Origin of the sequence: Acidovorax sp. PRC11 (genome assembly GCF_031844105.1) — a bacterium.
Taxonomy (GTDB): Bacteria; Pseudomonadota; Gammaproteobacteria; order Burkholderiales; family Burkholderiaceae_C; genus Paracidovorax.
In genome coordinates, this window is sequence record NZ_JAUZUQ010000015.1 from 1 (window position 1) to 55,750 (window position 55,750).

A 55,750-nucleotide genomic window follows, 5' to 3' on the forward strand; every position below is an offset into this window, starting at 1 on the left:
GGTGCGTGGTCTGCGAGCGCGAGTACGAGGCGCCGGACATGGCCCATTGCCCCGCCTACCGCGGCCACATCTGCTCGCTGTGCTGCACGCTGGATGCGCGCTGCGGCGACATGTGCAAGCCCCATGCGCACCTGGCCGTGCAGTGGGCGGCGGCGCTGCGCTGGCTGCTGCCGCGCAGCGCCTGGCGCCTGCTGGATTCGGGGCTGGGGCACTTCCTGCTGCTGATGCTGGTGATCGCGCCGCTGCTGGCCGCGGTGTTCGGGCTCTTCTACCACCAGGAACTCCAGTCGCTGGGCGCGGCCGGCGCGCCGGTGGGCGCGCTGCGGTCGGGGCTGCTCAAGGCCTACCTGGCACTGCTGGTCATCTCGGGCATCGTGGCCTGGTGGCTGGTGCTGGCCCACAAGAGCCGCAAGGTGGCGCAGGAGGAATCGAACCGGCAGACGCACCTGCTGCAGCGCGAGATCACGCTGCACCGGCAGACCGACCAGGCGCTGCAGGAGGCCCGCCGCACGGCGGAGCAGGCGCGCGGCGTGGCCGAGGAAGCGCGCGAGGAGGCGGAGCACGCCCGGCGCCTGGCCGACCAGGCCAACCAGGCCAAGAGCCGCTACATCAGTGCCATCAGCCACGAGCTGCGCACGCCGCTCAACAGCATCCTGGGCTATGCGCAGCTGATGGGGGAGGACGCGTCCGTGCCGCCGCACCGCCAGCAGGCGGTGGGGGTGATCCGGCGCGGCGGCGAGCACCTGCTCACGCTGATCGACGGCACGCTGGACATCGCCCGCATCGAGAGCGGCAAGCTCACGCTGCAGGTGCGCCCGATGCGATTCGCCGACTGCGTGCACGAGATGGTGGAGATGTTCGAGCCCCAGGCCCGCGCCAAGGGCCTGGCGTTCCGTTTCGATCCGCAGGGCGTGCTGCCCGAGGTGGTGCGCGGCGACGACAAGCGGGTGCGGCAGATCCTGATCAACCTGATCGGCAACGCCATCAAGTTCACGCCGGGCGGCCACGTGCGCCTGGGTGTGCGGCACGCGCGCGAGCTGGCGCTGATCGAGATCGAGGACAGCGGGCCGGGCCTGACCGATGCCGAGCGCGCCAGCATCTTCGAGCCCTTCGCGCGGGGCACGGCCAGCAGCCAGGGCGCGGCGCCCGGCGCAGGCCTGGGGCTGACGATCGCGAAGATGCTGACCGAGCTGATGGGCGGCGAGATGACGGTGGCCAGCCGGCCGGGCGCGGGCGCGCTGTTCCGCATCCGCCTGTTCCTGCCCGAAGTGCATCCGGGGGCGCTGGCCGCCGATGTGAACGCGGCCCGCCCGCGCGCGGTGCGTCGCGGCTATGCCGGCCCGCGCCGCCGCATCCTGGTGGTGGACAACGAGGAGCCGGACCGCGAACTGCTGGTGCAGTTGCTCGCGCCCCTCGGCTTCGAGCTGCGCACCGCCGCCAGCGGGCACGATGCGCTCGACCTGCTGGCCGCCGGCTATGGGCCGGACGTGGTCTTCATGGACCTGGCCATGCCGGGCATCGACGGCTGGGAAACGATCCGCCGCCTGCGTGCCGCGGGCCATGTGCGGACGCATGTGGCCGTGGTGTCCGCGAACGCCTTCGACAAGGGGCTGGAGAACGACGTGGGCATCAGGCCCGAGGACTTCATCGTGAAGCCCGTGCGCCATACCGAGCTGCTGGACTGGCTGGAGCGGCGGCTGTCCCTGCAGTGGCTGCCGGAGGCCGCGCCCTCCGTTCCGCCGCCCGGGCCCCCTGCGCCGCTGCCGGCGCTGGCGCTGGCCGCGCCGGATGCCGCCCGGCTCGCCCCGCTGGCCGAGGCCGTGGAGCTGGGCTACTACCGGGGCGTGATGGCCCAGCTGGCGGAGATCGAGTCCGCGCAGCCCGAATGCGCCGCCTGGATCGCCCAGGCGCGCGCGCTGGCGCGGCAGTTCCAGTTCGAGGCACTGGCCCGCCTCATGACACCGACCCGAGCCCCATGACCGACGCGCACATGCCTTCCGCCCCTGCTTCCGATTCCGCCGCCGCGCGCGCCGCGCCGCTGAGGGAGCACGACAGTGCCGGCCTGGTGCTGATCGTGGACGACGTGCCCGACAACCTGGCCGTGCTGCACGACGCGCTGGACGAATCCGGCTACACCGTGCTGGTCGCCACCAGCGGCGAGACCGCGCTGGCCCGGGCCGCCCAGGCCATGCCCGACGCGGTGCTGCTCGACGCCATGATGCCCGGCATGGACGGCTTCGAGGTCGCGCGCCGCCTCAAGGCCCACGCCGCCACCGCGCACATCCCCATCATCTTCATGACGGGCCTCACCGAGACCGAGCACCTGGAGGCGGCCCTGGCCGCCGGCGCCGTGGACTACGTGACCAAGCCCATCAAGCCGCGCGAGGTGCTGGCGCGCATGCATGTCCATCTGCAGGGCGCGCGCCGCGCGCGGCAGGACATGCGCCAGGCCGGGCAGGCGCGCAATGCGCTGGATGCCTTCGGCTACGCCAGCATCACCGTGCGCGCGAGCGACGGCCGGCTGATGTGGCAGACCGCGCTGGCGCGCACGCTGCTGCGCGCGTATTTCCCGGCCGAAGGCGATGCACCGCACGATCCGGCCGCCACGCCGCAGCCGGTGGCCGACTGGCTGCGGGCGCTGCTGCCGCAGGTGCCGTCGTTCGCCGCGCAGCAGACCGAGCCGCCGCGCCTGGTGGTGGAGCGCGGTGCACGGCGCCTGTCGTTCAGCCTGCACCGGCAGACCGGCGACAGCGAGGGCGGGGGCGACTGGCTGATCGTGATGCGCGAGGTGTCCGACGCGGCAGTGATCGAGGCGCTGGCCCTGGGCTTCCGGCTCACCGCGCGCGAGGCCGAGGTGCTGTACTGGCTGCTCAAGGGCAAGACCAACCGCGACATCGGTGACATCCTGGGCTCCAGCCCCGCCACGGTGAAGAAGCACCTGGAGCGCGTCTATGTGAAGCTGGGGGTGGAGACGCGCACGGCCGCGGCGGGCATCGCCATGGCGCGCATCCGGCAGACGCATCCGCAGTTCGAGGGATAGGTGCCTTCCGTCCGCTGGGGCGCGCAGTAACCCTACGGAACGCCGAAATATACATTCTGTGACAATTGGCGCAGGGTGTGCGGCCCCGCGCCCGGTTGCCGAAGCCCGTCCGGCCATCGGCTTGCGCCCCTTCCCATGAACGACACCGTCCCCCCGCGCCGGGCAGACCCGCGCCGCGATCGCCCGCTGCTGCGGCGGCTGTTTCCCGCCATCTGGGTTCTGCTGGCGCTGATCGGCCTGGGCGCCTACCTGCTCATCACCAACGCGCTCAGCCAGGACGCCGACGTCCTGACGCGCTCGCGCGTCTTCATCCAGCGCAGCCTGGAGCAGCAGCGGGGCGAGATGGGGCGCAACATCATCAACTACAGCAAGTGGGGCGAGGCCTACCGGCACCTGCACCTGAAGGTGGACAAGTTCTGGGCCGACGACCAGCGCAACGTGGGCGACATCCCGTTCGACCTGTACGGCTACAACGGCGTTTGGGTGGTCGATGGGCGGGACCGCACGGTGTACGGCGTCATCGACGGCCGGTCCACCGCGCGGCCGCTCACCGACTGGCTCCAGGGCGACGTGGCCGGGCTGGTCGCCGAGGCGCGCCGCCCGGAGCTGAAGGACGGCAGCGAAGTGCGGGCGATGGAGGTGGCGGGCATGCCGGCGATCGTGGCCGCTGCCACCATCACGCCGGGGTGGGATGCGTCCGTGCCGGTATCGCCCGGCCCTCCCTCCGTGATGATGTTCGTGACGGTGCTGGACGCCGCCCGGCTCGGGCAGCTGAGCGACACCTACGGCCTGCCGGCCCTCACCGTGTCGCGCCAGCCGCTGCCGGGCTACGAGTCCATGCCGCTGCCGGGCTCCGCCATCCGGCTGAACTGGCAGCCGCCCCGGCCGGGCCGCGACCTGCTGCGCCAGACCCTGCCGCTGTTCGCGGGCGGCGTGCTGCTGTTGCTCGGCGTGCTGTTCCTGCTGCTGCGCAATGCCCTCGCGTCGTCCCGGCAGATCGATGCGCAGCTGCACGCCCTGCGCACCAGCCAGGCGGGGCTGCAGGACAGCGAACGGCGCTTCCGCGACATGGCGGAGACCTCGTCGGACTGGCTGTGGGAGACGGATGCCGCAGGGCGCCTCTGCTACCTCTCCGACCGGTTCTCGCAGGTGACCGGTCACCGCCGCGGCGACTGGCTGGGCCGGCCGCTGGACGAGCTGCTCCGGCCCGAGGGCGCCGAGCCGCTGCTGCCCTGGATGGAGCGCGCAGGCGCGCGCGGGAACGACGGCGCGCACGGCTCCGCGCGCAACTCCCTGACCTGCCACATCGACGACAGCGCGGGCCTGCAGCGCATCTGCCGCATCACCGCGCGCGCGGTCGAGGGCGGCCAGGGCTTCCGCGGCACGGCCACCGACCTCACCGAGGAATGGCAGGCCCAGGCGCGGGTGCGGCACCTTTCTCTGCACGACATGCTCACCGGCCTGCCCAACCGGCGGCGGCTGCACCAGTTCCTGGCGGCGCACCTGGAGCCGGGCGGGCCGCTGGTGCTGCTGTGCCTGGACCTGGACCGCTTCAAGCCCGTCAACGACGCGCTGGGCCACGCGCTGGGAGACCAGGTGCTGCAGGAAGTGGCCCGCCGCCTGCTGACGCTGGTCGGGCCGCAGGATCTCGTCGCGCGGCTGGGCGGGGACGAGTTCGTCCTCGCGCTGCCGGGTGATCTGCCGCAGGAGTCCATCGACAGCCGCTGCGCCGCCGTGGTGGCCGCGCTCGGCGAACCCTTCGTGCCCGATGGCCGGACGACCGTCTTCATCGGCTCCAGCGTCGGCGTGGTGCAGGCGCCGCGGCACGCCGACACGGCGCAGGAACTGCTGCGCAAGGGCGACATCGCGCTCTACGACGCAAAGGCGGCCGGCCGCAACACTTGGCGCCGCTACACCGATGCGCTGGACCGGCAGGCGATGGAGCGGCTGCAACTGGAGCAGGACCTGCGCGCGGCGTTGCGCACCGGCGCGCTGCGCCTGCACTACCAGCCCTGCCATGCGGTGGACGGCGGCGCGCTGCGCAGCCTGGAGGCGCTGGTGCGCTGGCAGCATCCATCGCGCGGGCTGCTGCTGCCCGAGGCGTTCCTGCCGCTGGCGCAGGACACGGGCCTGATCCGGCCGCTCGGCCGGTGGGTGCTGGAGACGGCATGCCGCGACGCCGCCGGCTGGCCGGCCGGCGTGCGCGTGTCCGTGAATCTCTCGGCCGGCCAGTTCGGCAGCGCGGGCGCGCAGGGCGACGATCTGGCCTCCGTGGTGGCGGCGGCGCTGCGTGCCAGCGGTCTCGCGCCGCAGCGTCTGGAACTGGAGATCGGCGAGGAAGTATTGCTGGTGCATGGCCAGGAAGCGATGGAATGCATCGCGGCGCTCAAGCGGCAGGGCGTGCGGCTGACGCTGGGGGATTTCGGATCGGGCTTCTCGCCGCTGGCCTGCCTGCGGCAACTGCTGCCCGACGGCATCAAGATCGGCCGCGGCTTCGTCGCGCACCTGCCCGAGCGGCCGCATGACCAGGCGATCGTGCAGGCGGTGAGCGCCCTGGCGCACTCGCTGGGCCTGTCGGTGCGCGCCGAGGGCGTGGAAACCCGGGCCCAGCTCGACTGCCTGATGCGCCATCCGTGCGACGAAGTGCAGGGCTTCCACTTCGGCGGGGCGCTGCCGGCCGACGCGCTGGGCGGGCTCTGGGCCGCGGCCCCGGCCGCCCCGATGGAAGGCACCTGTGCCACCGGCCCGGCGCAGGGTCGTGCCCCGGACAGGAGCGTGCCGCCGGGCGCATGACCTCCGCCGCCGCCATCGCCAATCAGCGGCCCACGGCCTTTTCCAGTTCCGCCTTGTTCATCTTCGAGCGGCCCGCGATGCCCTTCCTGCGGGCTTCCTCGTAGAGCTGCTCGCGCGTGCGGCCCTGTGCGCCGGTGTGGGAGCGCTTTCCGCCGCGCACCGGCGCGGGCGTGTCGTGCACGGTTTTCGGACTGGCCTCCTTCGCCTCGCCGTGCTGCGCGCGTTCCTTGTTCACGGTGCGGGCCGCTATCTGCTCGGCGGTCTTCTCGCTGCGCCCGCGGTCCTTCAGGCTGTCCTTGATGTGTTCGTACTGGCGTTCGCGTCGGTCGCTCCAGGCGGCTCGGGGCATGGCGTACTCCTTGGTTCCGATGGAAGGAAGGGCGATGCCTGTGCGGCACCGGGTGGCGTTATCTGAACGCCTCGGCACGGCCCGCCCTGTCGGCGCAGGGGGAGTGACGCCGTAGGACGCCGCACGGCGTGCCGGGCACGCGGATTGCCGCGCATGGCGATGAAGGCTCAGGCAGTCAAGGGCGGCGTTGGGCGCGGGGCGGCGGCATGGCCGTTGCGCAGCACCATCGCCGTGCCGATCGCCAGTCCGGCGCCGAAAGCGGCGTACACGGCGGCCAGCGCGGGGCGGCTGAGGTGGTGCTCGAAGCCGGGCGTGAAGCGGCGCGGGGTGAGCCGGAAATCGACGTAGCAGGCCGCCGCGGAGGTGACCGCCGCGCGGCGGCAGACCTGGCCCCAGGTTTCCCGCGGAGCCGGTCCGCGTGCGTCGCGGGCTGCGGCGCTGGCAGCGGCCCAGAAGACGGACGCACCGTGGTGGATGAGGTAGCCGGGCAGGGTGTGGGAGAGGCGGGTGCGGTGCTCGCGCAGCGCGGAGTCGCCCCAGAACCAGTGGCTGACGGCGTTGACGGGCGTCACCGTGGCACGGGCCTGGCGTCGGCCCGCGCACAGCAGGGCCACGGTGGAGAGCACGCTGGCCCAGCCGCCAGCGATGGCGCCTTCGCGCAGGGTACGGTTCCAGTCGATGGGCATGGCGGGCTCCTGGGGGTCGCGGTGAAAGGAAAGGGGGTGGGGAAGAGGGAGGGGGTAAGGAACATCATCGCCACCGGCGCGCCGCCGAGCCTGTCGGAGGGCGCATCCATCGCATGCAGGAGCGCACGTCCTGCGAAGCAAGAAAGGAAACAACGATCCATGGAATATCTCGTCGTCAAGTGGCTGCACATCCTCTCGTCCACGGTGCTGTTCGGCACCGGCATCGGCACGGCGTTCTACCTGCTCGTGGCGATGATCGGCAAAGACCTGCGCTTCATCGTGCCGATGACGCGCTGGGTGGTGCGCGCCGACTGGCTCTTCACCGGCACCACGGCGGTGCTGCAGCCGCTCACGGGCTGGTGGCTGGTGCACCTCATGGGCCTGCCGTGGAGCACCCCGTGGCTCGCGCGTTCGATCGGGCTCTACGCGCTGGCGATGGCCTGCTGGCTGCCGGTGGTCTGGATCCAGATCCGCATGCGCGACGCGGCCGTGCGCGCCGAGGCCGGGCAGCCTGGCGCCTGGGCCGAACTGTGGCGCTTCTTCATCGCCTGGGTACTGCTCGGAGTCCCGGCGCTGGCGGCGTTCCTGGCGATCTTCTGGTTCATGGTGAGCAAACCATCCGGCGGCTGATGGTTGATAATTGGTAATACCAATTCGTGTGAAATTTATTGCAATCGCAGGCTGTGCCGGGTTAACCCTGTATATTGTCAAAGGATCAGGTCGGAGAATGCGCGCTGCTGTGTGGATTGGTTGAATTGGTATTACCAATTTTGGCGCATACAGACCGTGCAGCAGTTTTTCCGGCGGGCCGCCACACCAGGCGCGCGCCGGCCCTCCATCACCGACCGACCTCGCCATGCAACCCCTCTGGCAGCAGAACTACGACCCCGCGGGAAACATCTGGATTTCCGCGCTGGTGGCGCTCATTCCCATCGTCTTCTTCTTCCTGGCCCTGACGCGGCTGCGGCTCAAGGGCTACCAGGCCGGCACCGTCACCGTGCTGCTGTCGCTGGCCGTGGCGCTGTTCTTCTACCGGATGCCCGTGAGCGCCGCGCTCGCCTCGGCCGTGTACGGCTTCTTCTACGGCCTGTGGCCGATCGCCTGGATCATCGTGGCCGCGGTGTTCCTCTACAAGATTTCGGTGGCGACGGGGCAGTTCGCCGTCATCCGCTCGTCGATCCTGTCGGTGACGGAGGACCAGCGCCTGCAGCTCATCCTGGTGGGTTTCTGCTTCGGCGCGTTCCTCGAAGGCGCGGCCGGCTTCGGCGCGCCGGTGGCCATCACCGCCGCGCTGCTGGTAGGCCTGGGCTTCAAGCCGCTCTACGCCGCCGGCCTCTGCCTGATCGCCAACACGGCGCCCGTGGCATTCGGCGCGATGGGCATACCGATCATCGTGGCGGGCCAGGTATCGGGCGTGGACGCCTTCGCCATCGGCCAGATGGCCGGCCGCCAGCTGCCGTTCATGACGGTGCTGGTGCTGTTCTGGCTCATGGCGATCATGGACGGCTGGCGCGGCGTGAAGGAGACGTGGCCGGCCGTGCTGGTGGGCGGCGGCTCGTTCGCCGTCATGCAGTTCCTCACGGCCAACTACATCGGCCCCGAGCTGCCGGACATCACCTCGGCCATCGTCTCGCTGGTGGTGCTGACGCTGTTCCTGAAAGTGTGGCAGCCCCGGCGCATCTTCCGCTTCGAGGCGGAGCCCGTGGCAGCCGGTGCGCGCGGCGGCGCAAGGCCGGCCGCGCGCGGCAAGGCCGCGCCCCCGGCGGCCACCGGTGTCTCCAGCGGCGTGCCGCTGACCGCCGGTGCCGTCTTCAAGGCCTGGTCGCCCTTCATCATCCTCACCGCCGTGGTCACGCTCTGGAGCCTCAAGCCCTTCAAGGCACTGTTCGCGGCGCAGGGCGCGCTCGCTTCCACCGTGGTCAACATCCCGGTGCCGTTCCTGCACAACCTGGTGGAGAAAGCCCCGCCGGTCGTCGCGGCCGCCACGCCGTACGGCGCGGTGTACTCGTTCAACTGGCTCTCCGCCACCGGCACGGCCATCCTGATCGCAGCGCTGGTCACGATCGTCTTCACGCGCCTGTCGCCCGCCAAGGCGGTGGCGACGCTCGGCGAAACCTTCAGGGAACTCGCCGTGCCGATCTATTCCATCGGCATGGTGCTGGCCTTCGCCTTCATCGCCAACTATTCCGGCCTGTCCGCCACGCTGGCGCTGGCCCTGGCGCACACGGGCCATGCCTTCACCTTCTTCTCGCCGTTCCTCGGCTGGATCGGCGTGTTCCTGACCGGCTCGGACACGTCGGCCAATGCGCTGTTCGCCGCGCTGCAGGCCACCACCGCGCAGCAGCTCGGCCTGCCGCAGGTGCTCACGGTGGCGGCCAACACCACGGGCGGCGTCACCGGCAAGATGATCTCGCCGCAGTCCATCGCCATCGCCTGCGCGGCGGTGGGGCTGGCCGGGCGCGAGTCGGACCTGTTCCGCTTCACGGTGAAGCACAGCCTGGTCTTCGCGGCCATCATCGGCATCATCACCACGCTGCAGGCCTATGTGTTTCCGTGGATGATCCCGGGGCATTGATGAACACCCCCCTTCCACGGCGTCCGCTGGCCGGGCCTGCTCCGCGGCCATCGGACCGGACAGGCCGTGCGGGGTCCATGCAACGCGCGTGGTGCCTGGCGCCACGGGAAGTCACCCCTGAACTTTTCTAGGAACACCATGCGCCTGGCCGATCACGTCGTCGAGAAACTGCTTGCCCTGGTGCAGGCCCGCGGGCTGCAGGCCGGCCAGCGGCTGCCCGCCGAGCGACAGCTCGCGGACGAGCTGGGCGTGTCCCGCACCTCAGTGCGCGAGGCGATCCAGAAGCTCGTGAGCCAGGGCCTGCTGGCCAGCCGGCGCGGCGACGGCACGTACCTGCAGGCGGCCGGCGCCGCGGAATGGCTGCAGCCGGCCGTGGCGCCGCTCAAGCAGCTGATGGAGTCCGATCCGCACTACCGCTACGACGTGCTGGAGACCCGCCATGCGCTGGAGAGCAGTACCGCGTGGCTCGCCGCCCAGCGCGCCACGCCGCAGGACAAGGACCGCATCCGGCGCTGCTTCGAAGTGATGCTGCAGCACCAGCAGAGCGGCAACTCCGAGCTGGCCGCGCGCGCCGACGCGCAGTTCCACCTCGCCATCGCCGAAGCCTCGCACAACCTGGTGCTGGTGCAGGTGATGCACAGCCTGTTCACCATGGTGCTCTCCACCGTGGAGCGCAACCGGCACGACATGTTCCGCCTGAGCGCGCCGCAGACCCTGCAGATGCTCACCGAGCAGCACCAGGGCCTGATGCAGGCCATCCTCGACGGCGACGCACAGCGCGCCCGGCTGTGCATCGGCGATCACCTGGAGCACGTGCGCACCACCATCCAGCGCCTGGACGAAGACCGCGCCCGCCGCGAGCGGTCCACGCGCATGCCGCTCGACGCGGGGCCCGCGCCGCTGCTGCCCAACGAATCCACACGACAACCATGATCATCTCTTCCACCGCCGACTACCGCGAGGCCGCGCGCCGGCGCCTGCCCCCCTTCCTCTTCCACTACATCGACGGCGGCGCCTATGCCGAGCAGACGCTGCGCCGCAACGTTGAGGACCTGGCTGCGGTCGCGCTGCGCCAGCGCGTGCTCAAGGACATGAGCCGGCTCGACACCAGCATCGAGCTGTTCGGCGAGAAGCTCTCGATCCCCGTGGCGCTCTCGCCCGTGGGCCTGACGGGCATGTACGCACGGCGCGGCGAGGTGCAGGCCGCGCGCGCGGCCGACCGGCACGGCGTGCCGTTCACCATGTCCAGCGTCTCGGTCTGCCCGATCGAGGAGGTGGCGCCGAAGCTCGGCCGGCCGATGTGGTTCCAGCTCTACGTGCTCAAGGACCGCGGCTTCATGAAGAACGCGCTGGAGCGCGCGCAGGCGGCGGGCTGCTCGGCGCTGGTGTTCACGGTGGACATGCCCGTGCCGGGCGCGCGCTACCGCGACGCGCATTCCGGCATGAGCGGCCCCCACGCCGCGCTGCGCCGCTACTGGCAGGCCGCCACGCACCCGCGCTGGGCCTGGGACGTGGGCGCGCTGGGCCGCCCGCACGACCTGGGCAACGTCTCGGCCTACCTCGGCAAGCCCACGGGCCTGGCGGACTACATGGGCTACCTGGGGGCGAATTTCGATCCGTCCATTTCCTGGAAGGACCTGGAATGGATCCGCGCCTTCTGGAAGGGCCCGATGCTCATCAAGGGCATCCTGGACCCGGAAGACGCGAAGGACGCGGTGCGCTTCGGCGCCGACGGCATCATCGTCTCCAACCACGGCGGGCGCCAGCTCGATGGCGTGCTGTCCTCCGCGCACGCGCTGCCGGCCATCGCCGATGCGGTCAAGGGGCAGATCAAGATCCTGGCCGACTCGGGCATCCGCAACGGCCTGGACGTGGTGCGCACCATCGCGCTCGGCGCCGACGCCGCGATGATCGGCCGCGCCTTCATCTATGCCCTGGCCGCGGCCGGCGAGGCCGGCGTGAAGCACGTGCTGGAACTGCTGGAAAAGGAGATGCGCGTGGCGATGACGCTCACGAGCGTGGCGAAAGTGTCCGACATCACCGGCGACCTGCTGGTGAAGGCCTGACGGCCTGGCGGCATCCCCCTGAGCGGCGGGGCCGCGCCTTATCAACGCCCGCGCCTTCGATGCGGCGCACGGATGAACCACATGATGGATGAATCGGCTACTGCTTCCACTTCGCGCGAGGCGCTGCTCGCGCAGCTGCGTGCCGCCGTCGGCGCGGCCCACGTGCTCACCGGCGACCAGGCCACGCGGCGCTTCCGCAAGGGGCACCGCACCGGCGAAGGGCCGGTGCTCGCCGTGGTGCGGCCCGGCACGCTGCTGGAGCAGTGGCGCGTGCTGCAGGCCGCCGTGGCGGCCGGGCGCATCGTCATCATGCAGGCGGCCAATACCGGGCTGACCGGCGGCTCGACGCCCGACGGCGCGGGCTACGACCGAGAGATCGTGCTCGTCAGCACGCTGCGCATCACCGGCGTGCAGGTGCTCGGCGGCGGCGAGCAGGTGGTCTGCCTGCCGGGCGCCACGCTGGACCGTCTCGAACAGGTGCTGGCGCCGCTCGGGCGCGAGCCGCATTCGGTGATCGGCTCGTCGTGCATCGGCGCCTCGGTGCTGGGCGGCATCTGCAACAACTCCGGCGGCGCGCTGGTGCGGCGCGGCCCGGCCTATACCGAGCTGGCGCTCTATGCCCGCGTGCGCGACGACGGCACGCTGCAGCTCGTGAACCACCTCGGCATCGCGCTGGGCAGCACCCCGGAAGAGATCCTCACGCGCCTGCAGAACGGCGACTACACCGCCGCCGAGGTGGCGCACGACCCCCAGCGCGCCGCCTCCGATCCGAACTACGGCGAGCACGTGCGCGCGGTGGACGCCGACACGCCCGCGCGCTTCAACGCCGATCCGTCGCGGCTGTTCGAGGCCTCCGGTTCCGCCGGCAAGCTCTGCCTGTTCGCCGTGCGGCTGGACACGTTCCCGAAGGAGTCCAGCACCGTCTTCTACATCGGCAGCAATGCACCCGACGACCTCACCGCCGTGCGCCGCCACCTGCTGACGGCACTGCCGCGCCTGCCGATCGCGGGCGAGTACATCCACCGCACGGCCTACGACATCGGCGAGCGGTACGGCAAGGACACCTTCCTGCTGATCGACCGCCTGGGCACGGCGCGGGTGCCGGCCGCGTTCGCGCTCAAGAGCCGCATCGACGGCTTCCTCGAGCGCTTCGGGCTGCGCGGCGTGACCGACCGCGCCATCCAGGCGCTGACGAACCTGCTGCCCAGCCATTTGCCGCCGCGCATGCGGCAGATGCGCGAGCGCTACGAGCACCACCTGCTGGTGCGCGTCTCCGACGACACGGCGCAGGCCACGCGCGAGTTCCTGGCGCGGCATTTCGGCGGCAGCACGAGCGGGGGCTTCTTCGAGTGCGATGCGCAGGAGGGCCGCAAGGCCTTCCTGCACCGCTTCGCCATCGCCGGCGCCGCCATCCGCTACCGCGAGGCGCACCGCGGCAGCGTGGAGGACATCGTGGCGCTGGACGTCGCGCTGCGCCGCAACGACCGCGAATGGGTGGAACAGCTGCCGGCGGACGTGGAGGCCGGCGTGGTGCACAAGCTCTACTACGGGCATTTCTTCTGCCACGTGTTCCACCAGGACTACATCGTGAAGAAGGGCGTGGACCCGCTGGCGATGGAGCACCGCATGTGGGGGCTGCTCGATGCGCGCCGCGCCGAGTACCCGGCCGAGCACAACGTGGGGCACCTCTACGTGGCCAAGCCCGCGCTGGCGGACTTCTACCGCCAGCTGGACCCGACCAACACGTTCAACCCGGGCATCGGGCACACGCCGCGGCTGCGCGGCTGGGAGGCCTGCTGCGATGCGCCCGCGCAGTGGCCGAAGGGCTATTCGGAGACGGACGGCGCCCGCGAAGGCGCGCAGGCCGCGGCGCTCTCCCGCTGAGCCGTGGCAGGGCCCGCGGCGGGCCCCGCAGCCCGCATGCGGCCCGCGAGCGCGATCACATGCCGAGCGATTTGAGCAGATCGTCCGTGTCGCTGTCGGACCCGGCCGCCGGCGGAGCGGACGGGGCCGATGCATTGCCGCCGTCCGCCTGCGCCAGCAGCGCGTCGGGATCGGGGGCTTCCTGCGGCTCGAAGTCGTAGAGCTTGATGAACTCGGTGCGGTCGATCGCGAGTTCCAGGTAGAAGATGTGGTTCTTGGCCGTGTAGAAGGTCACGCGGCGCGCCTCGGGCTGGTCGAGGTTGGCGTCCACGCTCAGCATCACCTGCTTGTTCAGCACCAGCATCTTCGGCTGGTTCTGCGTGATGTGCGTCTGCAGTTCGCGCCGCACCTTGCCGGTGAAATCGCCCACCACCTGGTTCATGAGCTCGCCCATCACGTTCGCCACCTCGTCGGAGGTGTAGGAGCTGGCGAGGTCGTCCTGCGACATGCCCATGCTCAGCAGGTAGCTCTGGTAGATCTCCATCGCCGCCTCCTTGCTGAGGTTGATGATGACCAGCCCGGAGAAGCCGCCGTCGAACAGCACGAAGCAGCCGATGTCGGGCCGCAGGCAGGTCTTGCTGATGCGCTGCACCATGCCGGAGTAGTGCAGCTGCGTCTGCGTGGCCAGGCTCAGCACGCGCGTGACGGAGTTGCACAGGCTGATCAGCAGGTCTTCGGTGCCGTAGGTGGGGGCGGACTTGTCGGGCGTGCTCATGGGGGTGCGGGCTGCGGTCGGGCTCAAAAAGGGGATGGCGCGGGCGGGCTCCCGGGCCGCGTGCAGTGTAGCGCGCGGACGGCTCCGCGCGGCCCCGGAACAGCCCGCGTTGCGGGACGCTAACGGGCGCCGCGCTCCAGGCCGGGCTCGGAGATGCGCCGCGCGTACACCGCGAGCACGATGCGTTCGGAATGCACCAGGTAGTCGTGCAGGGCGGCGGCCGCCTCCTGCAGCCGGCCGGCCTCGAACAGCTCGACGATCTTCACGTTCATTTCCACGTAGGGCGCGTGCAGGAATTCCGCGTCGTCGAGCAACCCGAAGGCCAGGCGCAGTTCGGCCAGCAGGTGCGAGAACATCACGTTCAGGCGCTCGCTGTCGGCCAGTTCCACCACGGCCATGTGGAACTCCATGTTCGCCGTGCCGGCACCCTGCCAGTCGCCCGCGTCGCGGCAGCGCAGGGCGGTCTCCACCGCCTGGCGCAGATGCTTCTTGGCCGGATGGCGCGGGTAGGCCTGGGCCAGCGCCTGGCATTCGATGAGCCGGCGCACGCGGTAGATGTCGATGATGGACGCGATGCTGGGCACCGCCACCGACACGCCCCGGTTGGGCTCGTGCTTGAGCAGGCCTTCCTTGGTGAGCAGGCGGAACACCTCGCGCAGGGTGTTGCGCGAGATGTCCAGGCTTTCGGCCAGCGCGGCTTCGGACAGGCGCTGGCCCGGGGCCAGTTCGCCGGCCACGATCCGGCGTCGGATCTGGTCGCTGACGCGGTCCGTCAGGTTCTGGGCGGGAAGTTCACTCATCGGCAGCGGGCAGGGGAAGGGGAGAGACACGGCGCCGCGGCAGGGCGGAGCGTACGTCCGGAGCGCCAGTGTATCGGGCGGCGGGCCTCCTGCGCACGCAGCCGGGGCGGCCGCAGCACCCTGCCGGTGCCATGGCCGCACCATCGCCATGCGGGTAATCCCCATCAACGATCAAATTCAAGTTGTTCAACAATTTGTTCAGATGATTCACCAATGGGTGGGTCTTTGATGAGAAGTTGGCGCGGTATTTGCTCATCACCGTGGGTCATCTTCCTCTTGCTTCTTCCCCTCGCAGAAACGGAAACACACCATGTGGCTCAAGGAAACCAACAAGGAAGAGCGCAAAACGCTCTTCGCCGCGTTCGTCGGCTATGGCGTCGATGCGTTCGACTACATGATCTATACCTTCATGATCCCGACCTTCATCCTGGTCTGGGGCATGACCAAGGCCGAGGCGGGCTACATCGCCACCGGCGCGCTCATCAGCTCGGCCGTCGGCGGCTGGCTGGCCGGCATCCTGGCGGACCGCTACGGCCGGGTGCGGATCCTGCAGCTGACGGTGCTGTGGTTCAGCTTCTTCACGTTCCTGAGCGGCTTCACCCAGTCGGCCGAACAGCTGTTCATCACCCGCATGCTGCAGGGGCTGGGCTTCGGCGGTGAATGGTCGGTGGGTTCGGTGCTGATCGCCGAGATGATCCGCGCCCGCCACCGCGGCAAGGCCGTGGGCCTGGTGCAGAGCAGCTGGGCCGTGGGCTGGGGCCTGTCGGCCATCGCCTTCTGGGCCGTCTATGCGCTGGTGGACCAGCAGTACGCATGGCGCGTGCTGTTCTGGCTGGGCGCGCTGCCCGCGCTCTTCATCCTCTACATCCGCCGCAACATCAGCGAGCCGGCCGTCTTCCGCGAAACCCGCGCCGAACTGGCCCGCACGGGGCAGAGCGCCAGCTTCTGGCTGATCTTCAAGCCGGGCGTGCTGCGCATCACGGTGTTCGCGAGCCTGCTGGCCACCGGCATGCAGGGCGCCTACTACGCCGTCACCACCTGGCTGCCCACCTACCTGAAGATGGAGCGCAACCTCTCCGTGCTGGGCACCAGCGGCTACCTGATGGTGCTGATCGTCGGTTCCTTCGCCGGCTATCTCACCAGCGCCTGGCTGTCCGACCGCCTGGGCCGCCGCCGCTGCTTCATCCTGTTCGCCGTCTGCGCGGGCGTTCTGGTGACCTGCTACACGCAGCTGCCGATCACCGACGCCGCCATGATGGTGCTGGGCTTCCCGCTGGGCTTCTTCCTCTCGGGCATCTTCTCGGGCATGGGCGCCTACCTGTCCGAGCTGTTCCCCAGCCACATCCGCGGCTCGGGCCAGGGCTTCTGCTACAACTTCGGCCGCGCGGTGGGCTCGGTCTTCCCTGCGATGATCGGCCACATGAGCGCCAGCATGCCGCTGGGCGTCTCCATCGGCTACATGGCGGCGGGCGCCTACCTGATCGTCGTCATCGCCTGCCTGCTGCTGCCCGAGACGCAGGGGCGCGAACTCTCCGCCAGCACCGAAGTGGCGACCTGAGGGCTGCGGTCCTGCTGCCTGCCCGCATCCCATTCCTCGACATCCCTTTTCTCTCGTATGCATATCGACCTGAACAGTGACCTGGGCGAGAGCCTGGGCGCCTGGCGCATGGGCGACGACGCCGCCATGCTCGGCATCGTCACCAGCGCCAATGTGGCCTGCGGCTTCCACGCAGGCGATGCGGCCGGCATCCTGGCCACGCTGCGCGCCGCGCGGGAGCGCGGCGTCTCGGTGGGCGCCCACGTCGCCTACCCGGACCTGGCCGGATTCGGCCGCCGCAACATGGATGTGGCGAGCGCCGACCTCGTGGCCGACGTCATCTACCAGATCGGCGCGCTGCAGGGCCTGGCCACGGCCGCCGGAACGCGCGTGACCTACGTGAAGCCGCACGGCGCGCTCTACAACACCATCGCGCACGATGAGCGGCAGGCGCGCGACGTGATCACGGCCATCCGCGCCATCGACCCGTCCCTCGCGCTGGTGGTGCTGGCCGGCTCGCCGCTCGAACGCTGGGCGGCGGACGCCGGCCTGCGCGTCGTGGCCGAAGCCTTCGCCGACCGCGCCTACACGCCGCAGGGCACGCTGGTGTCGCGGCGCGAGCCCGGCGCGGTGCTGCACGACGCGGCCGAGGTCGCACGCCGCATGCTGCAACTCGTGCGCGAAGGCACGGTGCAGGCCATCGACGGCAGCACCACCCGCGTGCGCGCCGACTCGATCTGCGTGCACGGCGACTCGCCCGGTGCCGTGGCCATGGCCCGTGCCGTGCGCGAGGCGCTGGAGCGCGAAGGCATTGCGCTGCGCGCCTTCGCATGATGAACCCGACCCCACGGAGCCGCCCATGAATTCCCCCCTGCAAACCGCCCGCGCCGAGGCCATGCAGGCCGCGCGCGACGCCCGCAACCGCTACCGCGCTGGCCTCATCGAACCCACCGCCGGCCGCGCCCCGGGCATGACCCAGGCCAACATGATCGCCCTGCCGCGCGACTGGGCCTGGGACTTCCTGCTTTACGCGCAGCGCAATCCCAAGCCCTGTCCGGTGCTGGACGTGATCGAGGCCGGCAGCCACGCCACCGTGCTCGCCGAAGGCGCCGACCTGCGCACCGACATTCCCCGTTATCGTGTCTGGCGCGACGGCCGGCTCGCCGAAGAAGTCTCCGACGCCACCGCGCTCTGGGCCGAGCACCCGGATCTCGTCACTTTCCTGATCGGTTGCAGTTTCACGTTCGAGACGCCGCTGCAGGAGGCCGGCATCGAGGTGCGGCACATCGCCCAGGGCTGCAACGTTCCGATGTACCGCACGCAGCGCCAGTGCCGGCCCGCGGGGCGGCTGCGCGGCGAGCTGGTGGTGTCGATGCGCCCCGTTCCCGCCGACCGGGTGGCCGATGCGGTGTCGATCTCGGGCCGTTTCCCGTCGGTGCATGGCGCGCCCGTGCACGTGGGCGACCCGGCGGCGCTGGGCATCGCCGACCTGGCGCGGCCCGACTTCGGCGATCCGGTGGAGATCCGTCCCGGCGAGGTTCCCGTGTTCTGGGCCTGCGGCGTGACGCCCCAGGCGGCCGTGATGGCATCGGGCGTGCCTTTCGCCATCACCCACGCGCCGGGCTACATGTTCATCACCGACGTGCCCGACAGCACCTACCACGTGTGACGGCCCGCAGTTTTCCCTTTACCGGCTGGAGTTCCGATTGCGCTTTCTTCCCGTCAACCTGAATGCCCTGCTGGTCGAGCTGGACGATCTGGACCAGACCCTCGCGCTGCTCGCGTCGCTGCGGCGCACGCCCGTCGGCGGCATCGAGGAACTGGTGCCGGCCGCGCGCACCCTCCTGGTCCTTTTCCGGCCCACGGTGCAGAGCTTCGCCGCGCTGGTGGATGCCATCGCGCGGCGCGACGTGCGCGGCACGGCGCAGCGCGGCGACATGCTGCTGGAGATTCCCGTGCGCTACGACGGCGAGGATCTGGCCGAGGTGGCCGGGATGCTGGGCACGACGCCCGAGGACGTAGTGCGCCGCCACACCGGCAGCGAATACACCGTGGCCTTCACCGGCTTCGCTCCCGGCTTCGGCTACCTGGCCGGCGGTGATCCGTCCCTGGACGTGCCGCGCCGCCGCACCCCGCGCACCCGCATCCCGGCCGGCGCCGTGGGCCTGGCGGGCGTGTTCAGCGGCATCTATCCGCAGGCCAGCCCGGGCGGCTGGCAGATCATCGGCACCACGCCCCTGGCGATGTGGGACATCGACCGCGATCCCCCCGCGCTCCTGCAGCCCGGCGCGCGCGTGCGCTTCGTGGACATGGCCACGCTGAGCGGGGCGGCGCGCGAGGCGCTCTGCGCAGCGGGGCCTGGAGCGGCTCTGGCACCCGCACCCGCACCTGCCGCCGTCGCTTCGGCCGAGAGCGGGGCTGGTGGGGCGGCGCTGGGCGTGGTGTCCGCAGGCCTGCAGACCCTGTTCCAGGACCTGGGCCGCCATGGCCATGCAGGGCAGGGCGTTTCGGCCTCCGGCGCGATGGACCGGGCCGCCTGCCGCGCCGCCAACCGGCTCGTGGGCAATCCTTCCGGCGCCGCCTGCCTGGAGACGGTGCAGGGCGGCCTGCGCCTGCGCAGCCAGGGCGACACCGTCGTGGCCGTGGCCGGTGCGGATGCGCCCCTGCTGTGCACGGCCGCCGACGGCCGGCGCTGGCCGGTGCCGCGCTACACGCCGGTGGCGCTGGCCGATGGCGACGAACTCTCCATCGGCGAGCCGACCGCCGGTGCGCGCTGCTACCTGGCGGTGCGCGGTGGATTCGGCGTGGCGCCGGTGCTGGGCAGCTGCTCCACCGACACGCTCGCCCGCGTGGGCCCACCGGCCGTGGCCGCCGGCGACGTGCTGCCCGTGCGCCCACCGCAGGGCCTGCCCGTGGTGGGTGCTGCCGAGATGCCCCCGGGTGGGCTGCCCGGGGCGGGGTGCGAGGTCGTGCTCGACTGCGTGCCCGGGCCGCGCACCGACTGGTTCACGCCCGAAGCCGTCGCGCTGCTGGCCTCCCAGCGCTGGCAGGTCACGCCGCAGTCCAACCGCGTGGGCCTGCGCCTGGCGGGCGAGGTGTCGCTGGCGCGCGCCGTGCCGGGCGAACTGCCCAGCGAAGGCACCGTGGCCGGCGCCATCCAGGTGCCGCCCAGCGGCCAGCCCGTGCTGTTCCTGGCAGACCATCCGCTCACCGGCGGCTACCCCGTCATCGGCGCCGTCGCACCGTACCACCTGGATCTGGCAGGCCAGATCCCCGTGAACGCCTGGGTGCGTTTCCGGCCCATCCGCGCCTTTGAACCCGTCACCCGTTCCTGAACACCATGAAAAAAGTCCTGATTGCCAACCGCGGCGAGATCGCGGTCCGTATTGTCCGCGCCTGCGCCGACTACGGCCTCGGCTCCGTCGCCGTCTATGCCGACGCCGATATCGACGCGCTGCACGTGCGCATGGCCGACGAGGCCTGGGGCCTGGGCGGCGACCGCCCGGCCGATACCTACCTGCACATCGAGAAGCTGCTCGACGCCGCCCGCAAGAGCGGTGCCGATGCCGTGCACCCCGGCTACGGCTTCCTGTCCGAGAACGCGGGCTTCGCGCGGGCGGTGATCGGTGCCGGCCTGACCTGGATCGGCCCGCCGCCCGAGGCGATCGAGCGGCTGGGCGACAAGGTCGAGGCGCGCCGGCTCGCGCTGCAGGTGGGCGCGCCGCTCGTGCAGGGCACGGCCGACCCGGTGCACGACGTCTCCGAGGTGCTCGCCTTCGCCGAGCAGCACGGCCTGCCGATCATCATCAAGGCGGCGTTCGGCGGCGGCGGCCGCGGCATGAAGATCGCCTGGCGCATGGACGAGGTGGAAGACCTCTACGCCTCCGCCGTGCGCGAAGCCACGGCAGCCTTCGGCCGCGGCGAATGCTTCGTGGAGCAGTTCCTGGACCGCCCGCGCCACATCGAGGCCCAGGTGCTGGCCGACACGCACGGCAACGTGGTGGTGCTGGGCACGCGCGACTGCTCCCTGCAGCGGCGCAACCAGAAGCTCGTGGAGGAGGCGCCCGCGCCCTTCCTCACGCCGGAGCAGCGCGAGCGCATCCACACCTCGGCCCGCGACATCTGCGCCGCCGCCGGCTACACGAGCGCCGGCACGGTGGAATTCCTGCTCTCGGGCACGGGCGCGATCTCGTTCCTCGAAGTGAACACGCGCCTGCAGGTGGAGCATCCGGTCACCGAGCAGACCACGGGCGTCGATCTCGTGGTGGAGCAGTTCCGCATCGCCGAAGGCTTGCCGCTGCGCGTCACGCAGACGCCCGAGCCGCTCGGCCATTCGATCGAATTCCGCATCAACGCCGAGGACGTGGGCCGCGGCTTCCTGCCCACGCCCGGGGGCGTGACCCGGTTCGATCCGCCCTCGGGCCCCGGCGTGCGGCTGGACACCGGCGTGCAGGCCGGCTCCATCGTGCCGGGCACCTTCGATTCGCTCATGGCGAAGCTCATCGTGTCGGGTTCCACACGTGCCCAGGCCATCGCGCGGGCGCGCCGCGCGCTGCGCGAGTTCCGCATCGACGGCGTGGCCTCGGTGCTGCCCTTCCACCGCGCGGTGATGGAGCACGAGGATTTCACCAACGGTGAAGCCCTGCGGGTGCACACCCGCTGGATCGAGACCGATTTCGCCGAGACCCTGGCTGCGGCAGCCCGTGCCGAGCCGCTGCAGGACACCGCCCTGGTGCGCACCGCGATCGAGATCGACGGCCGGCGCGTGGCGCTGGGCCTGCCGGCCGTGCTCCTGCAGGGGCTGCAGTCCGCGGGCGGCGGGACTGCTGCGGTGGCCGCGGCCACCCCGGCCGCAGCGGCGCAGGAAGGCGCCGTGCCCGCGCCCGTGGCCGGAACCGTCCAGGCCTGGAAGGTCGCCGAGGGCGACACCGTGGCCGAGGGCGATGTGGTGGCCGTGATGGAGGCGATGAAGATGGAGATGCAGGTCACCGCGCCGCGGGCGGGGCGGATCACGGACCTGGTGGCCACCGGCAGCTACCAGGCCGCAGGCGCGCCGCTGGCCCACGTGGCCTCCTGAGCCGTTCTGCCCGGCCCGGCCCCGGCAGCCGGACCTGCCTGCACCCCCGGTGTCCCGGGCGGCATCCGGGGCGGTGCCGGTGCAGGGAAGGAGACCGTCAGCGGCCGAACGGCCAGGCGGTCTGGCCGGCGGGGTTGTTGTGGTTGTCCCAGTTGACGGGCCGCGGATCGGCGATGGTGTTCTCGTCCTGGCTGAACCGCCCGTACTGCGGAGCGATGCCCGGGTCGTCTTCCCAGGTCGCCTGCTGGGTGAACTTGCCGGTCTTGCGGTTGAACTTCAAGGCATGCATGGCCGTCTTGCCGCCCCAGTCGGTCGAGGGCAGGGAGATGAAGTTCACCGCGTACTCGTCGTCGGTCATCTTGCCGTTCACCACGAACACGCCGTAGTGCTCTTCACCGGGCGAAATGATCTTGTAGACGCCGTTGTCGTAGTAGTACAGCGTGGCGTCCTCGAACGGCTTCTTCTCGTACAGCTTCTCGTAGAAGAGCTTCTGCGTGAAGGTCGGCTTGCCGAACTGGACTTCCACCGAGGGCGCGCGCGTGCCGCCACCACTTTGGGCCGAGACGACGGAGACCATGGTGCAGGCGATGAGTGACAACAGCAATTTCTTCACAGTGACCTTCTTTGGGATGGTTGAGGGGACGCATGCCCCCCGCGCCGTGCCGGCGGCAACGGTGTGTCGCACAGGGGACATGACCGATGATCGTAGTCACTGTCGAGTTGCATGGCGTGCTTCTCGATTCACAAAAATTGAATCGTTGCATCAATTTCATTGAAGATTTCCGGGGGCTCCCGTTCTAGACTGCGGCGCACGCACCTGTTATGCGCCCCTGACCAGAACGACCTCTGCCGAACCCCCATGAATCCGACCCGCCCGGCCCGCTACACGGCCACCGCCATCGCCCTGCACTGGATCCTCGGGGCGGCCATCGTGGCCGTCTTCCTGCTCGGGCTGTACATGACGGACCTGCCGTTCTCGCCGCAGCGCCTGAAGCTCTACAACTGGCACAAGTGGGCCGGCGTGGCGATCCTGGCGCTGTCGGCGCTGCGGTTGCTCTGGCGCCTCACGCACCGCCCGCCCGCCCTGCCCGCGGCCGTGGAATCCGCCATGCCCGCATGGCAGCGCGCGGCGCACCACGGGACGCACCACCTGATGTACCTGCTGTTCTTCGCCGTGCCGCTCGTGGGCTGGGCCTACAGTTCCGCCGCCGGCTTCCCGATCGTGTTCCTCGGCATCGTGCCGCTGCCGAGTTTCGTGCCGGCGAGCCCCGGACTGGCGGAGGCCATCAAGCCCTGGCACTGGATCACCGCCTACGCCCTGGCCGCGCTGGTGGTGCTGCATGTGGCCGCGGCCCTGAAGCACCAGCTCATCGACCGCGACGGCCTCATCGGCCGCATGCTGCCCGGGCGGGCCTGACGGGCCGGGCAATGGGCACCGCGGGCCGCCTGCGTCCTGTCACCGAATCAACGAACGAACCAACGGAGCGATCCATGCAACGACTTCCTTCCCTCTTCGCCGGTCTCGCGCTGGCATCCTCCGCGCTGCTGGCCGGCGCTCCCGCGTTCGCGCAGCAGAAGCTCGTGCCCGAGCAGAGCGAGATCACCTTCGTGAGCAAGCAGATGGGCGTGCCCGTCGAGGGCCGCTTCAAGAAGTTCGATGCGCAGGTGGCCTTCGATCCCGCCAAGCTCTCCACCAGCAAGGTCACGATCACCGTGGACACCGGCAGCGCCACCCTGGGCGTGAAGGAGTCCGACGCCGAGCTGCCCAAGGCCACGTGGTTCAACGTGCCCAAGTTCCCGCAGGCGACATTCCAGTCCACGGCCATCAAGTCCACGGGGCCGGGCAGGTTCGAGGTGGCCGGCAAGCTGAGCATCAAGGGCGCCACGCAGGACGTGGTCGCACCGGTCACGCTCACCCAGAGCGGCGCCACCACCGTCGCCACGGGCAGCTTCCCCATCAAGCGACTCGCCTTCAAGATCGGCGAGAACGAGTGGGCCGACACCTCCATGGTGGCCGACGACGTGCAGGTGAAGTTCAAGCTCGCGCTCACCGGCGTACCCAAGCTCTGACACCGGGCTGCCCGCGTCCCCGCGTCTTCCCTCGATTTCCTTCGTTCCCCCGTTCCCTTCGTTCTTTCTTTCTTTCTTTCAACCGGAGATACCGACATGCGCAAATCCCTGTTCGCCCTGGCCGCCGCGGCCGCCCTCGTTGCCGGTGCCGCCCAGGCGCAGACCGCCACGTACACGGTGGAGCCGACGCACACCTTTGCCACGTTCGAGATCAGCCACTTCGGCGCCAGCGTGAACCGTGGCCGCTTCGACAAGAAGGAAGGCACGATCGAGCTCGACAAGGCCGCCAAGACCGGCAAGGTGGACATCACCTTCCAGATCAACTCCATCAACACCGGCACGCCGCCCTTCGACAAGCACCTGCAGAGCGCCGACATCTTCGACGCAGCCAAGTACCCCACCGCGCGCTTCGTGGGTGACCAGTTCACCTTCGACGGCGACAAGCTCGTCTCCGTGGCCGGCAACCTGACCCTCAAGGGCCAGACCCATCCCGCGACCTTCAAGGCCAACCAGTTCGCCTGCTACCAGAGCCCGATGCTCAAGCGCGAAGTGTGCGGCGGCGACTTCGAAACGACCATCGACCGCACCCAGTTCGGCCTGGACTACGGCGTGCAGTACGGCTTCCCGAAGAACGTGCGCATCGTCGCCCAGGTCGAGGCCGTCAAGCAGTAAGCCCAGGCTGCTGCCCAGCGACGCGACGTTCCGGACCCGTGCCGGGGCGATGGCCGCCTTCCGCCCTTGCGCGGACGGCGGCTTTTTCATGCGTGCCCGGGCGGCTCACCGGAGGGGCGTGCGCACCGCCTGCACCGTGGCGTGCTTGCGCACGGGGCTGGAGAGCACGAGCGAGGTGGTGACCGCGCCATGCACCGCCAGCGCGTCCACCACGCGCTGCAGGTCGGCCGGCTCGGCGATGGCGCAGCGCACGATGAAGCAGTCCTGCCCGGTCACCCGGTCGGCCTCCAGCACCTCGGGCATGCGCTCGAACAACTCCAGGTAGGGCGCGATGCCCTGGTGCGTGGTCTCGATGCGGATGATCGCGGTGAGCCCCACGCCGAGACGGCGCAGGTCGACCCGCGCGCCATAGCCTTCGATGATGCCGGCGTCTTCCAGCTTGCGCACGCGTTCGCTCATCGCGGGCTGCGACAGGCCGATGCGCTTGCCCAGCGCGGCCAGGCTCTGCCGCGCATCCGTCTGCAGGGCCTGCAGGATCAGCCAGTCTTTCTTGTCGATTCGCATGGGGCTTCGGGGCCGTGGCGGGTTCCACGGCCGATGGTTCATCGGCGGGCAGGGGCTTTTTCCGATGCCCGCCCCTGTGCGCGCACGCCGCGCATGCCTATCGTAGGGCACGTTCCCATGACCCGTCGCCGCCGTTGCGCGGCCTGTTCCAGAAAAGGATTTTGTATGCAGCTCTACGGAATGCTCGACTCTCCCTATGTGCGCCGCGTCGCCGTCACCCTGCGGCACCTGGGCCTGCCGTTCGAGCACCGGTCCCTGTCGGTGTTCGGCGATTTCGGCGCGTTCCGCACGGTGAACCCGGTGGTGAAGGCACCCACGCTGGTGGCGGACGACGGCACGGTGCTGATGGACTCCACGTTGATCCTGCAATGGATCGATGCCGCCTCGCCGGAGGCGGCCGCGCGCCTGGTGCCGAAGAGCCCCGCGGCCCGCCTGCAGGACCTGCGCGTGGCCGGCCTCGCGCTCGCCGCGTGCGAGAAGGCGGTGCAGATCGTCTACGAACAGCGGCTGCGCCCGCCCGAGAAGCAGCACCAGCCCTGGCTGGACCGTACCGGCCTGCAGCTGGAATCCGCTTGCGCGCAGCTGGAGGAGGCCATCGCCCACGCGGGCAGCGCGGCGGACCTGACCCATGGCGGCATCGCCGCGGCGGTGGCATGGGGCTTCATCGGCCTGGTGCTGCCCGGGCGCATCGGGTCGCAGCCGCATCCCGCGCTGGCGGCCTTCGCCGTGGCGGCAGAGGACCTGCCCGCATTCAGGGCGTGCCCGCAGGTGGGCTGAGCGGCCGCCCATGAAAAACGGGCCGGCATGTGCCGGCCCGTGTCGCGTGCGCTGGATGCGGTGCCGCTCAGTGGCGGCCCGTGGTGTCCATGTGCTCCGTCTTGGTGTCGAGGATGGCTTCCGGCTCCTGCGCGGCCACCCAGTCGGGGTTGTCCAGGCGCTGGCGGAGCTGCTCGGTGTCGAGGTCGCCCGTCCACTTGGCGACGACGAGGGTGGCCACGCCGTTGCCCACGAGGTTGGTGAGCGCCCGCGCCTCGGACATGAAGCGGTCGATGCCCAGGATCAGCGCGAGGCCGGCCACCGGCACGTGGCCCACGGCCGAGAGCGTCGCCGCCAGCACGATGAAGCCGCTGCCCGTGATGCCGGCGGCGCCCTTGGAGGTCAGCAGCAGCACCAGCAGCAGGGTGATCTGGTGGGTGATGTCCAGCGGCGTGTTCGTGGCCTGGGCGATGAACACGGCGGCCATGGTCAGGTAGATGGAGGTGCCGTCCAGGTTGAAGGAGTAGCCGGTGGGGATCACGAGGCCCACGGTGGTCTTCTTCGCGCCCAGGTTTTCCATCTTCTCCATCATGCGCGGCAGCACCGATTCGCTGGAGGAGGTGCCCAGCACGATGAGCAGTTCTTCCTTGATGTACTTCACGAACTTCCAGATAGAGAAGCCGTGGAAGCGCGCGATCAGGCCGAGCACGACGAAGACGAACAGCAGGCAGGTCAGGTAGAACGAGCCCATGAGCTTGCCCAGGGACAGCAGCGAGCCCACGCCGTACTTGCCGATGGTGAAGGCCATGGCGCCGAAGGCGCCGATCGGGGCCACCTTCATGATGTAGCCCACGATGGTGAAGAGCACGTGCGAGGTCTTCTCGATGAAGTCGAACACCAGCGTGCCGCGGCCGCCGAAGCGGTGCAGGGCGAAGCCGAACATCACGGCGATCAGCAGCACCTGCAGGATCTCGCCCTTGGCGAACGCATCCACCACGGTGGTGGGGATGATGTTCATGAGGAAGTCGGTGGTGGTGCCCATCTTGCCGGGCGCCGTGTAGGCGGCGATGGACTTGGTGTCGATCGCGGAGGCATCGACGTTCATGCCTGCGCCGGGCTTGAGCACGTTGACCACGATGAGGCCGATGACCAGCGCGATGCTGCTCACGATCTCGAAGTAGAGCAGGGCGAGGCCGCCGGTGCGGCCGACCTTCTTCATGTCCTCCATGCCCGCGATGCCCACCACCACGGTGCAGAAGATGATGGGCGCGATGATCATCTTGATGAGTTTGATGAAGCCGTCGCCGAGCGGCTTCATCTTCTCGCCGATCTCGGGGAAGAAATGGCCCAGCAGCACGCCCACGATCACGGCGAACAGCACCTGGACGTAGAGCGAGCGGTAGAGGGGAAGTTTTCGGGCGGGGATGCGGGCGGTTGCGGTCATGCAGGCCTCTGGCGTCAAACAGGAAAAGAGCGGTGCGCGGGGCGCCTGTCTACGGGCGGCCGTCGCGCGGGTGACGCACTGTAAGGCCGCGTTGCGCGCAAAACATTGTGGGAAACCACATCGGTGACGCCGTCGCCATAGCCGCGGCCAGGCCTTCGCCATGGCCGGCGCGCCGCGCGCGGAAGCGGCCGCCCCGCCTGCGTGGTGGGCGCCCCCGGCCCCGGGCATACGCCCGTTGGCGTATTCCGCGCCGCGGCGGTGCTGTCCAGAATCGGCTCCATCGATCCACGGTCGTTCTTCATCCTTCCCCTCTCCGGAGCCCCACCATGCAACGTCGCTTCACTCTCCAGGCGCTGTGCGCCGCCGCCGCCCTGGCAGGCCTCTCCACGCTCCCGGCCCACGCCGCCGACACCATCAAGGTCGGCGTGCTGCACAGTCTCTCGGGCACCATGGCGATTTCGGAAACCGTGCTCAAGGACACGGTTCTGATGGCCATCGACGACATCAACGCCAAGGGCGGCGTGCTGGGCAAGAAGCTCGAGCCCGTGGTGGTGGACCCGGCCTCCAACTGGCCGCTGTTCGCCGAGAAGACCAAGCAGCTGCTGGGCCAGGACAAGGTCTCGGTGATCTTCGGCTGCTGGACCAGCGTGAGCCGCAAGTCCGTGCTGCCGGTGGTCGAGGAAATGAACGGCCTGCTGTTCTACCCCGTGCAGTACGAGGGCGAGGAACTGTCCAAGAACGTGTTCTACACGGGCGCCGCGCCCAACCAGCAGGCGATTCCCGCGGTGGACTACCTCATGAGCAAGGACGGCGGCGGCGCCAAGCGCTGGGTGCTGCTGGGCACCGACTACGTGTACCCCCGCACCACCAACAAGATCCTGCGCGCCTACCTGAAGTCCAAGGGCGTGAAGGATTCCGACATCGACGAGAAGTACACCCCCTTCGGCCATTCCGACTACCAGACCATCGTGGCCGACATCAAGAAGTTCAGCCAGGGCGGCAAGACGGCCGTGGTCTCCACCATCAACGGCGACTCCAACGTGCCCTTCTACAAGGAACTGGGCAACGCGGGCCTGAAGGCCAAGGACGTGCCGGTCGTCGCCTTCAGCGTGGGCGAAGAGGAGCTGCGCGGCGTGGACACCAAGCCCCTGGTCGGCCACCTGGCGGCCTGGAACTACTTCATGTCGATCAAGAACCCGACCAATACGGCCTTCATCAAGCAGTGGAGCGACTACGCGAAGAAGAACAACATCCCCGGCCACAAGGACAAGCCGCTGACCAACGACCCGATGGAAGCCACCTGGATCGGCGTGCACATGTGGGCGCAGGCCGTGGAGAAGGCCAAGAGCACCGACACCGACAAGGTGATCGCCGCGATGGCGGGCCAGACCTTCCAGGCGCCCAGCGGCATCGTCAGCAAGATGGATGAGAAGAACCACCACCTCCACAAGAGCGTGTTCATCGGCGAGATCAAGGCCGACGGCCAGTTCAACGTGGTGTGGAAGACGCCCGGCCCGGTCAAGGCCAAGCCGTGGAGCCCGTACATCGAGGGCAATGACAAGAAAAAAGACGAACCTGAGAAGAAGTGACACCCCCCTGAGGCCCTTCGGGCCTTCCCCCCGCTCTCGCCGTGCTGCGCACGGCGGGCAGGGGGACGACGCCAGCGGACCGGCGGAGCCGGCTCCGCGGCGTCTGCTGGCTTGGGCCGCGCAGTGCTTGCGCCGTGACGCTGACGGGCATTCGGCCGTCCCTTTTGTTCGTGACGTCCTTCCTCACACCATGTTTTCCAACTTACTTCATCGCCTGATCGCCTGCCTGCTGCTGTGTGCGGCGGTGCAGGCGCATGCGCTCACGGCGGAGGCGGCGCGGGCGATGGCCGCGGGCGATACCGACGAGCGGATCGCGGCGCTGCAGCAGGCCATCGCCACGCCCGACGAGGCCACGGTGGCGTTCATCCGGGCGATGGCGGACGATGCGGTCAGGATCGCGGGCGGCAAGGCCATCGTCGTCAAGGACGACAAGGGGCTGGACCCCGTGACGGGATCGGAAGTGCCCGTGCCTTCCGACGCCGAGGACATCGTCAACAACAACCGCATGCGCGGCGAGTTCGATGCGGCCCTGGCTTCGCTGCAGCTGCTGTCGCCCGACGTGGCCCGGCGCCGCGCCGCCATCGATGCGCTGCGCGAAGAGACCGACGAGGCGCGCCTGCCCCTCGTCGAGAAGGCGCTGGCGACCGAGGCGGACGCAGGCCTGAAGGCGCGGCTCTCTGCCATCCGCGCACGCATGCTGATCGGCAGCAGCGATCCGGCCCGCCGGCTGGAGGCCGCGAACCAGCTCGCCGACAGCGGCAACCCCGCCACGCGTACCGTGCTGCTGGAGCAGCTGCGCAATGAACAAGACCCGAAGGCCCGGGCCGCCATGCGGGCTGCGCTCCAACGCGTGGAAGACCGGCTGCAGTGGGGCGAGCGCCTGGCCGCGCTGTTCTCGGGCCTCAGCCTGGGCTCCATCCTGCTGCTGGTGGCGCTGGGCCTGGCCATCACCTACGGGCTGATGGGCGTGATCAACATGGCGCACGGCGAGCTGATGATGATCGGCGCCTACGCCACCTTCGTGGTGCAGGGCCTGTTCCAGAAATACCTGCCCGGCGCGTTCGACTGGTACCTGGTCGCGGCCGTGCCGGTGGCCTTCTGCGCGTCGGCGCTGATGGGCGCGGTGCTGGAGCGCGGCGTGATCCGGTTCCTCTACGGCCGGCCGCTGGAAACCCTGCTGGCCACCTGGGGCATCAGCCTCATGCTGCAGCAGCTGGTGCGCAGCGTGTTCGGCGCGCAGAACGTGGGCGTGGAGAACCCCGCCTGGATGAGCGGCGGCGTGCAGCTGATGGACAACCTGCAACTGCCCTGGAACCGCCTCGTCATCGTGGCCTTCGCCTTCGCGGTGCTGGCGGGCGTGGCCTTCCTCATCAGCAAGACGCGCCTGGGCCTCTTCGTGCGCGGCGTCACGCAGAACCGGCCGATCGCCTCGTGCATGGGCGTGAACACGGCGCGGATCGACACCTATGCGTTCGCGCTGGGCTCGGGCATCGCCGGGCTGGCCGGCTGCGCCCTGAGCCAGGTCGGCAACGTGGGGCCGGACCTGGGCCAGAGCTACATCGTGGATTCGTTCATGGTGGTGGTGCTGGGCGGCGTGGGCCAGCTGGCCGGCACCGTCTATGCCGCGCTGGGCCTGGGCGTGCTGAACAAGTTCCTCGAAGGCTGGACGGGGGCCGTGCTGGCCAAGATCGCCGTGCTGGTGTTCATCATCATCTTCATCCAGAAGCGGCCGCAGGGCATCTTCGCGGTCAAGGGGCGTACCGCAGATTGATATGGAGCCCCCCTGTGTCGCTTCGCTCCTTCCCCGCTCTCTCGCATTGCTGCGCAATGCGGGAGGAGGGACGCCGCCAGCGCGGCGGGGCGGCCCTTGCGCGGCGGCCGCTGGCGCGGGCCGTGGCGGTGGCTGCGGCCTTGGGCAATGCCGAACGCTGAAAAAATATGACCACTCCCATTTCCATTCAACTGCCAGCTCCGGCTCCGCTGCTCACTCGCACCGGCTGGACGGGCTTCATCGTGGCGCTGATCGTGGTGTGCGCCGTGGCACCCGCGCTGAACCTCTGGGTACCCGAGGGCAGCCCGCTGCACCTGTCGGACTACGCCGTGGCGCTGCTCGGCAAGATCATGTGCTATGCCATCTGCGCGCTGGCCATGGACCTGATCTGGGGCTACACCGGCATCCTGAGCCTGGGCCACGGCCTCTTCTTCGCGCTGGGCGGCTACGTGATGGGCATGTACCTCATGCGCCAGATCGGCCGTGACGGCAACTACAAGAGCGACCTGCCGGACTTCATGGTGTTCCTGGACTGGAAGGAGCTGCCCTGGCACTGGGCGCTCTCGGACAGCTTCGTCGCCACGCTGGTCCTGGTCGTGGCCGTGCCGGGCCTGGTGGCCTTCGTGTTCGGCTACTTCGCCTTCCGCTCGCGCATCAAGGGCGTGTACTTCTCCATCATCACGCAGGCCATGACCTATGCGGCCATGCTGCTCTTCTTCCGCAACGAGACCGGCTTCGGCGGCAACAACGGCTTCACCGACTTCAAGCGCATCCTGGGGCAGCCCATCGCCACGCAGAACATGCGCATGCTGCTCTTCGTGCTGACCGGGCTGGCGCTGCTGGGCTGCTTCCTGCTGGGCCGCTGGCTGGTGCGCAGCAAATTCGGCCGCGTGCTGCAGGCCGTGCGCGACGCGGAAACCCGGGTCATGTTCTCGGGCTACTCGCCGCTGCCCTACAAGCTCACCATCTGGACCATCAGCGCCATGATGTGCGGCGTGGCCGGCGCGCTCTACGTGCCGCAGGTGGGGATCATCAACCCGGGCGAGATGAGCGCGGCCAACTCCATCGAGATCGCGGTCTGGGCCGCGGTGGGCGGACGCGCGACGCTCGTCGGTCCCATCGTGGGTGCCTTCCTGGTCAACGGCGCCAAGAGCTGGCTCACGGTGACGGCGCCGGAATTCTGGCTGTATTTCCTGGGCGCGCTGTTCATCGCCGTGACCCTGTTCCTGCCCCAGGGCGTGGTCGGCCTGCTGCGCCGGCCCGGTAAGGCCCGCGCGCCGGCGCAGGAGGCCGCCGCCTCCGCTCCAGCGACCGCATCCGCCATCGACGCCAATGCAGCGAGCCTGCGCAAAGAGGAGGGCGTGGCATGACCCCCGAACTGATGGAAGCAGGCGCCCGCCGCGTGGGTGCTGCGCAGGCCCCGGCCGGACCGGGCCAGACGGAATCCGGCGGCCGCGCCGCAGGCTTCTCGCGCCTGGCCGTGCCCGGCGAAGTGGACGTCACGCACGGCCGCATCCTCTACCTGGAGGACGTGCACGTGGCCTTCGACGGCTTCAAGGCGATCAACGGCCTGAACCTCGACATCGCCCCGGGCGAGCTGCGCTGCATCATCGGCCCCAACGGCGCGGGCAAGACGACGATGATGGACATCATCACCGGCAAGACCCGCCCCGACCGCGGCACGGTGTACTTCGGCTCCACCATCGACCTGCTGCGCCACAATGAGCCCGGCATCGCGCAGCTGGGCATCGGCCGCAAGTTCCAGAAGCCCACGGTGTTCGAGCAGCTCACGGTGTTCGAGAACCTGGAGCTGGCGCTGAAGACGCACAAGGGCGTGGCGTCGTCGATGTTCTTCCGCCTCGATTCGGCCCAGCAGGACCGGCTCGCCGAGGTGCTGCGCACCATCCACCTCGCGCACCAGCCCGCGCGCCGCGCCGGCGAGCTGAGCCACGGCCAGAAGCAATGGCTGGAGATCGGCATGCTGCTCATGCAGGACCCGAAGCTGCTGCTGCTCGACGAGCCCGTGGCGGGCATGACCGACGAGGAGACGGCACGCACGGCGGAGCTGTTCCTGTCCTTGAAGGGCAGGCATTCGCTGATGGTGGTGGAGCACGACATGTCGTTCATCCGGACGATCTCCGAGAAGGTGACGGTGCTGTGCGACGGCGCGGTGCTGGCGGAGGGGACGCTGGACGAGGTGCAGGGGGATGAGCGGGTGATCGAGGTGTATCTGGGGCGGTGATGGTGTTTCGTTGTGGCTGTGCGTTTGTTTTCCGGGGCCGGGATGTGCGCCCGGCGGCGCCATGGAACTCGCTCCGCGCACTTTGTGCGCTGCGCTCGGTCATCCCCGGCGAGTGCTTCGCTCGGCCCTTGGTGCGCGAGTGCTTCGCACCGACCACCCCAGGTTGCCCCGTTCCGCCGGGGCGAGACCCGGCTCCCACCCTTAAAAAACCCTCCATATGCTCACCGTCCACAATCTCCACCAGTACTACGGCGGCTCCCACATCCTCCGCGACGTGAGCCTGACCGCGGCCCCCGGCAAGGTCACCGTCCTGCTCGGCCGCAACGGCGTCGGCAAGACCACGCTGCTCAAGAGCCTGATGGGCCTCGTTCCCGCCCGCAGCGGAACGATCGAATGGGAAGGCCTGCCGATCCAGGGCTGGACGCCGTACGAGCGCGCGCGCGCCGGTATCGGCTTCGTGCCGCAGGGCCGCGAGATCTTCGGCCGGCTGACGGTGGAGGAGAACCTGCGCATGGGACTGGCCTACAAGAGCGGCTCCACGCCGGTGCCGGAGCATCTCTATGCGCTGTTCCCGGTGCTGCGGCAGATGCTGGGACGGCGCGGCGGGGATCTGTCGGGGGGACAGCAGCAGCAGTTGGCGATCGCGCGGGCCCTGGCGCCCAGTCCGCGGCTGCTGATCCTGGACGAGCCGACCGAGGGCATCCAGCCGAGCATCATCAAGGACATCGGCCGCGTGATCCGCCGCCTGGCCGACGAGGGGCTGGACGGGCACCCGGTGGCGGTGCTGCTGTGCGAGCAGTACTACGACTTCGCCGAGGAACTGGCCGACGAATACCTGGTGATGGAGCGCGGCGAGATCATCGCGCGCGGGCCGGGCAGCGAGATGCAGGCGCAGGGGATCCGGCAGCTGGTGGCGATCTGACGGGGCGCGGCGGTACCGCACCCGGTGGACGTGACGGGCGCATGACGCTTCGCGCGCGGCGGCAGGGGTGTTGCAAGCGGCGCGGCGTCTGCTTGACCGCCGCGAACTCCAGCCCCTATGCTGGATGCGTGTGCGGCCGCCGTCCTTTCCTGTCCCGCCGCGTCGCCGTACTTCCGGTCCCATCCACGCCATGTCCGCTCCTTCCTCCACCGGCACCGACGCTACGCCACCGCCAGAGCCCCCATCTTCAGAGCCGTCGTCGTCCTCGTCTTCGTCGCCGCCACCTCCGCTCCAGGAACGCGAGATCACGCTGCTCAAGGCCGGCGTGCGGGATTTCGCGCAGATGGCCGCATCGCTGCCGCCGCCGCGCGCCCGGGAATGGATGGAGCGCATCCTGTCCTGCGTGCACGGGCTGCTGGCGGCGCACGGCGGGGTGCTGGCGCACTGGATGGACGACGGCGCGGCCGTGCTGTTTCCGTCCGAGGACCGGGGTGGAGACGGCAGCGACGGTGTGCGCCGCGCCGCCACCTACGCGGTGGCGCTGCAGATGGCGCTCAAGGAGCTCAACGACGCCTATCGCCAGGAGCGCCTGCCGCCCGTGTACGCGGGAGTGGGAATCGCCTTCGGCACGGCGCTCGTGGGGAACCTGCCGTCGTCCGGCCCCACCGGGCAGGCACCCGTGCTGCTGGGGGACGTGGTGTCCGACGCCGCCCAGTTGCGCGCGTTCGCGCTGCGCGGGCAGGTGCTGGTGAGCGAGGCGGTGTACCAGCGCTGCTGGACGATGGCCTCGCTGTCGGCGCCGGTGCAGGTCTTCGCCAAGGGCCGCGCGGCACCGCTCGCGATGCGCGAGCTCGTGGCCGTGCCGGGGCGCCGGCTGAAGGTGCCGCGCCAAGAGTTCCGGCGCAGCCTGCGGGTGGAAGCGAACCTGGCGTGCACCTGCCAGCGCGTGGAGGGCGGTGCGGTGCTGCCCCACCAGTTGCCCTGCACGGTGCGCGACATGGGCTACCACGGCGCGCTGCTGGAGCTGGCCGAGCCCGTGCCGTTGCACGGCGAACTGCGACTGGCCTTCGATCTGCCCATCGCCCGTTACCAGGCCCGCGACGTGTATGCGCGCGTGGTGACCCTCCACACCACCGGTCCGCAGGTGCTGGCCGGGGTGGAGTTCACCGCGACCTGCGCCGAGTTCGACGCCCAGGTACGGCGCTTCGTGCAGGGCATGGTCGCCCCCGGCTGACGGGGGAGGCCGCCGGTGCCGGCGGCGCGGCGCCAGGTGCCGCGCGTGGTTCAGTCCGCGCAGCCCAGCGCGTCCGCGAGCGCGCCGATGTCCGCGCAGTGCAGGTCGTTGCCGGGCCGCCGGGACACATCCTTGCGGTGGGCCTCGCCGAACTCGAGCGGGCGCTCGATGTAGGCGGTGCGCAGGCCGCAGGCGCGTGCCGCTTCCAGGTCCTCGTGGTGCGCCGCGGCCATCAGCACCGCGCCGGGCGGCAGGCCGAAGACCTGCGCGGCGCCGAGGTACACGGCCGGATCGGGCTTGTACGCGCGGAACACCTCGGCCGACAGGATGCAGTCCCAGGGCAGGCCGCCGGCCTTGGCCATGTCCGCGAGCAGGCCCAGGTTGCCGTTGGAGAGCGGGCACACCATGAAGCGGCGGCGCAGCCGCTCCAGGCCCCGCACGCTGTCGGGCCAGGGCCGCAGCCGGTGCCAGGCACGGTTCAGGTGGTCACGCTCCGCTTCGCCCCAGTGGTCCAACCCGAAACGCGGCAGCAGGCCGTCGAGGATCTCCCGGTGCAGCGCGTCCAGCACCGTCCAGCCGCGTCCGCCTTCGCGCACGCGCTGCATCGCCGGCTGGTAGCCGTCGCGCCAGGCCCGTGCGAACGCATCGCCGTCCACCTGCGGCGCGAGCACCGCCAGTTCGCGCACGAGGCTGCCGTGCCAGTCCACCACGGTGCCGAACACGTCGAATACGACCAGCCGGATGCCGTCGTCCGTGCCGGACGGGTCGGCAGCGGTAGAGGATGAAGGGGAGGGGAGGGAAGCCATGGCGTCCATCATGCCGCAGGGGCCGCGCGGGGAGCGCCCGGGCCTTCCCGGGATGCGGAACGGGCCGCCCTGCACCGGGTGGGGCGGCGACGGCGTGCCGGCAAAGAACGCGGAGCTGCGGCAGAATTCAGGGTTTTCCCGTATCCATGCAGCTGTCCCCGATCATGTCCGCATCCCTGTCGCTCTGTCCCATCGCCCCTCTCCCGGGAGCACGCGTTTGAGCGGGCCTGCGGTTCCCGCCGAGACCGTGCAGGTGCCGGTGCAGGCCACGGGGCGCGGCATGGCCGCGGCGCTCATCGGGCTGGGCGTGGGCGGCTTCTCCATCGGCACGGGCGAGTTCGTCATCATGGGCCTGCTGCCCGAGGTGGCGCGCGACATCGGCGTGACGATTCCCCAGGCGGGCCACGTCATCAGCTCCTACGCGCTCGGCGTGGTGATCGGCGCGCCGGTGCTCGCCGTGCTCGCCGCGGGCTGGGGGCGGCGCGCGCTGCTCATCGCGCTGATGGCGGTCTACGCGCTCGGCAATTTCGCCTCGGCGCTGGCACCGGGTTATCTGTCGCTGAACCTCATGCGCTTCCTGACCGGCCTGCCGCACGGCACGTACTTCGGGGTGGCGGCGCTGGTGGCGGCCTCGCTCGCGCCGCCGGGCCGGCGCGCGAGCGCCGTGGGCATGGTGATGCTCGGGCTGACGGGCGCCACGCTCGCGGGCGTTCCCATCGCGGCGGCGCTGGGCCAGCATTTCGGCTGGCGCGCGGCCTTCGTGTTCGTGGGAGCCATCGCCGTGCTGGCGATGGCGATGGTCCGCCGGGGGGTGCCCTACATGTCGCCGGACGCCGGCGCCAGCCCCTGGCGCGAGCTGGGTGCGCTGCGGCGCAAGCAGGTGTGGCTCACCCTGGGCATCGGCGCCATCGGCTTCGGCGGCATGTTCTCGGTCTTCAGCTACATCAAGCCGACGCTCACCGAGGTCGCGGGCCTGCCCGTGGGCGGCGTGCCGTTCGTGCTGGCGCTGTTCGGCGCGGGCATGGTGGCGGGCAACCTCGTGGGGGCGCGGATGGCCGACCGGGCGCTGATGCGCACCATCGGCGCGCTGCTGCTGTGGTCGGTGGTGGTGCTGGGCGGATTCGTGTTCGCCGCGCACCATGTGGCGACGGCCGCGCTGGCCACCTTCCTGCTCGGCACCATCGTGGCCATCGGGCCGGCGCTGCAGATCCGGCTCATGGACGTGGCCGGCGATGCGCAGACCCTGGCGGCGGCGCTCAACCACTCCGCCTTCAACTGCGCGAACGCCCTCGGTGCGTGGCTGGGGGGCGTGGCGATCAGCGCCGGCCTCGGCTGGACGTCCACCGGCTGGGTCGGCGTGCTGCTGGCCGTGGGCGGGCTCGCGGTGTTCGCCGCATCGCTCGCTGCCGACCGCAAGGCCGCCTGAGCGGACCGGCGCCTCAGGCCGCCACGGGCAGGCGGCTGCGGTGCCAGCGGCCCACGCCGTTCATCACCAGCACGCAGCAGGTCAGCCAGATGCCGCCGGTCACCCAGCCGGCGAGCACGTCGCTCGCGTAGTGCACCTGCAGCACGACGCGGCTCCAGCCCACCGTGAAGGTCACCGCCGCGGCCGCGAGCACCGCGGGCAGGTGCCAGCGCACCGGCAGCAGCCGGACGGCCAGGTAGGCCAGCATGGCGTAGGCCACCAGGGAGCTGCTGCTGTGGCCGCTCGGGAAGCTGTAGCCGTCGGCCGCGGAGATGCCGTGCACGTGCTCGGGCCGCACGCGTTCGAAGGCATGCTTGAAGCCCCGCGTCAGCAGGCCGTTGCCGGCCAGGGCTGCCACCCATCCGGCCGCGAGCAGCCGGTGGCGGCGCCACCACAGGGCCGCCGCCACGCCCACCGCCAGCACGGCCAGCACTTCCTTGTCGCCCGCATGGGTGAGGCGCGCGAACAGCGTGAGCGTGGGCACGCCCGCGTGGGCGCGCAGCGTGGCCGCCAGCGTTTCGTCCAGATGGGCCCAGTGCGTGGTGTCGGACCACTCATCGGCCAGCTCTCCCAGGATTTCGGCGCATCCCCAGAGCAGCAGGCCGGATACCGCGAGCGCCATCCAGAGGCGCGGCACCGCGTGGCGCGGCTCCGACCAGCGTCCGAGCCAGGGCGCGCAGCGGGGCGAGGCGAACAGCACGGCGCCGCGGGCGGCCAGCGTGGCGGCCAGCACGAGCGCCAGGCCGGCGCCCCAGGTCGCCAGGGGATGGGTTCCGGCCCAGACGGCCCAGGACTGCAGCGGTGTCATGTCGAAGATTCAAGCGGTGATTGGAAAAATTGCGCGCATGGTGACACGGAGCGGGGCGCAGGCGGGGGACAAGACCCACCCCGGCGTACGAGATTGCCCCGTGCGGCCGCATCCGGGTGTCGGCGCGCGCCGACACGGGCTGACTCTGCCTTCCGATGCGGCCGCGGGGGCGGACGCCGGCAGAATGGCTGCGGGCCATGGGGCCCCGCACAACGCGTATCCCAACCCTCCGTGGCGGTCCCGCTGCCGCGCAACCCACCGTTCCATGCCGCCCATCGTTCCGCCATCTCCTTCCGCCGGGCCCGGGCCGGTGCACCTGGTGGTTCCGCACCGCCCGGGCGCGGACCACGCCCAGGTGCGCCAGCGGCTGGAAGCGCTCGAGCCGCTGCGCCGGCACGCGGTGCGGTGGCACGTGCCCGCGGTGCGCGCCGGCATCGTGCAGGCCGCCGACGAAGCGGCACGCGCCGCCAAAGAGTCGGGCGGCATCGTCGTGGCCTGCGGCGGCGATGGAACGATCAACGCCGTGGCCGCGGCCGCATGGCGCCACGAGGTGCGCATGGGCGTGATCCCGGCCGGCACGTTCAACTATTTCGCACGCGAGCAGAGCCTGTCGCTCGATTTCCACCAGGCCGCCGAGGACATCCTGCAGGCACTGCATGCGGGCGACGTTCGCCCGGTGCGCGTCGGCTACGTCAACGACCGCATGTTCCTCGTGAACGCGGCGATCGGGCTGTACCCGCGGCTGCTGGAGCAGCGCGAGATGGCCTCGCGCCGGTTCGGCCGCTCGCGCTGGGTGGCCGTCGCGTCGGCCGTCTGGAGCTTCTTCCGGCCCGCTTCGGCGCGGCGCTGGCGCGTCTCGCTGCGCGCCCACCGCGGGGCGGATGCCCTGGTCGGCGAGGAGTTCTTCGCGTCCACCCTGTTCGTCGGGAACAATCCGCTGCAGCTCGAGCGCCTGGGCATCCCCCAGGCGCGCGACGTGGCCGAGGGCGATCACCTGGCGGTGCTGCTGCTCAAGCCGCAGGGCCGCTGGGCCACCGCGCGCACCGTATGGCACGCCGCGATCGGGCAGCTCGACCGCGACGAGTCGGTGATCAGCCTGGCCTGCGCCGAGATGGAGGTCGAGCCCGCCAGCTGGCGGCCGGCCCAGGTGAAGGTCGCGTTCGACGGCGAGAGGGAGTGGATGCCGTCGCCGCTGCGCTTCCGCGTCGAGAACCGTCCGCTCTGGCTGGTGGCGCCCACCGCCACCGCGCGGGACGACGATGCCCAGGCAGCACCCGGCGACGCCGCTGCTTCTCCCGTGCGCGCCGCCCCGGTCGCCGAGGACCCGGACCCTCCCGAGCCTGCACCCCTTCCGGTGCCGGGTGCCGTTCCCGGCATGGCGACAGTGTCCTGAAACCGGAGTGCGGACGGACCATGGGCGTACTCATGCACCTGTCCGACCTGCATTTCGGTGCCCATGACCCGCGCGTCTGCGCCGCGGTGCATGCGCTGGCACGCCGGCTCGACGTGGCGATGGTGGTCGTGTCCGGCGACCTGACCCAGCGCGCCACCGCACGGCAGTTCGACGCCGCGCACGATTTCATCGCCGGGCTTCCCGCGCCGAGCACGCTGGTGCTGCCCGGCAACCACGACCTGCCGCTGTTCGCCTGGTGGGAGCGGCTCGGCCATGCCTACCGTCGCTACGCCCGCTGGTGGGACGACGATCTGGAGCCGGTGTGCGATGCCGGCGGGTTCTTCGTGGTCGGCGTCAACACCACGCGGCCCTGGCGCCACCAGCGCGGCAGCCTGTCGCGCGCGCAGATCGACGCCGCGGCGCGGCGCCTGGCGGCGGCGCCGCCGGACCGCTGGCGCATCGTCGTCACCCACCACCCCCTGGCCGCGCGCCACGCGCGCGATGCCGAACACCGGCCGCACCGGGCCGCCGAGGCCCTGGCGCGCTGGCGCGAAGCCGGTGCCGCGCTGTTGCTATCGGGCCACGCCCACGAGCCCGGCCTGGGCGAAGCGCTTCCCGGCCTGTGGACCGCGCACGCCGGCACTGCCGTGTCGGTGCGGCTGCGTGCGCAGGCGCCCAACAGCCTGATCACCCTCGAGGAGCGCGCAGGAAAGAGATGCCTCACGCGGTGGGATTTCGACCTCGCGGAGGGGGGCTTCGTGCCGCACCCCGGCGGCCCGCTGTCCATGTGACGGACGGGCATCCCGGGCCGAGAGGCGAATAAATGGCGCTTATCAGCATTTGTCGAAGGTCCGCGAAATGGTAAAAAACCGGGGCTACTGGGAGGAACCACATTTGGATGCGAAAGTCCGGGAGCCCCGTGCCGGCGAACCCAACGATTGCCATGCGCCGCGACGCGCAGGGTCGTGCGCGCGCACCCGCCCGGCGGCGCGCACCGCCCTGCTGGCAGCGGCGCTGCTCGCAGCAGGCCCGGCGCCGTGGCAGGCCGTGGCCGCACAGGGCGTCGTACCGCCTGCGGCGCCGCGATCCGACGCGCGCGCTTCCGTGCCCAAGTCGGCCGTGTCGCGCGCCGCCGGCGCCACCTACCGCCTGCGCATCGTGGGCAACCTGGGGGCCCTGTCGCAGTATTCCCGCCGCGAGGCACCGTTCTGGGCCCAGGAACTGCCGCGGCTGAGCGGCGGCCGGTTCACCGCCTCCATCGTCCCGTTCGACCGTGCGGGCGTTCCGGGCATCGAAATGCTGCGCCTCATAGAACTCGGGGTGGTGCCGATGGGCACGGTGCTGATGAGCTCGCTCACCGCGCAGTACCCGCAATACACCGCGCCGGATCTTCCGGGTCTCAACCCGACGCTGGCGGACCTGCGGGCCTCCGTGCAGTCGTTCCGCCCCTACCTCGAAGCGGCCCTGCGAGAGCACCACCATTTCGAAATGCTGGCCGTCTACGTGTATCCGGCGCAGGTGCTCTTCTGCAAGAACGCGCTCTCGGGCCTGGCGGACCTGAGCGGCCGGCGCGTGCGCGTCTCCTCGGCGGCGCAGGCCGATTTCGTGGCCGGACTGGGCGGAATCCCGGTGCACACGGGCTTCAGCCAGATCGTGCCCAGCCTGCAGGCCGGCGACAGCGAATGCGCCATCACCGGCACCATGTCCGGCAACACGCTGGGCATGCACCGCATGACGCGCTACCTGCACATGCTGCCGATCACCTGGGGGCTGTCGTTCTTCGGCGCCAACGACGAAGCCTGGGCGGCCATGCCGGCCGAGCTGCGCGCGCTGCTGCGTCGCGAACTGCCGAAGCTGGAGGAAGCCATCTGGCGCGATGCCGAGGCCGAAACCGCCGAAGGCGTGGCCTGCAACACCGGCGCGGCAGCGTGCATGCACGGGGAAAAAGGCGCGATGGTGGCGGTGTCGCCGTCGGCCGCCGACGAAGCGCGCCGCCAGCGCCTGCTGCGCGAGGCCGTGCTGCCCAACTGGCTGCGCCGCTGTGGAGAGGGTTGCGCGGAGGTCTGGTCCCGCACCATCGGCCGGGCGCGCGGCATTCCCGTGCCGGGGAGCCCCTGATGCGGGCGGTGTCGGTGCGCCTGCGATGGGCCGTGGTGCTGGCGGTGGCGGCGCTGGTGCTGGGTTTGATGGGGGCTGCCGCCGCCCTGATCGTGAATGCGCGGCACGCGGCCCTCGCCGAGAGCGAGGCGCAGGTGGCACGCTTCGCGGCCGGCTCCGAAGCGGCCCTCAACCGGGCGCTGCTGGGGCTGGACGTGCTGCTCGCCAGCACCGACGACATGATCGATCTCTGGCGCGAGCGCGACCCGCGCCCGGATCCGGAATTCATCGGCAGGCTGCTGCGCCGCGCGGCGCGGCAGAACATCCTCGTGCGTTCGGTGGTGCTGCTGGATGCGCGGCGCGCGGTGGTGGCCGCATCGGACGCGGTCGGCGCGCGCGTCACCTCGGAGCTTCCCGCAGGCTTCTTCGACGAAGCGATGGCGCAGAGCATGCCCACGCTGCTCCTCAGTGCGCCCACCGTGAGCTTCGCGAGTTCCGAACGCGTGCTGTATGCGGCGCGGCCCATCCGTGCCGAGAATGGCGAACGCCTGCTGGCGGTGCTGCAGGTGCCCGTGAGCATGCTCGTCGGAGTGGTCATGCAGGGCGCGGACATTCCGGGGCTGGAAGTCTCGTTCGAGCGCGGCCGCGGCGACCTGATCATCGGCACCTCCAGCCGGGGCGAGGCGCGCACGCGCGCCCGCGTTCCGGCCCTGGGCGACGACGCGCCGGCCTTCAGCGCCTGGGGGCAGTCCGCGCGCCTGTCCGGCGTGGCCGCGCTGGTGGTGGCGCGGCCGCTGCTCTATCCCGGCCTCTGGATCGCGGCCAGCCTGCCGGAGTCCGCGGCCCTGGCGAACTGGCGCACGGAGCGCAACGCCATCGCGGCCGTGGCAGCGCTGCTGATCGCCACCGCGCTCGCCGCGGGCGGTTTCTCGATGGCCTACCTGCGCCGCATGAGCCGTGCGCGCAAGGATCTCGCCCGTTCCAAGGCCACGCTCGAGCAGGCGCTGGGGGCCATGGTCAGCGGCTTCGTGCTGCTGGACCCCGGGCACCGCGTGCTCCAGTGGAACGGGCGCTACGAAGAGATCTTCCCCTGGCTGCGCGACATCATGGCCGTGGGGCTGCCGTTCCGCACCGTGCTGGAGGCCACCTCCAGGCACCATCTGCCGGACGCCGACGAAGGCATGCGCCGGGAATGGGTGGCGCAGCGGCTGCTGCTGCAGCGCGAGACGCGCGGCACGCACGAGCAGATGCTGCCCAACGGCCATTTCATCCAGATCACCGAGCGCGTCACGCCGGAAGGCGGGCTCATGATCACCTACCACGACGTGACGGAATTGCGCCGCGCCAGCGCGGAGATCGAGAACCTCGCCTTCTACGACCTGCTCACCGGCCTGCCCAACCGGCGCCTGCTGCTCGACCGCCTGCACCAGGCTCTGGCGACCGCCCAGCGCTCGCACCAGTTCGGCGCCCTGCTGTTCCTCGACCTCGACCATTTCAAGACGCTCAACGACACCCAGGGCCACGAGATGGGCGATCTGCTGCTGCAGCAGGTCGCCCTGCGCCTGCGCATCTGCGTGCGTGCCGCCGACACCGTGGCGCGGCTCGGGGGCGACGAGTTCGTCGTCATGCTGTGCGACCTCTCCCAGGACCGGGAGGAGGCCGCCACCATCGCGCGCCGCTTCGGCGAGAAGATCCTGCACGCCGTGTCGCAGCCCTACCAGTTGCAGCAGCAGATGCACCAGCACACCTGCAGCATCGGCGCCGCGGTGTTCGGCGACGTGATGCAGAGCGCCGCCGATCTGCTCAAGCAGGCCGACATCGCGATGTACCAGGTGAAGGCCCGGCGCGGCAACGCCCTCTGCTTCTTCGATCCGCAGATGCAGGTGGTCATCAGCCAGCGCGCACAGCTCGAATCCGACCTCCAGGCCGCCATTGCCGGGCAGCAGTTCGTCCTGTACTACCAGCCGCAGATCTCCCGCGACGGCGGCGTCGTGGGCGCCGAGGGGCTGCTGCGCTGGAGGCATCCCGATCGGGGATTGATCTCGCCCGCTCAATTCATCGGCGTGGCGGAGGAGAGCGAACTCATCGTGCCGATCGGCCAGTGGGTGCTGCGCAGCGCCTGTGCGCAGCTCGCCGCATGGAGCCACGATCCGCGCTTGGCGAATGTGCACATCGCCGTCAACGTCAGCGCGCGCCAGTTCCGCCACCCCGATTTCGTCGCCAGCGTGGTGGATGCGCTGAACCATGCGGGCGTGCGGCCTCACCTGCTCGAACTGGAACTCACCGAAACCCTGGTGCTCGACAACGTCGACGACTCCGTCGGCAAGATGCACCAGTTGCGCACCAAGGGCGTGCGATTCTCGGTGGACGATTTCGGCACCGGCTATTCGTCGCTCGCCTACCTCACGCGCCTGCCGCTGCACCAGCTGAAGATCGATCAGTCCTTCGTGCGCAACCTGGGCACGCGGCCCACCGACGACGTGATCGTGCAGACCATCATCGGCATGGCGCGCAACCTCGACCTGGAGGTGATCGCCGAAGGCGTCGAGACCGAGGAGCAGCGCGGATTCCTGGAGCGCCACGGCTGCGACCTCTACCAGGGCTACCTGTTCGCCCGGCCCATGCGCGCGGAGGATTTCCGGGTGCGCTACGGCGCCGCGTCGGAGGCGGCACCGGAAGGGATGGCGGAAGGGGCGACGGGGCCTGCCGCCGACTGATCCGGCGGGTGTGATAAGGGCAAGGCCACGGCCGCGGAGACGGGGCGGGCCGCAGCCTTTCGGGACGGTCGGGCTTGACTTCTTTCTCTCCATTGGGACAGGAGAAGGTCCGCATCATTGGCGCCAGATACAGCCGCGGAGTGGACTGACGTTGGAGCAGATCAGGAGGAACACCAGCTACGGCAATTTCATCGTGAAATTCTGGAACCACTCCAGTCAACTGATCCAGTAAGCCATGCACAAAACCCTGCGTCTCTGCATCCACCTGGCATGCATCGCCGGCCTGCTCGCGATGTTCCTGCTCCTGGAGGCCTTCGCCATGGCAAAGGCCACCCGAATGCGGGAGCGATGGCTGCCCGCCGTGCTGATGCCGTCAGGAGCGCTGCTGCTGGTCTTCGCTTGACTGGAGCGAGAGTCCTCACCCCCGCCGCGACGACACCACGATCCCCGCCACGATCAGCGCGAACGCCGCGCCGTGGTAGAGGTGCGGCGTCTCGCCCAGAACCAGGGCAGAGAGCACGGCGGCGAAGAGCGGCGTGAGGTTGATGAAGAAACTCGCCACGGCCGGGCCGGCGCGCTGCACGCCCACGCCCCAGCAGCGGTAGGCGAGCAGGGCGGGGCCGAGCGCGATGAAGGCGAGGGCCGCCACGAGCGGCCAGCCCCAGGTGGCGTGGGCGTGGCCGAGCGTCCATTCGCCGGCGGCGAACGCGCCGGACCAGGCCAGGCCGAACACCATCTGCGCCATGAGGAAGGCGGCCCAGTCGCCGCGCAGGCCTGCGGGCTCGGTGGTGCGCGACAGCAGCCAGCTGTAGAAGGCCCACGAGATGGTGGCCAGCACCATGTAGAGATCGCCCGGCACGAGCCGCAGCGCCAGCAGCTGCGCCCATTCGCCGCGGCTGAGCACCACCAGCACGCCGGCGATGGAGAGCAGCGCACCCGTCGCCTGCGCGCGCGTCACCCGGGCGCCGAAGCAGAGCGCGCCGATGGCCAGCATCCAGACCGGCAGCCCCGAGCCGACGAGCGTGACGTTGAGCGGCGTGGAGGTCTGCAGCGCCATGTACTGCAGCGCGTTGTAGCAGCCGATGCCGAGCAGCCCGAGCATCGCATAGCGGCGCCAGTGCGGCCACAGCGGGCTGCCGCGGCGCAGCACGCCGTGGGCCAGGGGCAGCAGCACGATGAAGGCCAGCGCCCAGCGGATGAAGTTGAGCGCGACCGGGGAGATGAGGGGATGCACGAGGCGGCCGACGACCGCGTTGCCGGCCCAGAGCAGCGGCGCGGCCACGAGCAGGGCCACGGTGCCGGACGAGAGTCGTTGTGTCATGGCCTGGAAATGTACCGGCCTGCGGGCTTCGCCGATCCGTGGCAGGATGCACGCCGGCCCCCGCGTGGGGCCATTCCGCGGGCCGGATGCCCGTCCGCATCGCCCCGGTTCGCGTTCTCGATTTTTTCCTTTCTTTTTTGATCGTGTCTTCCAACGCAGGAGTCGCCGCATGAGCCTTGCCGTCCAGATCCGCCAGCACGGCGGTCCCGAAGAACTGCACCTGACCGACGTGACCGTGGGCGAGCCCGGCCCCGGCGAGATCCGCATCCGCCACCATGCGGTGGGCCTGAACTTCATCGACGTGTACCACCGCACGGGGCTGTATCCGCTGCCGATGCCGGCCACGATCGGCATGGAGGGTGCGGGCATCGTCGAGGCCGTGGGCGCGGGCGTGACGCACCTCGCCGTGGGCGACCGCGCCGCCTATGCGAGCCAGCCGCCCGGCAGCTATGCCGAGGTGCGCGTGCTGCCCGCGAAGTGCGTGTGCCGGCTGCCCGACGCGATCGATTTCGAGACCGGCGCGGCGATGATGCTCAAGGGCCTGACGGCACAGTACCTGCTGAAGAAAACGCTGCCGGCCGAGGGGCTGCAGCCGGGCGACCACGTGCTGTTCCATGCGGCCGCGGGCGGCGTGGGGCTGATCGCCTGCCAGTGGGCGAAGGCGCTGGGCCTGCAGCTCATCGGCACGGCGGGCAGCGACGAGAAGTGCCAGCTGGCGCTCGCCAACGGCGCGGCGCACGCCATCAACTACCGCACGGAGGATTTCGCGGCGCGCGTGAAGGAGATCACGGGCGGCGAGGGCGTGAAGGTGGTGTACGACTCGGTGGGCAAGGACACCTGGGAGAAGTCGCTGGAGTGCCTGCGGCCCTTCGGGCTGATGGCCACCTTCGGCAATGCCTCGGGTCCGGCGCCGGCGTTCGCGCCCGGCATGCTGGGCGCCAAGGGGTCGCTCTACGTCACGCGGCAGACGCTGTTCACCCACATCGCCACGCGCGAATCCACCCAGGCCATGGCGGACGACCTGTTCGCGGTGGTGCAGAGCGGCGACGTGACGATCCACATCGACCAGCGCTACCCGCTGCGCGACGTGCAGCAGGCGCACCGCGACCTGGAAGCGCGCAAGACCACGGGCTCCACCATCCTGACGCTGGAATGAGTGCGCACCGCGAGATGCCGGTGCCCGCATGGGTGGCGCCGGCCCGCGCGCTGGCGCACCGGCCGCCCGTGGTGCCGCGTGTGCCGTTCGCGGTGGCCGGGCAGTCCGTGGGCTCGGTGGCGCCGGGGCTGATGGAAGGCCTCGCGCTGGACCGAGGCGCCGGCCGGGCCGACGTGGCGGCCGCGCTGGTGAAGGAATCCCATGCCGGATCGGAGCGTTGGCACCTGGCCTGCGCCCCGGCCGATGCCACGCATGCGCTGGCCGCGCTGGCGGATGCACTGCGCCGCGCCGGGCGCTGCGGGGCGTGGCGCGACGAGCAACTGGCGGTGTGCAACGCGGCGGGTGATCGCATCGGCACGGTGGAGCGCGGCGCGGTGCGCGCGCTGGGCATCGCCACGCGGGCTGTGCACCTCGTGGCCTGCGCGCCGGACGGCCGGCAGTGGATGCAGCAGCGCGCGTTCGACAAGCCCAGCCACCCGGGCCGGTGGGACACGCTGATGGGCGGCATGGTGAGTGCGCAGGACACGGTGGAATCCGCGCTGGCGCGCGAGACCTGGGAAGAGGCGGGCCTGCGCACCGGGGCGCTGCAGGATCTGTCCCATGGCGGCCACGTCGACTTCGCGCGCCCCAGCGACGAGGGCGAGGGCGTGGGCTACATGGTGGAGCGCATCGACTGGTTCCGCGCCACCGTGCCCGAAGGCCTGGTGCCCGCCAACCAGGACGGCGAGGTGGAACGCTTCGAGCTGCTCGAGGCCGCCGACGTGCAGGCACGCCTCGCGCTGGGCGCGTTCACGCCCGAAGCGGCGCTGGTGCTGGCCGGCTTCTACGGCTGGTGACGTTGCAGGTGGCGGTGCGGCGGGTCGGCCGCGGGCGCAGCGCGGCCGGGACAGCGCAGCGCGGCCACCGGATCGATAATGCGGGGTTCTTCCGCACGCACCCCCTGCGCATCCGCCATGGCCCGTTCCCGTTTCCTGCCCGACAACTTCACCCTCGCGCTGATCGCCGTCGTCGCGCTGGCCAGCGTGCTGCCGGCGTCCGGCCAGGTGGCGCGCGGCTTCGAGTACGCCACCACGGCGGCGGTGGCGCTGCTGTTCTTCCTGCACGGCGCCAAGCTGTCGCGGCAGGCCATCGTCGCGGGCCTGTCGCACTGGCGGCTGCACCTGCTGGTGATCGCCTCCACCTTCGTCCTCTTTCCGCTGATCGGCTGGGCGCTGCGGCCCGTGCTGGAGCCGCTGGTCACGCCGGAGCTCTACCAGGGCGTGATCTTCCTGTGCGTGCTGCCCGCGACGGTGCAGTCCGCCATCGCCTTCACCGCCCTGGCGCGGGGCAACATGCCGGCCGCCATCTGCTCGGCCTCGGGCTCCACGCTGCTGGGCATCGTGATCACGCCCATGCTGGTCGGCCTGCTGCTGCCGGGCGTGCCCGGCGCCCAGGCCGGCGCGGCCACCGCGGGCTCGGCCGGCCACGACACGCTCGCGAGCATCGGCCGCATCACGCTGCAATTGTTCGTGCCGTTCCTGGCGGGCCATCTGCTGCGGCCCTGGATCGGCGGTTTCGTGCAGCGCCGCGCGGCGGTGCTCAAGTTCGTGGACCAGGGCTCCATCCTGCTCGTGGTCTACACCGCCTTCAGCGCGGCGGTGATCGAGGGGCTGTGGCACGACATTCCGCTGCATGCACTGGCGGGTCTGGTGTTCGTGTGTGCCGTCATCCTCGCGATCGCGCTGGTCGCCACCACCTGGATCAGCCGGCGCGTCGGCTTCTCGAAAGAGGATGAGATCACCGTGGTGTTCTGCGGCTCCAAGAAGAGCCTCGCGAGCGGCGTGCCCATGGCCAAGGTGCTGTTCGCCTCGCACGCCGTGGGCGCGCTGGTGCTGCCGTTGATGGTCTTCCACCAGATGCAGCTGATGGTGTGTGCCGTCATCGCGCAGCACTACGCCCGCCGGCCGGCGGCGGACCTGCCGCAGGAGGCTGCCGCCCCGCGCGGCTGACGCTTCGCGCGGGTTGCAGCACGTTCGCCTCCAGCCGTGCTGCCGGGCGGTGGCGTCCGCACAGTTCGCCGATGGCCGGGGTCGCGGATTCCGTGGCCGGCCGACGGAGGAGGGAGGAGAGGCACCATGTTCGATCGAATTGCGCGGCTCGCCGGCTGTGGCGAGGTTTCCTGCATCACGCCGGCCGCCGGGAGTCGCGCGCAGCCGCGCACGGACGGCCCCGTCGCTTCCCGCGGCATGCCTGCCGCGCCCGAAGGCCTGCCGGTCCGGCCCGCCGGCGGCGACTGGCGCAGAGGGGTTCCGACGGCCATGGCCGCGCAGGAGTGGGCCGGGCGCGCGCCGGCGCGCGGCACCGAGCTGGCGCGGTCTGCGACATCGCTCGCGGCCTACATGGCCGCCCGCACCATCGTGGGCCGGCCGCTGGACGCGGCGCAGGAGAGCCTGCTGCAGCAGGCGCACCGTACGGTGGATGCCACGCGCCGCGCCTTGACGGGAGGCCGGGGCAATGTCTCGGTCGACATCGGGAGCACGCTGGGCCACAGCTCCCTCCAGTCGCAGGCCTGCCGCGCCGTCATCGGCTACCTGGAGCGGGCACACACCGTCCCCGGAGCCGTTGCGGGCAGCGGGCCTTTCGGGCGCGGGCAGAAGCCGGATGCGGCGACCACCGCGGCGGCAGGTGCGCTCGCGGCGGGTGCCGGCCATTGCGCGGAGCATGCCGCGGTCGCCGTGCTGGTGCAGGCGCCCCATCTGGCGCCGGGCCAGGAGGTCCGCATCGTCGAGCGCGTGCGCGTCGATCACATGTGGGCGGAACTGCATGCGCCGGAGGCCTCCGGTGCTGTCATCGTTCTCGATGCGTGGGCGGACGGTCCGGCCGTATTCCATGAGGATGCACGGTTCGCCGCCGACAGGGCTGCGGTGAACCGGCTGCGCACCATCCGCCGCGCGGACGGCCTGCAGGCCGGGGCGGCGGTCGATGGGTGGCTGCAGGATCCCGCCCTGGGGGCGCGGATGGATCGCGCCCGGCGGCGGCTGGGGCCCGGATTCCGCTATCCGCCCGCCAAGGTCTACCCGCCGGTTCCGGTCGTGTCCGACGCGTTCGCGGAGCAGGTGCGCGAACGCGTGGCTGCCCCCGTGGACGAGCACGTGTATGCCGGGCTGGGGTTCGTCCCGGGCCCGGCGGAACGCGCGCACCGGCGCGCACTGCTCAACGGCGTGGCGGCCGCGGGGGCGGCGCGGCGCACCGGCAGCGGCGTGGCCGATGCGGCGCTCGGGAGCGGGCACATTCTGTCGGCGGCCTGCCGCCTGGATCGCTGAGGCTGCCCGCGTCGGCGGCGGCCGCTGGCGCCGGCAGCCGCCGCTACACCCCCGCCTGCTGGTGGCGCCATTCCTGCGTGCGGCCGCCGTAGCCATAGGCCGCGGCACGCGCATCGATCAGATGCACATAGCTCACCGGATGGAGTCGGGGCCGCAGCGCGGCGAACGCGGCATGCACCTCGCGCAGATAGAGCGCCTTCTCGGCCTTGGTATTGGTCTCGTCGGTGATGCTGATGTCGAGGTGAAAGGCGCTCTGGTCCAGTTCCGCGAGCGATGCGCCACCCACGAACCACTGCGTGGCCGGGATGAACTGCACGGTGGTCGCGATCACGGGCAATTGCTTGCCGAGCACGCGTTGCGTGATGGCTGCGACCGTGTCGGCGGCGCGGCGGGCGAGCAGGGCGTCGGGCTCGCCGCTGAGATGGATCACGGTATGGGGCATGAAGGGCTCCTGGGTGAGCGAAGGACAGGGGGAAGAATGGGAGGAAGGCAACGGCTGCATTCTTGGGCTTTCGCAGGCTTCGGAAAAGCAGGATGATCTGCACATATCCATCGGAAAAACCGTTGACCTGATACCCCATGCGTCCTTTCTCCCTCGACCAGCTCAGAACCTTCGTGGCCGTGTGCGAGGCCGGCAGCCTGGCGGCCGGGGCGCCGCATGTTTTCCTGTCGCAGTCGGCCGTGAGCGAGCAGCTGCGCAAGCTGGAGCAGCATGCGGGCCGGACGCTGCTCGCGCGCTCCAAGGCGGGCGTCGCGCCCACGGTGGCCGGGCAGCGCCTGCTGGCGCACGCACGGCAATTGCTGGCCCTGAGCGAAGCCGCCTGGGAGGATCTGCAGGGCGCCGCGCTGGAGGGTACGCTGCGGTTGGGCGTGACGGATTACTTCCGCCCCGCGGAGCTGGCCGGGCTGCTCGCCCGCGCGCAGGCCCGCCATCCGGGAGTGCGGCTGCAGGTGGCGGTGCGCAAGAGCGGGGAGATCGAAGCGGGCTATGCGCAGGGCGAGTTCGACGTCGGGCTGACCATGCGCCTGCCCGCGGCCGCGGGCGCCGCGGCGGGCCGGCGGGCCGCGGGTACGCCGCTGCGGCGCGAACCGCTGCTGTGGATGGGCGCGGCATGGTCGTGCGCCGCACCTCCTGCGGCCGGCGCACCGCTGCGCCTGCTGGCACTGCCGGACACCTGCTCGCTGCACCGCTTCGCCGTGGCGTTGCTCAAGCGCCGCCGCGTGCCGTTCGTGGTCGCTCTGCAGGCCTCCGGCGTGGCGGGCCTGCAGTCCGCCCTGGCGGCGGGGCTGGGCGTGGCCTGCCTCAACGCGTCGGCACTCTGCGATGGGGTGCAGGCGCTGCCCGCGGCGTGGACGCTTCCTGCGCTGCCGCAGGCCCGCTTCGTGGTGCTGCCTCCGCGGCAGGGCGAATCCGCCTTCGTGCAGCGGGCACGCCAGCAACTCGTGGCGGACTTCGCCTGAACCCGTCCGCCGCGGCTTCGGCTACGTCGGTGCGCGGTCCTTTTCCGCACGCTCTTCCTCGCCGGGCGGAACCTCCAGGCGGTCGTTGCGCACCTCCTTCATCATCGCCTCGCCGGTCGGATCGGTATCGTCGAGCGGCACGTCGTTTTCCTGGGTGACTTCGGGTTCGTCGCTGTGGGGCTTGCGGGGTGTGCTGGACATGTCTGCTCCTCGTCGGGTGGGGAAAGATGGCGGAGCCATCGATCCACCAGGGTAGGGGCTCCGCGCCGCCCGGGCGGACCTGCGAATTCTTCGGCCCGCGTAGGACGCCGCGCCGCGGCCGGCAGCTACCGGCCGTGGCCGCCAAGCTTCGCCCGGCACCCATGCGTTTCGCGCTGCCGGGCATGGCGCGCTTGGCCGACGCCGAAGCTGCGGTGCATCCGTCCACCGGCGCTTCGCGCCCGCATCGCCATGGCCCGTTCCATCACCGCCTCCATCGCGGCCCCCGTGCCGCCCCGGCCCGATGCCGCGGACCGCATGCCCGCGCCCGGGGACGAACCGCCCGCGCAACGGCTGCGAGGGCCTGCGGGCGGCTCCGGGCCGCCGGCGCGGACGATGGTGACGGCGACGGCGACGGCGCCTCATCCGCTGCCGCCGCGGGCCGAGGGGCCGGCCCTCCCGATGACGGCCGCGCGCGCCCTGCTCTGGCGACAGGCGCAGGGCGCCGTCCTGCTGGACAACACGGCCGAGCTGCGGCGCATGGGCTGCGATCCCGTTGCGCAGCTGCTGCGGCGCGCGCCCCCGCCGCGCCGGCCGCAAGCCGAGGGCCCCGGCGCGCTGTGGCTCCCGATGGCGTTGCCCGTGCCGCCGGCCCCGCAGCCCGCCCTGCCACCCGGCGACCCGGTGGCGGCGCGGCGGGGGCAGGTGCTCGACTGGCTGGGGCGGCTGCGGGACGTGGCCGCCAGCGTGCATGCCGAAGGCGCGAGCCCCGACGACGAGCCCGACGCGTTCCGCAAGCTCGACAAGCTGGCGATGCCGGCGATCGTGGCGGCGCTCAATGCGGAGGATCCGGGGCTGCGCTTCGTGTACGCCCACGTCGGCCTGCCCGGCGACCCGTGCGGGCCGCCCGGCAACGAGGGCTTCGGCTCCCGGGAGTGGACGCGGTTCCTCGCCGCCGCGGGCCCCGGGCGGTGGCGCGTCGTGCTGGACAACATGACCCACAACCTTGCGCTGGATGTGCATCTCGAAGGATCGCCGGGCCAGTCCGGGCGCCGCGGCTCCGTCGTGCACCTGAACCCTTGCATGCCTCACGGCGCAGACCCGCTCATCACCGCCGCCGAAATGGCCAGCCAGCTGCGCCTGCCGCAGGACTGGCCGCTGCTGATCGCCGACATGCCCGCCCAGAAGAGCCTGCGGTCGTGCAGGATCTTCGCGCTGTCGATGGCGGCCAAGTGCCATCGGGACGCGTCACTCGACACCCTGCATGCGCTGCGTCTGGCGGGAGGCCCGCTGCCCTTCGGGACGATGCCGGTGGAGGCCGAACTGCTGTGGCCGGCGGAAGATCTCGACGGCTCCGACGACGACGGCAGCGAAGGCGGCGACGCCTTGCCGACGGACGGGCAGGGGGCGCCGCCGCCGGCAGCGCAGGGGCTGCTCGCCCACTACGTCGAAACGGCGGCGGACGCATTCGGGCCCGCCTACATGAAACACGCCCAGTCGCGCGCGGCGGTGCTGGCGTACCTCGCGCGGCGTCCGGAGGAGGGCGGCGCCCCGGTGAACCGCAAGGGCCAGACGCTGCTGGAGCGGCACGATGCCCACCGGGTGGCCCGGTGGCCGCAGCAGTCCGGCGGCCGCCAGTCCGGACCGATGCTCCAGAGCGCTTCCATCGAGCTCAAGCGCATTGCCTTCCTCGACAAGGCGATCCGGCACGCCGCGGGGTGCGCCCCGGAGGACATCCGCGCGCTCTACGCGCACATGGGTGCCGTGGACAGCCGCTGGCGCGACTGGTACCTGCGCTGAGCGCGGCCCGCTGCCTGCGCTTCGATGCCTGCGCTGCCGCCCCGGCGCGGCTCAGTGGCCCGCCGCGCCGGGGGCCGGCGCCTCCGGCGCGCTGCGCAGGCGGCTCGGTGCCAGCGCGCCCGCCGAGTCGAGGATCGGATAGGCGATGGAGCAGATGTGCGAGTTGATGCGCTTCAGGTCGCTGATCAGGTCGATGTGCAGCGAGCTGGTCTCCATGCTCTGCACGGTCTTGTCGGACAGGCGGCCCAGGTGGGTGGCCGCATAGGCGCGCTCCAGGTCGCGGAAGCGCGTCTTCTCCTCCAGCAGCCGCTGCGCATCTCGCACATTGCCGTTGAGGAACACGCTCATCCCCAGGCGCAGGTTGCTCACCAGCCGGCCGTGCAGCTCGGTGATCTCGGCCATGCCCGCGTCGGAGAAACGCCGGCCCTTGCGGATCTTCTTGTCCTCGATGTCGGTGAGCACCCGCTCGATGATGTCGGCCACCTGCTCCATGTTGATGGTGAAGCTGATGATGTCGGTCCAGCGCCGGCTCTCTTCCTCCCCGAGCGCCTCGCGGGAGATCTGCGTGAGGTAGTACTTGATGGACGAATAGAGCCCGTCCACCTCGTCGTCCATCTTGCGCAGCTGCTGGGCGAGCTGCTGGTCGTCCTTGCGGATCACGTCCAGCACGCCGAGCAGCATCGTCTCCACCACGTCGGCCTGGTAGAGCGCCTCGCGCGCCGCGCAGGACATCGCCAGCGACGGCGTGGAGAGCGCCGACGGATCGAGGTGGTGCGGCCGGCGGCTGGGCGGCCCCTCGGGCGGCGGCAGCAGCCGCGCGACGGCCTTGGCCACCCACTGCGTGAAGGCGATGAAGCCCAGGCTGATGACCACGTTGAAGGCCAGATGGAAGAGCACCACGCCCTGTGCCGTGCCCGGCATGTGCGGATGCACGTAGCGCAGCCACAGCCCGGTGAAGGGCGCCACGAGCACCACGCCCATGAGCTTGAAGACGAGGTTGCCCACGGTCACCTGCCGCACCTCCACCGCCGACTTGGCGGTGGTGAGCACGGCGAGCAGGCCGCTGCCCAGGTTGGCCCCCAGCACCAGGCCGAGCGCCACGTCCAGCGGCACCACGCTGGAGGCCGCCATCGCCGCGATCAGCAGCACGATCGCCAGGCTCGAATAGGCCAGGATGGCCAGCAGCGCGCCCATGAACACTTCCATCACGAGATCGCTGTTGAGCGAACCCAGCATGGCGCGGATGATGGGCGAGGCCAGCATCGGCCCGCTGGCCTGCACCACCATCTCGAGCGCGAGCAGCATCAGGCCCAGGCCGATGAGCACGCGGCCCACGCGCCCGGCCGTGCTGGCCTGCCGCGTGATGAAGAGCACCACGCCCACGAAGATGAACAGCGGCGACAGCCACGAGAGGTCGGTGGAGAACAGCACCGACATGAGCGCGGTGCCGATGTCCGCCCCGCGCATCACCGCCAGCGCGGCGGGCAGCGTGATGAGGCCCTGGCCCACGAAGGACGAGGTCATCAGCGAGGTGGCCGTGCTCGACTGCACCAGCGCCGTGACCCCGATGCCCGACAGCGCCGCCGAGAAGCGGTTGCCCATGCTGCGCGCCAGCAGGGTGCGCAGGTTGGCGCCGAACACGCGCAGCACCCCGGTACGCACGAGGTGCGTACCCCAGACCAGCAGGGCCACGGCGGCCAGCAGATTCAACAGGTGCTTCATGGAAAGAGGAGATCGGTGCTCCGCCGGAGAACGGCCGCGCTGCGCGCCGTGCAAAGTTCCGGGGGGATGACAGCATACTCCTGAATCCATAGCAATCGGCGAGCAACCGCGGCCCGGGCCCGGTCACTCGCGACGGCTTTTCGCCTGCCGGAGCGCGGCTTCGCGGCCGCGGGCCGGCGGGTGCCGCCGGGTTCCTACGCTGGGCCTCCGATGCACGAAAGATGGAAAGGCGGAGTCGCCATGGTCGTTCAACGCAACCCGGGGCTGCAACTGCAGGCGGCCCGGCCCCCGGCCGGCGCCGGCGCTGCAGACGCTCCGGCGGTACGCTCGTCGGCCCCGCGGCCCGGTACGGCCGTGGAACTCGCCACGCGTGCCGGGGGCACGCCGCCTCCCGGGGCGCCAAGGCCCACGCAGGGGAACATGCACGCTGCGGCGCCGTTGCCACCACAGGGGCCCCGGTCCGATGCGCCGCTGCGCGGCCGGACCGCGGAGGCCGGCATGCACCGACCGGCGGGCGCGGCGGCGCCGGCCGCGGCAAGAGGTCTGGGCGTGGCGTACTTCGACCGCGCGGCGCTGGCGCTCACCAGCATGCAGCACGAGCCGAAACATTGCGCGAGGCCCGCCGGCACGACGGATTCCGCGCACCGCGCCGCCCTGCAGGCCCGGATCGCGCGGCTGC

Annotated in this window: 49 protein-coding genes (1 of these 49 cut by a window edge); 36 read left to right on the forward strand and 13 right to left on the reverse strand. The window is 70.8% G+C overall.

Going from position 1 to position 55,750, the window contains the following annotated elements; all coding sequences use genetic code 11:
• The 3 genes from Q9R47_RS16765 to Q9R47_RS16775 all read left to right on the forward strand — a co-directional run.
• Window positions 1-1,979 (forward strand): ATP-binding protein (locus tag Q9R47_RS16765; protein WP_311234325.1); only part of this gene is annotated, 1,979 nt, incomplete at its 5' end.
• A complete protein-coding gene (locus Q9R47_RS16770; protein ID WP_311234326.1) occupies window positions 1,976-3,040 on the forward strand; it encodes a response regulator transcription factor in 1,065 nt (354 codons plus the stop codon). The genes Q9R47_RS16765 and Q9R47_RS16770, both read left to right, overlap by 4 nt.
• A gap of 135 nt (window positions 3,041-3,175) precedes the next feature.
• Entirely contained in the window at window positions 3,176-5,833 is a 2,658-nt protein-coding gene (locus tag Q9R47_RS16775; protein WP_311234327.1) for an EAL domain-containing protein, read from the forward strand.
• Between the two features lie 22 nt (window positions 5,834-5,855).
• On the opposite strand, the gene Q9R47_RS16780 is transcribed toward Q9R47_RS16775, so the two are convergent.
• Entirely contained in the window at window positions 5,856-6,182 is a 327-nt protein-coding gene (locus Q9R47_RS16780; RefSeq protein ID WP_311234328.1) for a plasmid stabilization protein, read from the reverse strand.
• A 167-nt stretch (window positions 6,183-6,349) separates the two neighbouring features.
• Window positions 6,350-6,868, reverse strand: a complete 519-nt coding sequence (locus Q9R47_RS16785) for a hypothetical protein (RefSeq protein ID WP_311234329.1) — start codon at window positions 6,866-6,868, stop codon at window positions 6,350-6,352.
• Between the two features lie 159 nt (window positions 6,869-7,027).
• On the opposite strand from Q9R47_RS16785, the gene Q9R47_RS16790 reads away from it, so the two are divergent.
• The 5 genes from Q9R47_RS16790 to dld all read left to right on the forward strand — a co-directional run bounded on the left by Q9R47_RS16790 (window position 7,028) and on the right by dld (window position 13,393).
• Window positions 7,028-7,498, forward strand: a complete 471-nt coding sequence (locus tag Q9R47_RS16790) for a DUF2269 domain-containing protein (RefSeq protein WP_311234330.1) — start codon at window positions 7,028-7,030, stop codon at window positions 7,496-7,498.
• 226 nt (window positions 7,499-7,724) lie between these two features.
• On the forward strand, window positions 7,725-9,443 hold the full coding sequence (gene lldP / locus Q9R47_RS16795; RefSeq protein WP_311234331.1) for an L-lactate permease: 1,719 nt from the start codon (window positions 7,725-7,727) through the stop codon (window positions 9,441-9,443).
• A 138-nt stretch (window positions 9,444-9,581) separates the two neighbouring features.
• Window positions 9,582-10,376 (forward strand): transcriptional regulator LldR, encoded by a 795-nt coding sequence (gene lldR / locus Q9R47_RS16800; protein ID WP_311234332.1) that lies wholly within the window; start codon window positions 9,582-9,584, stop codon window positions 10,374-10,376.
• The gene (gene lldD, locus Q9R47_RS16805) at window positions 10,373-11,509 is read left to right on the forward strand and encodes an FMN-dependent L-lactate dehydrogenase LldD (RefSeq protein ID WP_311234333.1); all 1,137 of its coding nucleotides are present in this window, start codon (window positions 10,373-10,375) and stop codon (window positions 11,507-11,509) included. Before lldR ends, lldD begins: the two co-directional genes overlap by 4 nt.
• 72 nt (window positions 11,510-11,581) lie before the next feature.
• A complete protein-coding gene (dld, locus tag Q9R47_RS16810) occupies window positions 11,582-13,393 on the forward strand; it encodes a D-lactate dehydrogenase (RefSeq protein ID WP_404977163.1) in 1,812 nt (603 codons plus the stop codon).
• A 55-nt stretch (window positions 13,394-13,448) separates the two neighbouring features.
• Here the strand turns inward: dld and Q9R47_RS16815 are convergent, their stop codons facing one another.
• Together Q9R47_RS16815 and Q9R47_RS16820 are read right to left on the reverse strand one after the other, a co-directional pair.
• Window positions 13,449-14,147 (reverse strand): DUF3334 family protein, encoded by a 699-nt coding sequence (locus tag Q9R47_RS16815; protein ID WP_311234334.1) that lies wholly within the window; start codon window positions 14,145-14,147, stop codon window positions 13,449-13,451.
• Window positions 14,148-14,266: 119 nt separating this feature from the next.
• On the reverse strand, window positions 14,267-14,947 hold the full coding sequence (locus Q9R47_RS16820; protein ID WP_311234335.1) for a GntR family transcriptional regulator: 681 nt from the start codon (window positions 14,945-14,947) through the stop codon (window positions 14,267-14,269).
• Between the two features lie 310 nt (window positions 14,948-15,257).
• On the opposite strand from Q9R47_RS16820, the gene Q9R47_RS16825 reads away from it, so the two are divergent.
• Genes Q9R47_RS16825 through Q9R47_RS16845 form a run of 5 tightly spaced genes read left to right on the forward strand, consistent with a single transcriptional unit; the run spans window position 15,258 to window position 21,561 of the window.
• Window positions 15,258-16,505, forward strand: a complete 1,248-nt coding sequence (locus Q9R47_RS16825) for an MFS transporter (RefSeq protein WP_311234336.1) — start codon at window positions 15,258-15,260, stop codon at window positions 16,503-16,505.
• Window positions 16,506-16,562: 57 nt separating this feature from the next.
• Window positions 16,563-17,318: a 5-oxoprolinase subunit PxpA gene (locus tag Q9R47_RS16830; protein ID WP_311234337.1), complete on the forward strand. Its 756-nt coding sequence runs from the start codon at window positions 16,563-16,565 to the stop codon at window positions 17,316-17,318.
• Window positions 17,319-17,343: 25 nt separating this feature from the next.
• Entirely contained in the window at window positions 17,344-18,153 is an 810-nt protein-coding gene (locus tag Q9R47_RS16835; RefSeq protein WP_311234338.1) for a putative hydro-lyase, read from the forward strand.
• 37 nt (window positions 18,154-18,190) lie between these two features.
• The gene (locus tag Q9R47_RS16840; RefSeq protein ID WP_311234339.1) at window positions 18,191-19,819 is read left to right on the forward strand and encodes an urea amidolyase family protein; all 1,629 of its coding nucleotides are present in this window, start codon (window positions 18,191-18,193) and stop codon (window positions 19,817-19,819) included.
• A 5-nt stretch (window positions 19,820-19,824) separates the two neighbouring features.
• Complete coding sequence (locus Q9R47_RS16845) at window positions 19,825-21,561, forward strand: biotin carboxylase N-terminal domain-containing protein (RefSeq protein WP_311234340.1); 1,737 nt, start codon at window positions 19,825-19,827, stop codon at window positions 21,559-21,561.
• Window positions 21,562-21,658: 97 nt separating this feature from the next.
• Here the strand turns inward: Q9R47_RS16845 and Q9R47_RS16850 are convergent, their stop codons facing one another.
• Window positions 21,659-22,138, reverse strand: coding sequence for a hypothetical protein (locus Q9R47_RS16850; RefSeq protein WP_311234434.1), 480 nt, complete (start codon window positions 22,136-22,138; stop codon window positions 21,659-21,661).
• Between the two features lie 282 nt (window positions 22,139-22,420).
• Between Q9R47_RS16850 and Q9R47_RS16855 the strand changes: the two genes are divergently transcribed.
• From Q9R47_RS16855 to Q9R47_RS16865, 3 genes are all read left to right on the forward strand, one after another.
• Complete coding sequence (locus tag Q9R47_RS16855; protein WP_311234341.1) at window positions 22,421-22,978, forward strand: cytochrome b; 558 nt, start codon at window positions 22,421-22,423, stop codon at window positions 22,976-22,978.
• A gap of 74 nt (window positions 22,979-23,052) precedes the next feature.
• Entirely contained in the window at window positions 23,053-23,631 is a 579-nt protein-coding gene (locus Q9R47_RS16860) for a YceI family protein (RefSeq protein ID WP_311234342.1), read from the forward strand.
• Between the two features lie 96 nt (window positions 23,632-23,727).
• Entirely contained in the window at window positions 23,728-24,303 is a 576-nt protein-coding gene (locus Q9R47_RS16865) for a YceI family protein (RefSeq protein ID WP_311234343.1), read from the forward strand.
• Window positions 24,304-24,408: 105 nt separating this feature from the next.
• On the opposite strand, the gene Q9R47_RS16870 is transcribed toward Q9R47_RS16865, so the two are convergent.
• Entirely contained in the window at window positions 24,409-24,867 is a 459-nt protein-coding gene (locus tag Q9R47_RS16870) for an Lrp/AsnC family transcriptional regulator (RefSeq protein ID WP_171427838.1), read from the reverse strand.
• Window positions 24,868-25,032: 165 nt separating this feature from the next.
• Between Q9R47_RS16870 and Q9R47_RS16875 the strand changes: the two genes are divergently transcribed.
• Window positions 25,033-25,644 carry a glutathione S-transferase gene (locus Q9R47_RS16875; protein ID WP_311234344.1) on the forward strand — a complete coding sequence of 204 codons (612 nt, stop codon included), beginning with the start codon at window positions 25,033-25,035 and terminating at the stop codon, window positions 25,642-25,644.
• 67 nt (window positions 25,645-25,711) lie between these two features.
• On the opposite strand, the gene Q9R47_RS16880 is transcribed toward Q9R47_RS16875, so the two are convergent.
• Window positions 25,712-27,067 (reverse strand): dicarboxylate/amino acid:cation symporter, encoded by a 1,356-nt coding sequence (locus tag Q9R47_RS16880; RefSeq protein ID WP_311234345.1) that lies wholly within the window; start codon window positions 27,065-27,067, stop codon window positions 25,712-25,714.
• A 326-nt stretch (window positions 27,068-27,393) separates the two neighbouring features.
• Between Q9R47_RS16880 and urtA the strand changes: the two genes are divergently transcribed.
• The 6 genes from urtA to Q9R47_RS16910 all read left to right on the forward strand — a co-directional run bounded on the left by urtA (window position 27,394) and on the right by Q9R47_RS16910 (window position 34,825).
• On the forward strand, window positions 27,394-28,656 hold the full coding sequence (urtA, locus tag Q9R47_RS16885; protein WP_311234346.1) for an urea ABC transporter substrate-binding protein: 1,263 nt from the start codon (window positions 27,394-27,396) through the stop codon (window positions 28,654-28,656).
• A gap of 190 nt (window positions 28,657-28,846) precedes the next feature.
• Window positions 28,847-30,427: an urea ABC transporter permease subunit UrtB gene (gene urtB, locus Q9R47_RS16890; protein WP_311234347.1), complete on the forward strand. Its 1,581-nt coding sequence runs from the start codon at window positions 28,847-28,849 to the stop codon at window positions 30,425-30,427.
• Window positions 30,428-30,594: 167 nt separating this feature from the next.
• Window positions 30,595-31,797, forward strand: a complete 1,203-nt coding sequence (gene urtC / locus Q9R47_RS16895) for an urea ABC transporter permease subunit UrtC (RefSeq protein ID WP_311234348.1) — start codon at window positions 30,595-30,597, stop codon at window positions 31,795-31,797.
• A complete protein-coding gene (gene urtD / locus Q9R47_RS16900) occupies window positions 31,794-32,669 on the forward strand; it encodes an urea ABC transporter ATP-binding protein UrtD (protein ID WP_311234349.1) in 876 nt (291 codons plus the stop codon). Before urtC ends, urtD begins: the two co-directional genes overlap by 4 nt.
• 217 nt (window positions 32,670-32,886) lie before the next feature.
• Window positions 32,887-33,591: an urea ABC transporter ATP-binding subunit UrtE gene (gene urtE, locus Q9R47_RS16905; protein ID WP_311234350.1), complete on the forward strand. Its 705-nt coding sequence runs from the start codon at window positions 32,887-32,889 to the stop codon at window positions 33,589-33,591.
• Window positions 33,592-33,781: 190 nt separating this feature from the next.
• The gene (locus Q9R47_RS16910; RefSeq protein WP_311234351.1) at window positions 33,782-34,825 is read left to right on the forward strand and encodes an adenylate/guanylate cyclase domain-containing protein; all 1,044 of its coding nucleotides are present in this window, start codon (window positions 33,782-33,784) and stop codon (window positions 34,823-34,825) included.
• Between the two features lie 50 nt (window positions 34,826-34,875).
• Here the strand turns inward: Q9R47_RS16910 and Q9R47_RS16915 are convergent, their stop codons facing one another.
• A complete protein-coding gene (locus Q9R47_RS16915) occupies window positions 34,876-35,631 on the reverse strand; it encodes a haloacid dehalogenase type II (RefSeq protein WP_311234352.1) in 756 nt (251 codons plus the stop codon).
• Between the two features lie 280 nt (window positions 35,632-35,911).
• Here Q9R47_RS16915 and Q9R47_RS16920 point away from each other — a divergent pair, with 280 nt between their 5' ends.
• Window positions 35,912-37,057 (forward strand): MFS transporter, encoded by a 1,146-nt coding sequence (locus Q9R47_RS16920; RefSeq protein ID WP_311234435.1) that lies wholly within the window; start codon window positions 35,912-35,914, stop codon window positions 37,055-37,057.
• A 13-nt stretch (window positions 37,058-37,070) separates the two neighbouring features.
• On the opposite strand, the gene Q9R47_RS16925 is transcribed toward Q9R47_RS16920, so the two are convergent.
• The gene (locus Q9R47_RS16925; protein WP_311234353.1) at window positions 37,071-37,904 is read right to left on the reverse strand and encodes a phosphatase PAP2 family protein; all 834 of its coding nucleotides are present in this window, start codon (window positions 37,902-37,904) and stop codon (window positions 37,071-37,073) included.
• A 265-nt stretch (window positions 37,905-38,169) separates the two neighbouring features.
• Between Q9R47_RS16925 and Q9R47_RS16930 the strand changes: the two genes are divergently transcribed.
• From Q9R47_RS16930 to Q9R47_RS16950, 5 genes are all read left to right on the forward strand, one after another.
• Window positions 38,170-39,297: a diacylglycerol kinase family protein gene (locus Q9R47_RS16930; protein ID WP_311234354.1), complete on the forward strand. Its 1,128-nt coding sequence runs from the start codon at window positions 38,170-38,172 to the stop codon at window positions 39,295-39,297.
• 20 nt (window positions 39,298-39,317) lie between these two features.
• A complete protein-coding gene (locus tag Q9R47_RS16935; protein ID WP_311234355.1) occupies window positions 39,318-40,088 on the forward strand; it encodes a metallophosphoesterase in 771 nt (256 codons plus the stop codon).
• 103 nt (window positions 40,089-40,191) lie between these two features.
• A complete protein-coding gene (locus tag Q9R47_RS16940; RefSeq protein WP_311234356.1) occupies window positions 40,192-41,415 on the forward strand; it encodes a TRAP transporter substrate-binding protein in 1,224 nt (407 codons plus the stop codon).
• Window positions 41,415-44,111, forward strand: coding sequence for an EAL domain-containing protein (locus Q9R47_RS16945; protein WP_311234357.1), 2,697 nt, complete (start codon window positions 41,415-41,417; stop codon window positions 44,109-44,111). Before Q9R47_RS16940 ends, Q9R47_RS16945 begins: the two co-directional genes overlap by 1 nt.
• Window positions 44,112-44,346: 235 nt before the next feature.
• Window positions 44,347-44,514: a hypothetical protein gene (locus Q9R47_RS16950; RefSeq protein WP_311234358.1), complete on the forward strand. Its 168-nt coding sequence runs from the start codon at window positions 44,347-44,349 to the stop codon at window positions 44,512-44,514.
• Between the two features lie 15 nt (window positions 44,515-44,529).
• Here the strand turns inward: Q9R47_RS16950 and Q9R47_RS16955 are convergent, their stop codons facing one another.
• Window positions 44,530-45,432, reverse strand: a complete 903-nt coding sequence (locus Q9R47_RS16955; protein WP_311234359.1) for a DMT family transporter — start codon at window positions 45,430-45,432, stop codon at window positions 44,530-44,532.
• 169 nt (window positions 45,433-45,601) lie between these two features.
• On the opposite strand from Q9R47_RS16955, the gene Q9R47_RS16960 reads away from it, so the two are divergent.
• The 4 genes from Q9R47_RS16960 to Q9R47_RS16975 all read left to right on the forward strand — a co-directional run bounded on the left by Q9R47_RS16960 (window position 45,602) and on the right by Q9R47_RS16975 (window position 49,890).
• Window positions 45,602-46,588, forward strand: coding sequence for a quinone oxidoreductase (locus tag Q9R47_RS16960; RefSeq protein WP_311234360.1), 987 nt, complete (start codon window positions 45,602-45,604; stop codon window positions 46,586-46,588).
• A complete protein-coding gene (locus tag Q9R47_RS16965; RefSeq protein ID WP_311234361.1) occupies window positions 46,585-47,424 on the forward strand; it encodes an NUDIX domain-containing protein in 840 nt (279 codons plus the stop codon). The genes Q9R47_RS16960 and Q9R47_RS16965 overlap by 4 nt, the downstream gene beginning before the upstream one ends.
• Window positions 47,425-47,541: 117 nt before the next feature.
• Entirely contained in the window at window positions 47,542-48,576 is a 1,035-nt protein-coding gene (locus Q9R47_RS16970) for a bile acid:sodium symporter family protein (RefSeq protein WP_311234362.1), read from the forward strand.
• A gap of 126 nt (window positions 48,577-48,702) precedes the next feature.
• On the forward strand, window positions 48,703-49,890 hold the full coding sequence (locus tag Q9R47_RS16975) for a hypothetical protein (protein ID WP_311234363.1): 1,188 nt from the start codon (window positions 48,703-48,705) through the stop codon (window positions 49,888-49,890).
• A 43-nt stretch (window positions 49,891-49,933) separates the two neighbouring features.
• Here Q9R47_RS16975 and Q9R47_RS16980 read toward each other — a convergent pair whose 3' ends face one another.
• The gene (locus tag Q9R47_RS16980) at window positions 49,934-50,332 is read right to left on the reverse strand and encodes a 4-oxalocrotonate tautomerase (RefSeq protein ID WP_311234364.1); all 399 of its coding nucleotides are present in this window, start codon (window positions 50,330-50,332) and stop codon (window positions 49,934-49,936) included.
• 137 nt (window positions 50,333-50,469) lie between these two features.
• On the opposite strand from Q9R47_RS16980, the gene Q9R47_RS16985 reads away from it, so the two are divergent.
• Window positions 50,470-51,351, forward strand: a complete 882-nt coding sequence (locus Q9R47_RS16985; protein WP_311234365.1) for a LysR family transcriptional regulator — start codon at window positions 50,470-50,472, stop codon at window positions 51,349-51,351.
• A gap of 21 nt (window positions 51,352-51,372) precedes the next feature.
• Here the strand turns inward: Q9R47_RS16985 and Q9R47_RS16990 are convergent, their stop codons facing one another.
• On the reverse strand, window positions 51,373-51,552 hold the full coding sequence (locus Q9R47_RS16990; RefSeq protein ID WP_311234366.1) for a hypothetical protein: 180 nt from the start codon (window positions 51,550-51,552) through the stop codon (window positions 51,373-51,375).
• 249 nt (window positions 51,553-51,801) lie between these two features.
• On the opposite strand from Q9R47_RS16990, the gene Q9R47_RS16995 reads away from it, so the two are divergent.
• Complete coding sequence (locus Q9R47_RS16995) at window positions 51,802-53,349, forward strand: YopJ family acetyltransferase (RefSeq protein ID WP_311234367.1); 1,548 nt, start codon at window positions 51,802-51,804, stop codon at window positions 53,347-53,349.
• Between the two features lie 51 nt (window positions 53,350-53,400).
• On the opposite strand, the gene Q9R47_RS17000 is transcribed toward Q9R47_RS16995, so the two are convergent.
• Window positions 53,401-55,071, reverse strand: coding sequence for a Na/Pi cotransporter family protein (locus Q9R47_RS17000; protein ID WP_311234368.1), 1,671 nt, complete (start codon window positions 55,069-55,071; stop codon window positions 53,401-53,403).
• Window positions 55,072-55,569: 498 nt separating this feature from the next.
• On the opposite strand from Q9R47_RS17000, the gene Q9R47_RS17005 reads away from it, so the two are divergent.
• Window positions 55,570-55,750, forward strand: partial view of a hypothetical protein gene (locus Q9R47_RS17005; protein ID WP_311234369.1) — the 5' portion only. 695 nt of this gene lie beyond the right edge of the window; 181 of the gene's 876 nt are visible here — the first part of the coding sequence; its start codon is at window positions 55,570-55,572; the stop codon falls past the right edge of the window.

What these genes read in the sequence shown, in the direction of transcription:
- Q9R47_RS16770 (WP_311234326.1), top strand. Translation starts at nt 1,976, where the DNA reads ATGACCGACGCGCACATGCCTTCCGCCCCTGCTTCCGATTCCGCCGCC.
- Q9R47_RS16775 (WP_311234327.1), top strand. Translation starts at nt 3,176, where the DNA reads ATGAACGACACCGTCCCCCCGCGCCGGGCAGACCCGCGCCGCGATCGC.
- Q9R47_RS16780 (WP_311234328.1), bottom strand. Translation starts at nt 6,182, where the DNA reads ATGCCCCGAGCCGCCTGGAGCGACCGACGCGAACGCCAGTACGAACAC.
- Q9R47_RS16785 (WP_311234329.1), bottom strand. Translation starts at nt 6,868, where the DNA reads ATGCCCATCGACTGGAACCGTACCCTGCGCGAAGGCGCCATCGCTGGC.
- Q9R47_RS16790 (WP_311234330.1), top strand. Translation starts at nt 7,028, where the DNA reads ATGGAATATCTCGTCGTCAAGTGGCTGCACATCCTCTCGTCCACGGTG.
- lldP (WP_311234331.1), top strand. Translation starts at nt 7,725, where the DNA reads ATGCAACCCCTCTGGCAGCAGAACTACGACCCCGCGGGAAACATCTGG.
- lldR (WP_311234332.1), top strand. Translation starts at nt 9,582, where the DNA reads ATGCGCCTGGCCGATCACGTCGTCGAGAAACTGCTTGCCCTGGTGCAG.
- lldD (WP_311234333.1), top strand. Translation starts at nt 10,373, where the DNA reads ATGATCATCTCTTCCACCGCCGACTACCGCGAGGCCGCGCGCCGGCGC.
- dld (WP_404977163.1), top strand. Translation starts at nt 11,582, where the DNA reads ATGAACCACATGATGGATGAATCGGCTACTGCTTCCACTTCGCGCGAG.
- Q9R47_RS16815 (WP_311234334.1), bottom strand. Translation starts at nt 14,147, where the DNA reads ATGAGCACGCCCGACAAGTCCGCCCCCACCTACGGCACCGAAGACCTG.
- Q9R47_RS16820 (WP_311234335.1), bottom strand. Translation starts at nt 14,947, where the DNA reads ATGAGTGAACTTCCCGCCCAGAACCTGACGGACCGCGTCAGCGACCAG.
- Q9R47_RS16825 (WP_311234336.1), top strand. Translation starts at nt 15,258, where the DNA reads ATGTGGCTCAAGGAAACCAACAAGGAAGAGCGCAAAACGCTCTTCGCC.
- Q9R47_RS16830 (WP_311234337.1), top strand. Translation starts at nt 16,563, where the DNA reads ATGCATATCGACCTGAACAGTGACCTGGGCGAGAGCCTGGGCGCCTGG.
- Q9R47_RS16835 (WP_311234338.1), top strand. Translation starts at nt 17,344, where the DNA reads ATGAATTCCCCCCTGCAAACCGCCCGCGCCGAGGCCATGCAGGCCGCG.
- Q9R47_RS16845 (WP_311234340.1), top strand. Translation starts at nt 19,825, where the DNA reads ATGAAAAAAGTCCTGATTGCCAACCGCGGCGAGATCGCGGTCCGTATT.
- Q9R47_RS16850 (WP_311234434.1), bottom strand. Translation starts at nt 22,138, where the DNA reads ATGGTCTCCGTCGTCTCGGCCCAAAGTGGTGGCGGCACGCGCGCGCCC.
- Q9R47_RS16855 (WP_311234341.1), top strand. Translation starts at nt 22,421, where the DNA reads ATGAATCCGACCCGCCCGGCCCGCTACACGGCCACCGCCATCGCCCTG.
- Q9R47_RS16860 (WP_311234342.1), top strand. Translation starts at nt 23,053, where the DNA reads ATGCAACGACTTCCTTCCCTCTTCGCCGGTCTCGCGCTGGCATCCTCC.
- Q9R47_RS16865 (WP_311234343.1), top strand. Translation starts at nt 23,728, where the DNA reads ATGCGCAAATCCCTGTTCGCCCTGGCCGCCGCGGCCGCCCTCGTTGCC.
- Q9R47_RS16870 (WP_171427838.1), bottom strand. Translation starts at nt 24,867, where the DNA reads ATGCGAATCGACAAGAAAGACTGGCTGATCCTGCAGGCCCTGCAGACG.
- Q9R47_RS16875 (WP_311234344.1), top strand. Translation starts at nt 25,033, where the DNA reads ATGCAGCTCTACGGAATGCTCGACTCTCCCTATGTGCGCCGCGTCGCC.
- Q9R47_RS16880 (WP_311234345.1), bottom strand. Translation starts at nt 27,067, where the DNA reads ATGACCGCAACCGCCCGCATCCCCGCCCGAAAACTTCCCCTCTACCGC.
- urtA (WP_311234346.1), top strand. Translation starts at nt 27,394, where the DNA reads ATGCAACGTCGCTTCACTCTCCAGGCGCTGTGCGCCGCCGCCGCCCTG.
- urtB (WP_311234347.1), top strand. Translation starts at nt 28,847, where the DNA reads ATGTTTTCCAACTTACTTCATCGCCTGATCGCCTGCCTGCTGCTGTGT.
- urtC (WP_311234348.1), top strand. Translation starts at nt 30,595, where the DNA reads ATGACCACTCCCATTTCCATTCAACTGCCAGCTCCGGCTCCGCTGCTC.
- urtD (WP_311234349.1), top strand. Translation starts at nt 31,794, where the DNA reads ATGACCCCCGAACTGATGGAAGCAGGCGCCCGCCGCGTGGGTGCTGCG.
- urtE (WP_311234350.1), top strand. Translation starts at nt 32,887, where the DNA reads ATGCTCACCGTCCACAATCTCCACCAGTACTACGGCGGCTCCCACATC.
- Q9R47_RS16910 (WP_311234351.1), top strand. Translation starts at nt 33,782, where the DNA reads ATGTCCGCTCCTTCCTCCACCGGCACCGACGCTACGCCACCGCCAGAG.
- Q9R47_RS16915 (WP_311234352.1), bottom strand. Translation starts at nt 35,631, where the DNA reads ATGGCTTCCCTCCCCTCCCCTTCATCCTCTACCGCTGCCGACCCGTCC.
- Q9R47_RS16920 (WP_311234435.1), top strand. Translation starts at nt 35,912, where the DNA reads ATGGCCGCGGCGCTCATCGGGCTGGGCGTGGGCGGCTTCTCCATCGGC.
- Q9R47_RS16925 (WP_311234353.1), bottom strand. Translation starts at nt 37,904, where the DNA reads ATGACACCGCTGCAGTCCTGGGCCGTCTGGGCCGGAACCCATCCCCTG.
- Q9R47_RS16930 (WP_311234354.1), top strand. Translation starts at nt 38,170, where the DNA reads ATGCCGCCCATCGTTCCGCCATCTCCTTCCGCCGGGCCCGGGCCGGTG.
- Q9R47_RS16935 (WP_311234355.1), top strand. Translation starts at nt 39,318, where the DNA reads ATGGGCGTACTCATGCACCTGTCCGACCTGCATTTCGGTGCCCATGAC.
- Q9R47_RS16945 (WP_311234357.1), top strand. Translation starts at nt 41,415, where the DNA reads ATGCGGGCGGTGTCGGTGCGCCTGCGATGGGCCGTGGTGCTGGCGGTG.
- Q9R47_RS16950 (WP_311234358.1), top strand. Translation starts at nt 44,347, where the DNA reads ATGCACAAAACCCTGCGTCTCTGCATCCACCTGGCATGCATCGCCGGC.
- Q9R47_RS16955 (WP_311234359.1), bottom strand. Translation starts at nt 45,432, where the DNA reads ATGACACAACGACTCTCGTCCGGCACCGTGGCCCTGCTCGTGGCCGCG.
- Q9R47_RS16960 (WP_311234360.1), top strand. Translation starts at nt 45,602, where the DNA reads ATGAGCCTTGCCGTCCAGATCCGCCAGCACGGCGGTCCCGAAGAACTG.
- Q9R47_RS16965 (WP_311234361.1), top strand. Translation starts at nt 46,585, where the DNA reads ATGAGTGCGCACCGCGAGATGCCGGTGCCCGCATGGGTGGCGCCGGCC.
- Q9R47_RS16970 (WP_311234362.1), top strand. Translation starts at nt 47,542, where the DNA reads ATGGCCCGTTCCCGTTTCCTGCCCGACAACTTCACCCTCGCGCTGATC.
- Q9R47_RS16975 (WP_311234363.1), top strand. Translation starts at nt 48,703, where the DNA reads ATGTTCGATCGAATTGCGCGGCTCGCCGGCTGTGGCGAGGTTTCCTGC.
- Q9R47_RS16980 (WP_311234364.1), bottom strand. Translation starts at nt 50,332, where the DNA reads ATGCCCCATACCGTGATCCATCTCAGCGGCGAGCCCGACGCCCTGCTC.
- Q9R47_RS16985 (WP_311234365.1), top strand. Translation starts at nt 50,470, where the DNA reads ATGCGTCCTTTCTCCCTCGACCAGCTCAGAACCTTCGTGGCCGTGTGC.
- Q9R47_RS16990 (WP_311234366.1), bottom strand. Translation starts at nt 51,552, where the DNA reads ATGTCCAGCACACCCCGCAAGCCCCACAGCGACGAACCCGAAGTCACC.
- Q9R47_RS16995 (WP_311234367.1), top strand. Translation starts at nt 51,802, where the DNA reads ATGGCCCGTTCCATCACCGCCTCCATCGCGGCCCCCGTGCCGCCCCGG.
- Q9R47_RS17000 (WP_311234368.1), bottom strand. Translation starts at nt 55,071, where the DNA reads ATGAAGCACCTGTTGAATCTGCTGGCCGCCGTGGCCCTGCTGGTCTGG.